Origin of the sequence: Nocardia arthritidis NBRC 100137 (genome assembly GCF_001612765.1) — a bacterium.
GTDB classification, from domain to species: Bacteria; Actinomycetota; Actinomycetes; order Mycobacteriales; family Mycobacteriaceae; genus Nocardia; species Nocardia arthritidis.
Window position 1 is genome coordinate 1 of record NZ_BDBB01000006.1, and the last position, 56865, is coordinate 56865.

Below are 56865 nucleotides of genomic sequence, written 5' to 3' on the forward strand. Positions count from 1 at the left end.
CGCACCGCCGCCGCGAGGTCGGCGCGCGCGGGCGCGCCGACCGACTCGTCACGCAACCACTCGCTCACCACCGCCACCGCCGCCCTCGTCTGCGCCGGGCCGACCGTCCCTCGTCCTGCCACCTTCGCGACCCTACTTCCCGAATTCGTCCACAGTTGTCCCCAAGCCGTACTACGCCGGCCGGGATCCGCGCGAGGAAGCGTCGATGCGGCGGGCCAAGCACGGTGCGATCGCCCCGCCCGCGTTCATGGCGAGATGCAACAGCGCCGGGGCGACGGTGCCCGCGGTGCGGCGGCGCAGCCGACCGAACACGAGGCCGCCCGCCGCGGTGACGGCCACGGTGGCGGGGACGCTGTCGCCCACGGCCCGCGCGGGAGCGATGTGCCAGAGCCCGAAGGTCGCCGCGCCGAGCAACGCACCCGTGCGCGGGCCGAAGACGTGGTCCAGCAGGGGATCCAGCGTGCCGCGGAAAACCAGTTCCTCGCTGTAGACGGTCCCGAGGGGGATGTGCACGGCCGCCCACTCCGCCGTCGACACGTCCGGCCCACGTTCGGCGAGTTCGGCCAATCGCCATCGCAGCGATGGAACGGCAAGGGCCGCACCGTAACCGACCACGACGCCCGAGGTGGCGAGCAGCCCACAGCGCACGTCACGCCACGAGCCACGGCCCGGCTCGGCGCGCGACGCGAGTGCGTACGCGGTGGCGAAACCGGCGTTGGCCGCGGTACGCCCACGTATGCCGAGACCGAGGCGGGGCAGGACCACGTTGCTCCAGATCAACGGAAATGCCACGGCCGCGATGGTTCTCGCGGCACGCCTTCCTCTCACTTGGTCGTCCGCTCGTAATCCTCCGCGGCCTCGACTTCGGACCGGATCCGTTCGGAACGCTCCGCGGTCCAGTCCGGCGGCGCGGCGATGGCCGCCCAGCCGTCCAGCACCAGGCTGCCGTAGCGGTGTCCGTGCCCGTCGGTGACGCCTTGGGCGTTGGTGAGGTCGGCGGCCACCTGCCAGAAAGTGACGAACGGCCACCAGCGCATCTGGGAGGAGACGTCCGAGCCGCGCGGCTCGGACAGCCAATCCGGGCGCGAGAAGATCAGATCCGGCGACCACCAGACGATCGGGTCGGACGCGTGCTGCAGATACGCGATGCGCGGCGGCCGCCACTCCGTCGAGGGCCGTGCCAGGTCGACGCTGTCGCTGGCGAACCGGACCACCAACCCGTCCGCGTACAGCGGCTGGACCTCCCGGGAACCGGGATCACGGCGGGCGACGAACTGCTGCCACAGGCGGTTGGAATTGGGCGGGCCGACCCACAGGGCACCGTCGACCTTGGCCCGCAGATCGGCCAGACCGTCGAACGCCGCCTCGGACCCCTGCGAACCCAGGCTCTCCCCGTACACCAGCAGCTTGGGGCGAACCTGTGGCGGCCGCGCGGTCCAGTGCTCGTACACCGCGTCGAACAAGTCCCTGCCCGCGGCGGCGGCCTTGGTGCGGTCGGCCAGGAACGACAGCACGCTGGGCAGATACGAGTACTGCGTGGCGACGATCGCGGTGTCGCCGTCGTACATGTACTCGATCGCACCGGCGGCCAGCGAGTTCACCCACCCGGTCCCGGTGGTGGTGACCACGACGAGCGCTTTCCGGTCGAACGCTCCGGTTCGCTCCAGTTCCGCCACCGCCAGCTCGGCCGGTTCCTGGTCGCCTTCGCCCGACTCCAAGCCGACGTAGGCCCGGATGGGTTCCTTGGCCGGACGGCCGGTGACCGAGGTGATGCGGCTCGCCGTGGGGCCGTGCGAGACGAACCAGCGCCCTTCGAAGCCGAGGGTCTCCCACTTCGCCAGTGAGGTCGGGCTGCCGGAGCGTTCCGGCTGCTGCGGCTGCACCGCGTTCACCGAGGTGTGGTCGTTCTGCACGCTGAAGGCCGAGTTGGCCACCGCGAAGAACGCCTGGGTGGCCACACCGTTGAAGATCGTCACCGCCAGCACCACCAGCACCAGGAACCCGGCGGCGGGGGCGAGTTCGCGTGGGATTCGCACCCACCGATTGAGCAGGCGGGCCAGGAACAGGATGATCTCCCGCAGCGTCCGATAGGCCGCGACGGCCGCGACGCCGACCGCCAGGCTGAGCAGACCGGTGCGCAGGTAGGCGGGGGTGGTGGTGCCTTCCATGCCCATCAGTGCCGTGATCTCACGCTGCCACCGCGCCGACTGGATCAGCATCAGCGCGGCGCTCAACGCGGCGGTGAGCAGTACGGCGGACTTGATCGCGTAACGCGCCCACGTCGGCGGCGGCGCGATCTTCAACCGGGGCCGCACCCACAGCCGGAACAGCCACTCCAGCAAACAGCCGGCGCCGTAGCCGATGGCGGCGTTGATCCCGCTGATCAACCCCTGGAACAGCCAGTCGCGCGGCAGCAGCGACGGCGTCACCGACAGTGCGAAGAACACGGTGGCCACGACCAGGCCGACGTAGTTGAGATCGATGACGTCCTCGGCGTGCCGGGTCATCGCGACCGCGCGCGTACGCAGCTTTCGCATGGTCCCGGCGGTCTCCAGCATTCGATCAGTATGGCGGTCGGCACCGACGGTCCGGCGCGTCGCCCACCGCGACGCGGTCGCCCGGGGCGCCGATCACACCGCCTGCGGTCCCGTGAACGGACGGCTTTTCCGAATGGCAACTACCCATTCCGCTCGAGTAGTTGTACAGGGGTGCTCGGGCCGCGCCGTCCGGAAACTCTTATCCATGAGCACAACGACCACGCGGACGAAAGCCAGCGCCGCATACGTCGCGCAGGCCTCGCTCGCCTTCGGCATCAGCTTCGTCGGAATCGGCATCGGCATCTACGCGCTGCCAATGGATGTCTGGCAGCGCGGATTCCTGGGGATGTCCATGCTCTTCCTGGTCACGAGCACCTTCACGCTGGCGAAGGTGGTCCGCGACCAGCACGAGGCGGCGACCATAAACGGTCGCATCGATCAGGCGCGGATGGAGAAGCTGCTCTCCGAGCACGATCCGTTCAATTCCGTCGCCTGAGCACGCGCACCTGGGCGGGCCCGGTAACGAGGGGTTCAGGCCCGCCCAGGTGGGCGTTTCGTCAGACGGCGCCCGCGCCGAACAGCTTCGGCAGCGTGCCCTCGTGCGCGGTCCGCAACTCGTCCATGGTGATCGAGAACTGGCCCTGCACCTCGAGCGAATCCGAGCCCTGGTCGACCACGCCGATACGCACCCACGGCAATTCGCGCGCGGTGCACATCCGGGTGAACCTGGTCTCCTCCGAGCGCGGAACGGCGACCAGCACGCGCCCCGCCGACTCGGAGAACAGCGTGACGAACGGGTCCTCGCCCTCGGGAAGCAGGATGCGGCAACCGGTTTCACCGGCGAGCACGGCTTCGACGACGGCCTGGGCGAGACCGCCCTCGGAGAGGTCGTGCGCGGCGCTGATCATGCCGTCGCGGGAACCGGCGGTCAGCACCTCGGCGAGCAGTTGCTCGCGGGCGAAGTCGACCTTCGGCGGTACGCCGCCCAGATGCTCGTGCTCCACCTGGGACCAGATCGACCCGCCGAACTCGTCGCGGGTCTCGCCGAGCAGGATCAGCGTCTCGCCCGGCTCCAGCCCGAGGCCGGTCGGGATGCGACGGTGCACGTCGTCGATCACGCCGAGCACGCCGACCACCGGGGTCGGCAGGATCGCGGTCTGGCCGGTCTGGTTGTAGAAGCTGACGTTGCCGCCGGTGACCGGGATGCCGAGCGCCACGCAGCCGTCCGCCAAGCCGCGCACCGCCTGCTGGAACTGCCACATCACGCCGGGGTCCTCCGGGGAACCGAAGTTCAGGCAGTTGGTAACCGCCTTCGGCGTCGCGCCGGTGGTGGCCACGTTGCGATAGGCCTCGGCCAGCGCCAGCTGCGCACCGGCGTAGGGGTCCAGCTTGGTGTAGCGGCCGGAGGCGTCGGTGGCCAGCGCGATGCCGCGGCCGGTCTGCTCATCGATCCGGATGACGCCCGCGTCGGCCTGGTCGGCGAGCACGGTGTTGCCGCGCACATAGCGGTCGTATTGCTCGGTGATCCATTTACGGCTGCACAGCTGCGGGCTGGAGATCATCCGCAGCAGCGTGGCGCGCAGTTCGTCGGCGGTCTGCGGCCGGGCGAGCCGGTCCGGGGTGTCGGCGATCAGCGCGTCCTGCTCGTCGGGCCGCGCGAGCGGGCGCTCGTAGACCGGGCCCTCGTGCGCGACGGTGCGCGGCGGCACGTCCACCACGGTGTCGCCGTGCCAGGTGACCACCAGCCGGTCACCGTCGGTGACCTCGCCGATCACCGTGGCCAGCACGTCCCACTTGCGGCACACGGCCATGAACGCGTCCACGCTCTCCGGGGTGACGACCGCGCACATGCGCTCCTGCGACTCGCTGGAGAGCACCTCGGCGGGCGTCATGCCGGTCGCGCGCAGCGGCACCTTGTCCAGCTCGATGTGCATGCCGCCGTCACCGGCCGCCGCGAGCTCGGAAGTGGCGCAGGACAACCCGGCGCCGCCGAGGTCCTGGATGCCGACCACCAGCTTCGCCGCGTACAGCTCGAGACAGCACTCGATGAGCACCTTCTCGGTGAACGGGTCGCCGACCTGCACCGAGGGCAGCTTCTTGCGGCCGGAGCCGGACTCGTCACCGGAGAAGGTGTCCGAGGCCAGCACCGAGACGCCGCCGATGCCGTCCAGGCCGGTGCGTGCGCCGAACAGCACGATCTTGTTGCCCGCGCCGGAGGCGAAGGCCAGGTGCAGGTCCTCGACCCGCATCACCCCGGCGCACAGCGCGTTCACCAGCGGGTTGCCCTGATAGGAGGCGTCGAACACGGTCTCGCCGCCGACGTTCGGCAGGCCGAGCGAGTTGCCGTATCCGCCGACGCCGCGCACCACGCCGTCCACCACGCGGCGGGTGTCGGCCGCGTCCGCGGCGCCGAAGCGCAGCTGGTCCATTACCGCGATCGGGCGCGCGCCCATCGCCATGATGTCGCGCACGATGCCGCCGACGCCGGTGGCCGCACCCTGGTACGGCTCGACGTAGGAGGGGTGGTTGTGACTTTCCACCTTGAAGGTGACCGCCCAGCCGTCGCCGACGTCGACGACGCCCGCGTTCTCACCGATGCCCGCGAGCATGGACTCGCGCATCTCGTCGGTGGTGGTCTGGCCGAAGTAGCGCAGATGCACCTTCGAGGACTTGTAGGAGCAGTGTTCGCTCCACATCACCGAGTACATCGCCAGTTCGGCGTCCGTCGGCCTGCGGCCGAGGATCTCCTTGATCCGGGCGTACTCGTCGTCTTTGAGCCCGAGTTCTTTGTAGGGTTGCGGCACGTCGGGGTTTGCTGCGGCTGCGCTGACGGTGTCGACCTGCGGAGTCACGGAGTACCAGGGTCCTTTCGGCCGGGCATTGTGAAGCGACGAGCGTTGTCACTGGTGGGCGGCGAGATGCCTCGGTGTAAGTCTAGAGGCAGTGGGTACGGGCCATACGCACCGGCTAGTCTGAGCCGGTGAACGAAGGATCGGGGGTCGCGAATCCGGGTGAGCGATCGATCGCCTCGGACGCCGCGTCGGCCCGGAGCGGGGAATCGGGGGCCGCGCCCGGTGACGCGTCGCCGAACCCCGGGACACCGCAAGTGCGCTGGCTGATTGCTGCTGCCACGTTGTTCGCGGTGTCGGTGCTCGTCTCGCTGCTGGCGCACTGGTGGCACGGTTACATCGACCTGCAGGTCTATCGCAACGGCGCCCGAGTCTGGCTGGACGGCGGCGATCTGTACGGCCCGATGCCACCGGTCGAGGGGATCGGGCTGCCGTTCACCTATCCGCCCTTGGCCGCGTTGTTCTTCGCGCCGCTGGCGCTGATGCCGTTGGTGGTCGCCGAGGTGGTGGTGGTCGTCACCTCCGTAGCCGCCCTGGCCATCTCGCTGTGGCTGGTGCTGGCTCGGCTGCGTCCCGAACTGTCCCGTCCGGCCGTGCTCGCCCTGGTCGTCGGCGCGGTCGCGGTGGCGCAGTTCTTCGAACCGGTCCGCCAGACCTTCGGCTTCGGCCAGATCAACCTCGTGCTGATGGCCGCGATCACCCTGGACTGTCTGGCGCGCAAGCCGTTGTGGCCGCGCGGCATGCTGATCGGCATCGCGGTGTCGGTGAAACTGATCCCGGCCGGGTACCTGCTGTACTTCGTGCTGCGTAAGGATTGGAAGGCCGCGGGCACGCTGGTGGTGTCCGCGATCGCGGCGGTCGGTCTCGGATTCCTGCTGTTCCCTGATGATTCCTTGGACTACTGGTTCCACACCCTCGCCGACACCGGCCGGATCGGACCGCCCTACTTCGCGGGTAACCAGTCCATCAAGGGCATGGCCTTCCGGTTGGGCATCGACGACACGGCGGCCACTCTGCTGTGGATCACGCTGTCGGTGCTGGCGGTGGCGCTGGCCGCGGTGTGGATGCGCAGGCTGCTCGAAGCGGGCGCGACAGCGGCGGCGCTACTGGTGAACGCCGCGGCGGTGCTGCTGGTCTCGCCGGTGTCCTGGTCGCATCACTGGGTGTGGATCGCGCCCGCGATGGTGCTCACCGCCGACCTCATGGTGCGCGGCACGCGCAGCCCGCGGGTGATCGGCGTGGTCGCGGCGGGCGCCGTGCTGTTCCTGATCGGCCCGCACTGGCTGCTGCCGCACTCGCGCGACCGCGAGCTGGAGTGGGCCTGGTGGCAGCAGATCATCGGAAGCAGTTACGTGCTGGCCACGTTCGCGGTGTTCCTCGTCGCGGTGTTCACCTACCGCCCGATGGCCTCCGGCGTGAGGAAGGCGGCCAGCGCCGCGGCGTAGGCCGGGACGTCGAACACGCCCATCAGCTCGCGCGCGGAATGCATCGCCAGTTGCGGCGCGCCCACGTCGACGGTCGGCATACCGGTGCGCGCCGCGGTCATCGGCCCGATCGTGGAGCCGCACGGCAGGTCGGCGCGATGCACATAGCGCTGCAACGGGACCGCGGCCTGCGCGCAGGCCAGGGCGAACGCTCCCGCGCCGGTGGCGTCGGTGGCGTAGCGCAGGTTCTGGTTGACCTTCAGCACCGGCCCGCCGTTGACCTCGATGCGGTGCGCCGGCTCGTGGCGCTCCGGATAGTTCGGGTGCGTCGCGTGCGCCATGTCGCCGGACGCACAGACCGAACCCGCCAGCGCGGCAAGGTAATCGGCGCGGCCGCCGCCGCGCGCGAGCACGATGCGTTCCAGCACCGTGGGCAGCAGATCCGACTGCGCGCCGCGGTCGGACTGACTGCCGACCTCCTCGTGGTCGAACATGGCCAGCACCGGGATCGCGGCCCCCGGCGCATCGATCGCGGCGAGGAACGCTTGCAGGCCCGCGAAACAGGTGCCCTGGTTGTCCAGGCGGGGCGCGCTGACCAAGTCCTGGTCCCGCCCGATCAGCCTGCTCGGTGTCAGGTCGTGGGTCATCAGCTCCCAGCCGAGCACGTCCTCGGGATCGACCTCCACCCGATCGGCCACGAAATCGATGAACGATGCCGCCTCGTACCCCGCGCCCCACACCGCGTTGACGTGCCGCTGCGGGTCCAGCGTGACGCCCCTGCGGTCCTCGGACAGGTGAATGGCCAGCTGCGGCACCCGCAGGATCGGCTCATCGATGCGAACCAGCCGCTCGCCCACCGTGTTTCCGTCGCGCACGCTCAACCGCCCGGAGACGCCGAGCTCGCGATCCAGCCACGAGTTCAGCCACGCACCGCCGTATGGTTCCAGCCCCACGAGCTGCCAGCCCGCCGAGGTCAGGTCGGGATGCTGCTTGACGCGCAGGTTCGGGCTGTCGGTGTGCGCCCCGACCACACGGAACGGGGTCGCGCCCGCCGCGTCCCCGGCGGCCCAGGCCACCAGCGACCCACCGCGCACCACGTAGTGCCTGCCCGTGCCGTCCGACGGCCAGGTCTGCGACTCGGCGAGCCGGGTGAACCCCCGCGCGTCCAATTCCGCGGCGACCGTGCGGCAGACGTGGAACGGCGACGGGGACGCATCGATGAACGCGCACAGCCCGGCGGCGGTGGCTGCGGTGGTGGAGACGGGCATGCCTGCGATCCTAGGCAAGCGGGCCGTGGCCGGTGTCTCCCGGTCGATCGGCGGGCGTGGCGAATACTCGGTCGAAAACGACGTGGCCGACGCGGTAATCGCGAGGAATCGGCCCGCTGAGATCACCACTCGGCACAAGTCGATTCGCCCCGGAACATAAGGGCAAGAATGGGCCGGTATCCGATCACGAAACGGGCATTCACGGCATTCATCGGATGAATGCCGGTACTTCGGAGTATTACTCTGAGGCGATGGAAACCAGGTCGAGCAATCGCATGAGTTCGGTATATCGGCGCGCGCCGATGCGCCCGCGCAACTCTTGTTCGGCACGCGCCTCCTCCGCGCGCACCTCGGCGACCAGGTCGGCGCCGAGTCTGCTGAGGCCGATCAAGATGCGGCGGCGATCGTCCTGCGCGGCGAGCCGGAAGATCAGCCCGCGCTCGGCCAGGTAGTCGGCGTGCCTGGTGGCCGAGGACGGCGCCAGCTGCGACCTGGCCGCCAGTTCGGTCATGGTGATCCCCGCGTCGCCGCACAGATTCGACAACATCGACCACTGATCCGGCGAGAGCTGCCTGGCGCACAACGCCGCGTCCAGATGCCGCACCCAACCACGCTCCGCGGCACGCAGCGCGCCATGTAGCGTCGAATTTCCGCTCACAATGGACGTCATTATTTCCTGCCTGCCGTGAATTTCGCTCGAACGAGAAGAAGAGTACCGAATGTCGACCTCGTTCGAGAGCCCTGACGGGACGATCAAGGTCCTCGACATAGTTCCGCGGCAGGGACCGGGCGGTATCAACGCGTAGTCCTGCGACGCGGCGATATCCGTCGCGGCCGATGAAACCAACCGGAGTGCGGGAATTCCGGGCGCGAAATTCGTACTACGAATATCTACGAGGCGGACGCCGGGCGAGGTCTCCGCGCCGCCGTCCCCCGGCATGATGCACGCGTCACCGGATGCCGACCACGGCTTCTTCGTGGCGTCCAGCTTCTTCCTGGACGACCGCACACCCGAGGGGCGGGACCGGATGACCCGCTACCGCGCGCGGTACGGCGCGTTCGCGCCGGCGCTCACCAGCTTCGGCAACCCCACCTACGAAGCCGTCCACACACCGGGCGCGCTGGACCGGACGGCCGGATCGCTGGAAGTGCCCGAGATACTCGACGCCCTCGACCAGGGCCTGATTCTCGAAAGCTTTTGCGGCGTCCGGGTTTCCGAGGCGACCAGCCGATCCAGCGCGGATATATCGCCCGCGCGGATCGGGTCGACTTCGAGATCGTCGCCCGCACCAGCGGAAGACGAATACGAATGCTGGAGGACTACACCCCTACCAGCGAGTCCAGTACCGAAAGGAACAGGCCGAGACCGTCGTCACTGGGACCGGTCAGTGGCTCGGTGGCGTGTTCGGGGTGCGGCATCAAGCCGACGACGCGACCGTTCGCCGAGGCGATGCCCGCGATGCCGCGCTGCGAGCCGTTCGGGTTGCCGCTCGCGTAGCGGAAGACCACCCGACCCTCGCCCTCGAGCTGGTCCAGCACCGCTTCCGATGCCTGGTAACGCCCCTCGCCGGACTTGAGCGGGACGAGGATCTGAGCGCCCGGCTCGAAGCGGGAGGTCCACGCCGTCGACACCGACTCCACCGTCAGCCACTCGTCGCGGCAGATGAAGTGCAGCCCTTCGTTGCGGGTCAGCGCGCCGGGCAGCAACCCGGCCTCGCACAGCACCTGGAAGCCGTTGCAGATGCCCAGCACCGGCAGTCCGGCGCCCGCGGCGCGCACGACCTCACCCATGACGGGCGCGAACCGGGCGATGGCGCCTGCGCGCAGGTAGTCGCCGTAGGAGAAGCCGCCGGGCACGATCACCGCGTCGACGCTCTTGAGGTCGGCGTCGGCATGCCACAGGCTGACCGCCTCGGCGCCGGCCAGGCGCACCGCCCGTGCCGCGTCCACGTCATCGAGCGTGCCGGGAAAGGTGATGACCCCGATGCGCGCGGTCATGAGAGGCGAACCACCTTCCACTCCTCGATCACGGTGTTGCACAACAGCGATTCGGCGATCTGCTCGAGTGCCGCGTCATCGATGCTGTCATCGACGTCGAGTTCGAATCGCTTGCCCTGGCGCACGTCCGAGATGCCCTCGAATCCCAGGCGCGGGAGTGCGCCGACGATGGCCTGCCCCTGCGGATCCAGGATCTCGGCCTTCGGCATCACCTCGACCACGACTCGTGCCACGCGTTGCTCCTCATGTGGTTGGGGGGTTACCTCAGCAGCGTAGTTGTGCTGGTCGAGCGCGGCATCCGCGGGGTGCGCCGAGACACCCGCGATGTCGTGGAGAACACACCCGGCGTGGCTAGCATGGCGGCATGCGCATAGCCCACTTCGGCCACTCCTGTCTCCTCGTCGAGCTGCACGGCAAGAAGATCCTGTTCGATCCGGGCACGTTCTCGCACGGCTTCGAGGGCCTCACCGGCCTGGACGCGATCGCGGTCACCCACCAGCATCCCGACCACATCGACCCGAACCGGATCGAAGCGCTGGTCGAGGCGAACCCCGGCGCACGGTTGCTGTCGGATCCGCAGACCGCCGAGCAGCGCGGCGAGCGGTGGGAGGCGGTGCACGCGGGCAACGTGCTCACCGTCGGCGATCTCCGGATCACCGGCGGCGGGGGCAGGCACGCCGTGATCCATCCGGAGATCCCCGTGATCGACAACACCGTCTTCCAACTGGGCACCGCCGACGACCCGGCACAGCTCGTGCACCCCGGCGACTCACTGTGGGTGCCGCCGGTCCCGGTCGGCGTGCTGGCCGCGCCCGCCGCGGCGCCGTGGATGCGGATCAGCGAAGCCGTCGACTACCTGCGCGCGGTCGCTCCGCGCGTCGCGCTGCCCATCCACTACGGCATCATCCGCGAGGAGGCGCAGGGCATCTACTTCGGCAGGCTGTCCGAAATGGCTCCCGCCGGAACCGAATTCCGGGTGCTCGACCCGGAGAACGACACCGACCTGTAGCGCTATCCGGCGTAGGTCGCGAGAAAGATCGCCTCGGCCAGGGCCATGTGCTCGATCTCCTTCGGATCCACGCTCTCGTTGGGCGCGTGGATCAGGGCTTTCGGTTCCTCGACCCCCAGCAGCATGATCTCCGCGTCCGGGTAGGTGGTGGCGAAGACATTGCACAGCGGGATCGAGCCGCCCTGCCCCTGGGTGGTCGCCGGACGACCGTAGGACGCGGCGAGCGCCGCTTCCATCGCGGCGCGCGCCGGTCCGCCGGTCGGGGACCGGAACGGTGCTCCGGTGCCTTCCAGCTCGACGGTCAGCTCGGCGCGCCACGGCGTGTGCGCCTCGAGGTGCGCGACGAGCGCCCGGTGCGCCTGATCCGGGTCGGTGCCCGGCGGAATGCGCAGGTTCAGCCGGGCGCGCGCGATCGCCGGGATGGCGGCGGCGGAGCCCACCACCGGAGGGGCGTCGATGCCGAGCACCGTCAGCGCCGGCCGCGCCCAGAGCATGTCGGCGACGGTGCCGTCGCCGACGAGTTCGACATCGCGCAGGACGCGCGCGTCGGCGTGGAACTGCTCGCTCGGATATTGGACGCCCGGCCAGACCTGATCGTTCGGCAACCCGTCGACGGTGGTGTTGCCCCGTTCGTCGCGCAGCGAGGCAAGCAGATGGATCAGCGCGGCAAGCGCGTCGGGAGCCGGGCCGCCGAACATGCCGGAATGCAAGGGGCCGGCGAGTGTTTCGACGGTGACCACCACGTTCACTCCGCCGCGCAGCGTCTGCGTCAGGGTCGGCACACCCGCGGCGAAGTTACCGCAGTCGCCGACCACGATCGCGTCCGCGCGCAGCAGTTCCGGCTCGGCTTCGACGAACCGCTCCAGTCCCCCGGTGCTCTGTTCCTCGGAGCCTTCCGCCACCACGATGACCCCCACCGGCAGATCCGGCCCGAGCGCGCGCAGAGCCGTCAGGTGCATGACGATGTTGCCCTTGCAGTCGGCGCTGCCGCGCCCGTACCAGCGCCCGTCGCGCTCGGTCAGCTCCCACGGCGGGGTGCGCCATGCGGCCTCGTCCATCGGCGGCTGGACGTCGTAGTGACAGTAGAGCAACACCGTCGGCGCGCCCTCGGGAGCGGGCCGCGAGGCGACGACCGCCTTGGTGCCGTCCGGCGTTTCGTGCAGGCCGACGGCGGTGAGCCCCGCTGCGGCGAACGCGTCGGCCACCCACTGCGCCGCCGCGTCGCACTCCTCGGGAGGGTACTGCCGCGGATCGGCTACCGACTTGAACGAAACGAGCTGAGCCAGATCGGTTTTCGCCTGGTCCATCAGCTCCGCCACCGCGCTGCGCAACGCCGTGACACGCACATCGTCTGTCATCCCCCAACCCTAACCCCCTGACTTCCGAGTGAAGTTCGCACAGCTGGGCGGGTGTGCGCGCACAAGACGTCTCCGAAGAGAAGGCGAAGTACGTCCGGAGCACGCCCGCGGTGTGTCAAGGTGAGCGGGGGAAGATGTCAGCTATCGCAGGGCATCCTCCGCGAGAGATGAGGCACACCCGCACCCTGTCGACCGGGAGGCCCGCATGTCCGAAGCAGCTGATGACCTGTTCGCCCTGCCGGGGCTCAGCCGGTCCGCACCGCGAGCCGGATTTCCCCCGCACGAGATGTTCCCGCAGGTCGCCTACGAGATCGTGCACGACGAACTGATGCTCGACGGCGTCTCGAGGATGAACTTGGCCACGTTCTGCACCACCTGGGTGGAGGACCAGGCGCGCAGGCTGATGTCCGAATGCCTGGACAAGAACATCGTCGACAAGGACGAGTACCCGCAGACGGCCGAGTTGGAGCGCCGGGCCGTGCGGATGGTCGCCGATCTGTGGCACGCGCCCGACCCGGCCGGCACGCACGGCACCTCGACCATCGGCTCCAGCGAGGCGGCCATGCTCGGCGGGCTCGCGGCGAAGTTCCGCTGGCGCAAGGGTGGCGGCACCGGGACGCCGAACTTCGTCTGTGGCCCCGTCCAGGTGTGCTGGGAGAAATTCGCGCGGTACTTCGACGTCGAGATCCGGCAGATCCCGCTGCGCGGCGATCGGCTCACCATGCATCCCGACGACCTCGCCGAGTACTGCGACGCGAACACCATGATGGTCGTCCCGACCTTCGGTCAGACCTACACCGGCCTGTTCGAAGACGTCGCCGGGGCGAGCGCGGCCCTCGACGCGCTCGAGCGCGAGAAGGGCTGGGACATCCCGATCCACGTCGACGCGGCCAGTGGCGGTTTCCTCGCCCCCTTCGCCGCACCGGATCTGGTCTGGGATTTCCGGCTGCCCAGGGTGAAGTCGATCAACGCCTCCGGCCACAAGACCGGGCTGGCCCCGCTCGGCGCGGGCTGGGCGATCTGGCGCGAAGCCGATGACCTGCCTGCGGAGTTGATCTTCGACGTCGACTACCTCGGCGGCAGCATGGCCACCTTCAACCTGAACTTCTCCCGGCCCGGCGGGCAGGCGATCACGCAGTACTACCAGTTCATTCGCTTGGGACGGGCCGGCTACGCCCGGGTGCAATCCGCGATCTACCGGGTGGCGCAGCACTTGGCCGCGGCAGTGCGTGACCTCGAAGTCTTCGAGCTGATCCACGACGGCGATCCGCAGCGTGGCATCACGGCGGTGTGCTGGCGCCTGACCGGCGATCCCGGCTTCAACCTCTACGACCTGTCCGACCGGCTGCGCTCCCGGGGCTGGCTGATACCGGCCTATCCGCTACCCGCGGACCGCAACGACGAGACGGTGATGCGCGCGGTGCTGCGCCACGGCTTCACCGTCGACATGGCCGACATGCTGATCGCCGATCTCGGGCGCTGCATACGCCAGCTGCGGCGGCGGCCGTTCTCGACCTCGCTCACGCGCGAGGAGGCCGGCGGCTTCACCCACGATGCGACGGCTGCCGTTCCGGAGACGACGATCGCTGCGTCCTGATCGTGACAGCGCCGCCGCCCGGCTACGCCATTCGCGGGCGGCGGCGCCGATCGGTCGCGCGACAGCGGTCCCGACCGGCCACGGGCGATAGGGCCTTGCCCGCCGCCGCCCGCGGCGTCAGTCATGCGGCTCGAACGGCCGGAAAGGGTTCCCACCGGTAGGTCGTTCCCGCCGCACCGTGGAACAATGCCAGGTCGACGGCGTCGAGCACGGCTTGGCGAGGGCCCGAACGCGTCAGCTGGACCGCGGATACGGCCAATCGCAACACGCCGCCGCGACGGGCGGTGCGCGCGGCGCCCATGACCAAGGCGCGGCACCACCATGGTTCGGCGCGGAAGCCCTCGCCGAGGCCGTACACCCTGGACTTCTGCGCCATATTGCGCTCCAGGTCGATGATCGAGGTCAACCCGAGCGCCAGCCGGAAACCGACCTCGGGCAGCGCCGCCAGCGCGCCCGCCGAGGCATCCCAGCGCGGCGCCGCGAACAGCCGGGTACGCAGGTCGGCCTGCTCCAGCACGCGATCCGCGGCGGTCAGCCGCAATCGCGCCTCGTGCCGGGGCAGCGCGGCGAACTCGGCGCGCCGCCGCTTGGTGGCCGCCTGGTCGTAGCCGTGCAGCACGATGGCGTCGCCGCGGGCCCGGCGGCCGCGCAGCCATGCCTGCGTCGCCGGGTCGTCGAGCAGCCGGTATCCGCCCTTCAGCCGCGGAGCCACCAGCAGCGAGAGCGGCACGCCGCGCCGATCCATCTCCTCGGCGAATCCCATCGCCGTGTCCCGGGTGGTGTCCCTGATCCCGGAGACCGATACGACCAGCTCAGCGTTCATGTACCCACGGTGCCAGCCGCACGTGTCCGCGACGTGCAGGCTATATGACCAGGTGGCGAACACTCCGTCACGCCTGTGTCGGGCGCTCGCCCCGCGGTCGGCGCGCCGCCTTCACCAATGCGCCCGGCGATCGGCCGGTGCGCTACGCGTCGGCGAGACCGACCGTGTCGAGCAGCCAGGCGTGTTCGAAGGCCACTTCCCGCCACTTCTCGTAGCGCCCGCTGACGCCGCCGTGGCCCGCGCTCATCTCCGTCTTCAGCAGCAGCGGCGCGTCGCCGGTGGCGGTGGCGCGCAGCTTGGCGATCCACTTCGCGGGCTCCACGTAGAGCACGCGGGTGTCGTTCAGGCTGGTGATCGCCAGGATCGCCGGATAGTCCTTGGCCTCGACGTTCTCATACGGCGAGTAGGACTTCATGTACTCGTAGACGTCCTTGTCGGCCAGCGGGTTGCCCCACTCGTCCCACTCGATCACGGTGAGCGGCAGCGACGGGTCGAGGATGGAGGTGAGCGGATCGACGAACGGCACGTTCGCCAGGATGCCCGCGAACAGCTCGGGGGCCAGATTCGCCACCGCTCCGACCAGCAGGCCGCCCGCGCTGCCGCCGTCGGCGACCATCCGGTCCGGGGCGGTGACGCCCGCCTCGACCAGATGCCGGGCGCAGGCCACGAAGTCGGTGAAGGTGTTCTTCTTGGTGAGCGCCTTGCCGTGCTCGTACCAGAGCCTGCCCATCTCGCCGCCGCCGCGAACGTGCGCGACCGCGAAGACCATGCCGCGATCCAGCAGCGACAGGCGAGCGACCGAGAACGACGGGTCGATGCTCGCCTCGTAGGAGCCGTAGCCGTAGAGCAGCAACGGCTTGGGCTCGTCGGCCGCGGTGGTCTTCTTCCGCACCAGCGAGATCGGAATCCGGGTGCCGTCCTCGGCGACCGCCCACTGCCGGTGCTGTTCGTAGTCGTTCGCGTCGTAGCCGCCGAGCACGGGCTGTTCCTTGCGCAACAGCAGCTCGCCGGTGGCCGGCACGTAGTCGAACACCTGCATCGGCGTGATGAACGAGGTCAGTCCGATACGCAGGGTCGGCTGGGCCCACTCCGGGTTGGAGCCGACACCGACCGCGAAGAGTTCCAGATCGAAGTCGAGTTCGCGCCGCTCGCCGTAACCCTCGGCGGCCAGCGGCCACACCGCGATCCGGGTGAGCGCCTCGCGCCGGTAGCTGAGCACCAGGTGGTCGCGGAACGCGTCGATGTCCTCGAGCCGCACGTCCTCGCGATGCCCGATCAGCGGCGTCAGGTTCGACGGGTCGTCGACCGGCGCCTCGGCCAGCACGAAGTTCTCCGCCTTGACGCCGTCCACCACGTCGTTGTGCAGGATCAGGAAGCGGTCTTCTCCGCCGATCACCGCGTGCTCGGCGGAGTACTCCACACCCTCGCGGCGCGGCAGCAGCACGCGGAACTCGCCCTCGGGGTCGTCGGACTCCAGCACCCAGCCCTCGCTGGTGATCTTGGAACCGACCCAGATCATCAGGTATTTCTCCGAGCGGCTGGCGCCGATGCTCACCCAATAGCGCTCGTCGGGCTCGTGGAACACCTTGACGTCGGCATCGGTGCTGCCGAGCCGGTGCCGCCACACCGTGTCGGGCCGCCAGGACTCATCGACGGTCTGATAGAAGACGTGGCTGCCGTCCAGCGACCAGGTCGCACCCGGAGCGGTGCCCGCGATCTCGTCACCGAGCAGCTCGCCGGTGCGCAGATCCTTGAAGCGCAGAACGTACCGCTCGTCACCGACGTGGTCCACCGAGTAGGCCAGCAGCGTGCCGTCATGGCTGATCGAGAACGCGCCGAGGGCGAAAAAGTCGTACCCTTCGGCCAGCTCGTTGCTGTCGAGCAGCACCTCTTCGCCCGGGACCTCGGTCTCCGCGCTCAGCTGAGGCGGGGTCCACTCGTCGATGCCTTCGGCGTCCGCGGCGATCGGGCACCGGCAGTGCACGCCGTACTGCTTGCCCTCGAAGCTGCGCGAGTAGTACCAGTAGTCACCCAGCCTGGTCGGCACCGAGAGGTCGGTCTCCTGGGTGCGCGCCTTGATCTCGTCGAAGATCGTCTCGCGCAACGTGCTCAGGTGCTCGGTGTGTGCCTCGGTGTAGGCGTTCTCCGCCTCCAGGTAGGCGATGACGTCGGGATTCTCCTTGTCCCGCAGCCACTCGTACTCGTCGACGAACACGTCGCCGTGGTGCACCCGCCGGGTGGGCACCGTCTCGGCGACCGGCGGCGCCACCGCGCCGCTACCGGGTTCGGAGATCGTTCCGCTGTCGAGAGCCATGGCGTCCACCCTACTGTCCGGCGGCCTCGCCACCCGCCGCACGGATGATGCCGTCGAGCACGTCGCTCGTCCGGCGTAGATCGCGCATCGCCTGATCGATTCTGGTGCGTTCCTCGGTGAGCTTCTCCACCAGGAACGGCGTCGCCGTGGCATTGGGTGTGCCGTCGACGTCGTGGATGCACGGCAGCAGTTCGCCGATGGTGTCGCTGTGCAGGCCCGCGGCGAACATCTCCTGGATGCGCCGCACCCGGTCGACCGCCGCCTCCGGATACTCCCGCTGCCCGCCCGACGACCGCCGCGCGGCCAGCAGACCTCTTGCCTCGTAGTACCGCAGCGACCGGACGCTCACGCCGGTCCGCTCGGCCAGTTCACCGATCCGCACCTTCACTCCTTGACCTAACATCAATGTCAGGTTTTACGGTACAGCCATGCTGCTGTTGACCGAATACCGCAACCATCCGCTCGACCTGCCCAACCGGATCGTCATGTCGCCGATGACCCGGCTGCGCTCGCTGCCCGACGGCTCGCCGACCGGCGATGTCGCCGACTACTACACCCAGCGCGCGACGGCCGGGCTCATCGTCACCGAGGGCATCTGGCCGCATTCGACCGGCCAGAGCGAAGCCTGGGTGCCCGGCTTGCAGACCCCCGCGCATGTCGTGGCGTGGCGCCGGGTCACCGAGGCGGTGCACGCGCGCGGCGGGCGGATCTTCGCGCAGCTCATGCACGGCGGACGCAAGGGCCACCCGCTCGCCCGGATCGACGGGTCCTGGCCCGCCGGACCGTCGGCGGTGCTGGACGACGACCGGGTGCACCTGATCGACGGCGGCAAGGCCGATCCGATCACGCCCGCCGCCCTCGATCGCGCCGGTATCGCGGCCGCCGTTGAGCAATACGCCGTCGCCGCGCGCAATGCGATGAACGCGGGCTTCGACGGTGTCGAGATCCACGGGGCCAATAGCTATCTCCTGCACCAATTCCTCGCCGACAACACCAACCTGCGCGACGACGAATACGGCGGTTCCATCCCCAACCGCATGCGGTTGCCCCTCGCGGTAGTGGACGCGGTGACCGAGGCGATCGGCGCGAAACGCACCGCCATCCGACTCTCGCCGGGCAATCCCCAGTTCAACATGCACGAGGCCGACCCGGGACCGCTCTACCGCGCACTCGTGGCCGAACTCGACCAGCGGGGCCTCGCCTACCTGCATCTCACCGACAACGACCGCTACCCCGCGTTGCGTGACCTGCGGCCGCGCTGGCACGGCACGCTCATCGCGAACATCGGCGAGAACCACGAACCGACCACGGCGGCGGGCGCCGAACAGGTGCTGCGCGCCGGCCTCGCCGACTTGGTCTCCTTCGGCCGATCGTTCATCTCCAATCCCGATCTCGTGCACCGCATCCGCTACGACCTGCCCCTGGCTCCCCTTCGCGAGGAATTCCTCTACGGCCGCACCGCCGAGGGCTACAGCGACTATCCGAACTGGACGGCAGCCGAATTGGTGCGCGACTGACCCGTCCCTCAGGAAGGGCGGAGGCCGAGCCGGCGGACTCAGTTCCCCAGCGCACCACGGATCGAGGCGGCGAGATAATCCAGATCCTCCCGCCGCGGACTGGTCGGGCGACCACGCAACCCGAACCCGTCCCCCGGGGTGCGCGGGATGACGTGCAGATGCACATGGAAGACCTCCTGCCCCGCCGTCACCCCGTCCGCCAGAAAGAAATTGACCCCGTCGCACCCCACCTCACTTGCCCGCATCGCCGCCGCGAGCCGCTGCCCCACCTGGAACAACTTTCCGCCGACCACCGGATCGAGCTCCGCCAGACTGCGCGCCGCGACCTTCGGAACCACCAGCAGATGCCCCGGCGTCATAGGCCGAATGTCCATGAACGCCATCACATCGTCGTCCTCGTAGACCTTGCTCGACGGCGCCCGCCCGGCAACGATATCGGCGAAAATCGTGTAGGGATTCACGACCCGCAGCCTATGCGGTCATCTGTTGTGTTCGTGCTCCGGACGGTGGGCAGTCGGGTTTCGCGCTATTCAGGGGCAGCGCCGATCGCGATCACTGTCCGCACCAGTGGCATGACCATTGCTTTCCAGTTCCCGCCTGCGCCGAATGCCCAGGCGATGGCATCAGGAGGCGTGAATAGGCACCGAGGGACGATACCGGCCGACGAGCTGATTCGTCGCGAAAGGCGTAGTCCCGCTACAGGATCGGCGACGGCGAATACCGGGCCGCGTCCGGGTACCGGTCGACCAGCTTCTGCACTTGCCCGACGACGTCGGCGACCTGTGCTTCGGCCGCGCCGACGAAGGCGGACTTGTCGGACAGCGCCGCGTCGAGGGCGGGGCGATCGAGGGGGAAGCGCGGGTCGGCGGCGAGGCGGTCCAGCAAATCGGGTTCGCGGCCCTGCTCGCGCATGGCCAGGGCGACCGCAACGGCGTGCTCCTTGATGACCTCGTGCGCTGTTTCGCGACCGACACCGGCACGGACGGCGGCCATGAGCATGCGGGTGGTCGCGAGGAAGGGGAGGTAACGGTCCAGTTCACGGGCGACCACCGCCGGGTAGGCGCCGAACTCGGCCAGCACGGTGAGGAAGGTTTCCATCATGCCGTCGATGGCGAAGAACGCGTCCGGCAGTGCGACGCGGCGGACCACCGAGCAGAACACGTCGCCCTCGTTCCACTGCGCGCCCGCCAGTTCGGCCGCCATCGAGGCGTAACCGCGCAGCACAACCTGCAAGCCGTTGACGCGTTCGCAGGAGCGGGTGTTCATCTTGTGCGGCATCGCCGAGCTGCCCACCTGTCCGGGCTGGAAACCTTCGGTGACCAGCTCGTGCCCGGCCATCAACCGGATGGTGTGCGCGAACGAGGACGGGCCCGCGCCGACCTGAACCAGCGCGGAGAGCACATCGTGATCCAGCGAGCGCGGGTAGACCTGGCCGACGCTGGTGAACACGGTCGCGAATCCCAGGTGCCCGGCCACCTGCTGCTCCAGCCGGGCGAGCTTGGCCGGGTCGCCGCCGAGCAGGTCGAGCATGTCCTGCGCGGTGCCCATCGGGCCCTTGATCCCGCGCAGCGGGTAACGGTCGATCAGTTCGCGCAGCCTGGTCAGCGCGATCAGCAATTCGTCGGCGGCGGAGGCGAACCGCTTGCCCAGCGTGGTGGCCTGCGCGGCGACGTTGTGCGAACGGCCCGCCATCACCAGCGCCTGGTATTCGGCGGCGCGCTCGGCCAGTCGCGCGGCGATCGCGACGCCGTGGGCGTGCACGTGCTCGAGCGACAGCCGGATCTGCAGCTGCTCCACGTTCTCGGTGAGGTCGCGGCTGGTCATGCCCTTGTGCACGTGCTCGTGCCCGGCCAGCGCGTTGAATTCCTCGATGCGCGCCTTCACGTCGTGCCGGGTGACCCGCTCACGTTCGGCGATGGAGGCGAGGTCGACCTCGTCGAGCACCCGCTCGTAGTCCGCGATGACCCCGCCGGGCACGTCGACGCCCAGCTCCGCCTGTGCCCGCAGCACCTCCAGCCACAGCCGCCGCTCGAGGACGATCTTGTGCTCCGGCGACCACAGGTGCACCAGCTCCGGGCTGGCGTAACGGGTGGCGAGGACATTGGGGACGATGCTCACGTCCGGTCAGTCTAGTGCGCGGTAACGATCCACTTGCTGGGGCGTGGCGCGCACGGGGCCGTCCGCGCTCACGTAGGCCGCCGGTTCGGGAGTGACCGCCCGCGCCGGGGGCGCGACGATATCGATGACTTCCAGCAGCGCGCCGCGGGCCATCCGCCGCGGTTCGGGGTCCATCTCGGTGAGCGCGGCGACCACCGCGCCGTCCACCACCGCGACCAGCCTGCGCAGCTGTTCCGGCCGCACCATCCGGTCGGATCGGCGCAACACGTCGGCCAGCAGCTCGTCCAGCTGAGCACGCAATCGGAGCTGGACTTCGCGCAGCTCGGGGTGGCGCGCCGAGGCGACCGAACGCTCGTAGCGGGCGATCAGCTGCCCGCGCGCGCCCTCGTCGGCGCCGTCGCTGCCCACCAGCAGGTCGAGCACCAGGTCGACGGTGGCCTCCGCGCCGCGGCGACGGTGGCTGACCTCGCCGACCCGCCTGCGCATCGCGTCCAGCTCGGCATTGCCGCTGAACTCGACCGCCCGGGCGATGAGGTCGTCCAGGGATTCGAAGTAATAGGTGGTCGACGCCAGGGGCAGATCAGCGCGCGTCGCAACCGAACGGTGCCGCACCGCCTCGAACCCGCCTTCGAGCAGGAGTTCGGCGGCGGCGGCTATCAAAGCCTGGCGACGCCGTTCGCCTTTCGGGGTCGTCGCGGTGATCACCGTGCCATCGTGCCAGTCGTCATCAGTTCTTCCAGGGGAAATCAGCGAGGAAAAGCAACCAACGTTGTTTTACCGCATCCGCGCGGCCAGGGTGCCGAACTGCGGAAAGTTCTTGCCGGGCAGGGCTTCACCCACCTAGATAGTGCCCTAGACGCAGTAGCGCCGCCTCGATGTCGGCGGTGGCTCCGGCGAAGGAGAAACGAACGGTGCGGTGTCCGTCGACGGTGTCGAAATCCACCCCCGGCGCGAGTGCGACGCCCGTGTGGTTCAGCACGTCGGCGCACCAGGCGCGGGAGTCGTCGGTGAGGTGGCCGATGTCGGCGTAGGCGTAGAAGGCGCCGTCGGCGGGGGCGAGGTCGGTGATGCCCAGTTTCGGCAGCCCGTCCAGCAGCAAGCGCCGGTTCACCGCGTACCGCCGGACGTGCCCGTCGAGTTCCTCCTTGGCCTCCGCGCCGAAGGCGTGCAGCGCCGCGTACTGGGAGATGGCGGGCGGGCACACGGTCAGGTTCGAGGCCAGACGTTGCAATGCGGGGCGCAGCCCGCTCGGCGCCAGCATCCAGCCCAGCCGCCAGCCGGTCATGGAGAAGTATTTGGACACCGAGCCGATCACCACCGCTTCTCGCGAGGTCTCCCAGGCCGACGAGGTCGCGTTGTCGGCGCCCGCGCTGTCGTAGGTGATGCCGTGGTAGATCTCGTCGGAGATCAGCAACGTGCCGTGTTCCTCGCACCAGCGGGCCAGCGCGGCGAGTTCGGCGGGGGCGATCATGGTGCCGGTGGGGTTGGCGGGGCTGGCCACCACGAGACCGGCGGGGGGCTGCGGGAGCGCCTCGAGCATGGCGACGGTGGGCTGGAATCTGGTTTGCGCGCCGCAGTCGAGTTCGAGCACCCGGCAGCCGAGCGCGGCGAGGGTGTTGCGATAGGCCGGATAACCGGGACGCGCGACCACGACGGTGTCGCCCGGGTCGAACGCCGCGAGGAAGATCAGCGAGAACGCGCCGGACGAGCCGGTCGTCACCACGACGTCGTCCGGATCGACCTGGTAACCATAAGTGTCTCGATGGTGTTCGGCGATCGCTTCCCGGATGGCCAGGATGCCGAAAGTCTCGGTGTAACCGAGTAATTCGGACCGAATGGCCAGTTCGGTCGCGCGCAGGACCGGTGCGGGTGCGGGCGTCGACGGCTGCCCGGCGGCGAGCACGAGCACATCACCGTGGGTCCGGGCGCGTTCCGCGGCGGCTTTCCAGACATCCATCACGTAGAAAGGTGGAATGGTCGACCGGCGAGATTCTCTGGACACTCGACAGACGGTAGAGCACCTATTACCGCGCGGCCGCGGTTATGGTCTGCCCTGATGCTCGATAAGTCTCGACGAGGCGGGCTCGACCGAGTGCGCGGAGTGGCCGGTGTCGGTGTCATTCCGCGCGATTGGCGCGCGCGCTCGCCGCGACGATCCGGCGAACGGCTTCTCTGGGATGGCGGCAAGCTCGATCCCCGCGCCCTGTGGGCCCGCGACCACCACCTGCGAGCTTGGTGGGAGCGCAAACCGGATCCGCGCGACCTGTGGCGGCGCAAACCCACCGGCGAGGATTTGCTCGCACTGGCGCGCAAGCACCAGGTGCTGCTGGCCGGACTCGTCGCGACCGCGGTTTTCGCCGCGGGCGACACGTCGTTCGCCGGGACGGTCACCGAGCGCACTCCCGCGCCGGATCGCGGCCAGCGCGTGGCCGTGGCGTATCCGCCGCAGATGCAGAACACCCCACCGTCGGTGACGCGGCTGCTGAACGCGATCGCCAATGGTGAGCGGCTGCGCGAGCAGGCGGTGGTCGCGGCCGCCGCGCGCGCGACGCTGGAACGCGCGAAGGCCGAGGCGGCCGCCGCCGTCGCCGGTGAGCGTCAGCCGTGGATGACCGCGACCGCGCCGGTGCAGCCAGGGACGATGCCGCCGAGCGGCCGGGGCTTCGCCCTGCCCGCGCACGGCGTCTTCACCTCGGGCTTCGGGTCGCGCTGGGGCACCTTCCACGCCGGTATCGACATCGCGGGCCCGATCGGCACCCCGATCTACGCGGTCGCCGACGGCACGGTCATCGACGCGGGACCGGCGCAGGGCTTCGGGCTGTGGGTGCGGATCCGCCACGACGACGGCAGCATCACCGTCTACGGGCACATGTACGACTTCTTCGTCTCGGTCGGCGAGCGGGTGCCCGCGGGGATGCAGATCGCCCGCATGGGCAACCGTGGCGATTCCACCGGCCCGCACCTGCACTTCGAGGTGATCGTCGGCGGACAGCATGTAGACCCGCAGCAGTGGCTGGCGGTGCGCGGACTCACGTTCGGCTGAGGAACGCACGCTTCCGCTCAGCGGCGTCCGAGACGACTGCGCGCACGCGAGGATCGGCCCGCGGCGAGTGGTGGCCGAAGACGGTCGGCCACGGGTTCGGTCACATGGCCGCAGCGGATCACGCCCGCGCTGTCGAACTGGCTGCCGACCGAGCGCAGGATCAGCCATCCGGCCGCCCGTGCGTATTCCGCCGAGCCGCTGACTCAGACCTCGATGCGCCCTTCGACGGCGGCCAAGCCGATGTCCGTGCGGTAGTGGCTGCCCGGCAGCTTGATGGCGGCGATGCGGTCGTAGGCGCGGGTGCGGGCCTCGGCGAGGTCGGCGCCGACGCCCACCACGTTCAGCACCCGTCCGCCCGCGGAGATCAGAGCGCCGTCCTCACGCTGCGTAGTGCCCGCGTGCAGCACCGTCGCGGTCTCGTCGAACGCGCCCTCACCCGCCCCCGAGATCGCGTCGCCGAGGCGCGGACGGCCCGGGTAGTTCTCCGCGGCGAGCACCACGGTGATCGCCGAGCCGTCGCGCCAGCGCGGCGGGGCGACCTGCGCCAGCGTGCCGGTGGCGGTGGCGTACAGCAGCTCGCCGAGCGGGCTGTCCAGCAGCGCGAGCACCGCCTGCGTCTCGGGATCGCCGAAGCGGCAGTTGAATTCGACCACGGCGGGACCGCCCGCGCCGATCGCCAGCCCGGCGTAGAGCAGGCCGGAGAACCCGCTGCCACGCCGCACCAATTCGGCCGCAACGGGTTTCACCACGTCCTCGACGATGGCGGTGACGGCCGATTCGGGCAGCCAGGGCAGCGGCGTGTAAGCGCCCATGCCGCCGGTGTTGGGACCGGTGTCACCGTCACCGACGCGCTTGTGGTCCTGCGCGGGCAACAGCGGCACCACCGTCTCGCCGTCGACCAGGCAGAACAGCGAGACTTCCGGTCCGTCCAGGAATGATTCCAGCAGCACCGGGTGGCCCTGCTCGAGCAGTTCGGCCCCGTGCTCGCGCGCGGCGGAGCGGTCGGCGGTCACCACCACGCCCTTGCCCGCGGCGAGTCCGTCGTCCTTGACCACCCAGGTGGGGCCGAAGCGGTCGAGCGCGTCGTCCAGCTCGGCCGGGTTGTCCACCACCTCGCTGTGCGCGGTGCGCACATCCGCCGCGGACATCACATCCTTGGCGAATGCCTTGGAACCCTCGATCCGGGCGGCCGCGGCCGACGGGCCGAAGCACGGGATACCGGCGACTCGCAGCGCGTCGGCGACGCCGAGCACCAGCGGGACCTCGGGACCGATCACCACCAGGTCGGCGTCCACCTCGGTGGCCAGCGCGACGACGTCCTCGGCGGCGCAGGGGTCGACCGGGCGGACCTGCGCGTGCTGGGCGATGCCCGCGTTACCGGGGGCGGCGAAGAGCGCGGTCACCGCGGGGTCCCGGCGCAGGGCCAGGACGAGGGCATGTTCACGGGCTCCGGAACCGATGACGAGTACACGCACGGCAGACAGCCTAAACGAGCCGTTCGCCGTCTTCGCCGCTGCCGGTGCGCGCGACGGGGATGATGAATAGGGACAACGGATGTGGGGCCTGACCGCTCCTGCCACCGGAGCACCCGAAGGAAGTGCTGAGCATGGGTCTGATCGACGGACTGATGGGCAACGCCGGCCGGATCGACCCGGCACAGGCGCAACAGGAGTACGGCAAGCTCCTCGGCAGCGGCGAACAGGTCTATGCCGCCTACCTGCTGGTTCGGGATGCGATGCTGTTCACAAACCGCCGCCTGATCCTCATCGACAAGCAGGGCGTCACCGGCCGCAAGGTGAGCTACCACAGCGTGCCGTATCGCGCGATCACCCATTTCTCGGTGGAGACCGCGGGCACCTTCGATCTGGACGCCGAGCTGGCCATCTGGATCGCGGGCACCGCCGAACCACTGCTGAAGCGGTTCAACCGGCAGGTGGACATCTACGAGGTGCAGGGCATCCTGTCGCATTTCGTCGCGGTGTAGCGCGGGCCGGTCCGGCGCCCCGGCGCACCGGCCCGTCTACGCTGCGGGACATGGCTTCTGTCTTCAGCGCGATCATCGCCGGTCAGCTCCCGGGCCGTTTCGTCTGGGAGGACGACGAGTTCGTCGGCTTCCTCACCATCGCCCCGGTCACCCCTGGTCACACCCTCGTGGTGCCTCGCAAAGAGATCGACCAGTGGCAGGACGTCGACGCCGACACCTTCGCCCGGCTCACCGCCGTCGCCCAGAAGATCGGACAGGCCGTGCGCGCGGCCTGGGAGGCCCCGCGCGCCGGTCTGCTGATCGCGGGATTGGAGGTGCCGCACCTGCACGTCCACGTATTCCCCGCCTTCTCGATGGGCAACTTCGACATCTCCGGCGCCGACCCGAATCCGAGCCCCGAGTCCCTGGACGAGGCCCAGGCCAAGATCAAGCAGGCACTGCGCGACCTCGGCCACGGCGCCAACGTCCCCGACTGAATCGCGGTCGGAAAGATCCGGCCGCGGCTCGCGGTCGGACCTTCCGCTTTCATCCGTCAACCCACGTCGTGCAGCGGAGTATCCACTCCTCCCACCGCCACCGTCGCGAGCGTCTGGGCCGGTGTCCAATAGATCCGGCCGTGCTCGAAATCCTGATAGGTGCCGGTGTCCCAGGGGATCTCGTCGCTCGCCGGCCAGCCCAGCGGCCCGTTCTCGTAACCCGCGCGGTTCCAGCGGTCGCGGATCGCGCCGTGCACCCAGTAAACGCTGCCGCTGGATTGCCGCCGGTAGAGCGCCCCGCCCTGGAAGCCTTGCACCTCACCCGCCGCTTGGCCGTCCGGCCCGGACAGCACGGCGCGGTCGGTGATCGGGTAGCCGAGCGGACCGGCCTCCCAGCCCAACTGCTCGAACTTTCCCCACAGCGTCTCCGGGATGGCGTGCGCACCGGTATCCGGATGCCAATAGATGTACCCGTGCTCGAACTGGGCGAAGCGGCCCGCGCCGTCGGGCGTCGCGATCTCACCCTGCGTGATCCGGGCGCCCAGCCATGGATTCGCGGCCGCGCAATCATTGATCGCGTTCGGTTCCGACCCGGTCGGCTCGCCGGTGGCGAAACCGCGCACGTCGTCGGCGAACACGTCCCAGGGGAAATTCGGTCCCACGTCGGTGTGCGTGCCGATGCCGAGACACTCGGTGACGTACTTGTGGTCGGAGATGCCCTGGCGCCGCTGATAAGGCGGCGCGATGACATACGTGTCGAACCCGTATTTGCGCGCGTCCTGCACCGCGAGCCAGGCCGCGATCCGGATGTCGTCGCGGATGCTCAGCCAGTCGTTGCGGCTCCACGCGGCGCGGCTGCCCGCGAAGCAGAGGTTGATCGTGAACGAGTTCGCGTCCAGCACCGACCAACTGGCCAGATCGGTGTCGACCACGTCTACCACCACGCGATCGCGCACGGTGTAGTGGTAGCTCACCCCGTTCGCCGGATTGTTCAGGTAGTTGGCCAGGCTCTCGGCCGTTCCGTTGCCTTCCTGAGTGTGCAGCAGGAAGTTCTCGACGCGCGCCCCGTGCCTGCTGGAGGCGGAGTCGCCCATTCGGTCCAATTCGACGTAATCCGGCTTCTGCATGGCTCCCCCTGGATTCGAGATGGCCTTCGACCACTGGCCGTAGTCGGCGGCGAGGACTTTGTTCACATCCACCACGACGCCTGCGACCCGGTCGCTGTCGATGCGGATCTGATGGAGGTGCGCGGCGGGATGGTCGCCGTTGATCGAGGAATCGCCGGACCAGTTGTGTTGCCAGAACCAACAGGCGACACCGTCCTCGAGTGCCCAGTCGATACACCGGGCATTGCCGTACATGCCGGTCCATTCCCATCCGACCACCGATGCCCAGCCCCGCAGAAACGGAGCGATCAGCGAATTCCACTCCGCCAAGGACGGATTCGCATCGACCGGGGCGTACAACGGACGGAAACGTGGCCCGCCGGCCGCGAGGTGGTAATCCAGCGCGATCCGCGCATGACGCACGCCCGCGTCGTAACCGCCTTTCCAATCCGACGTCTCACCCTTGCCGTACTGGTAATTGCTCACTATCTCGAGCCCGATGGCGCGCAATCGGTCGCAGTATTCCCGCCGCAGCGGCTTCGCACCGAAATTCGCGCCCGGACGGGAATCGCTGAAGTAACCGATGACGCCCGCGTATCCGGCGTCCTTGATCGCTTGCGGATCGATAAGGGTTGCGGAGAAGTCGATCAGCTCGGTCATCGCGCACCCCCACGCTCGTGAGCTCGCGTATCGGTCGGCAGCAACGCGTTGTATTCGTCCATCTCAGCAGCTTTCGGCAGATGAAGAACCCGATACAGCTAGGTTCACCCCAGTGTGCGCGAAGTATGCCGACATGTCCCGTTTGTGGCCCATCTGGTGTTTGCCTGTGACCTGAACAGGTCCTTTGCGAGAGATGTTTGCGCACACCAGACTACAAACAGACTCGTAGCCGAAAACATGCTCGTCGGTCGGTAATCGGATCTGCTAGCAGTTCGCTAGCGTTCGTCATACTGGTCGGCCGCTTCGCTCGGCCATTTCGGCCGGATCCGACGACGAATCGCCCGACGCTCCCGGCCGAATTCGGACCGGATACGTTCGGCGACACCCGGAACCACTCACTGCCGACCTTCACCATGAGGAAGCGGCGACCGAACCCGGTCTGCGGTGGTCTCACCGCCCGCAAGAGACTACGTCTCCCAGGACAGCCCGGGAAACCTGGTCTTTCAGCTCAAATCTTGACCTTGGCCCACTTCGCGAACCGGGCCAGGGAATCGGTGCCGCGGCGGGCGTGGGCGAGTACGCGCACGGTCTCGTGGACTTGGGGATGGTTGCGCGTCAGCCCCGGTGCGATCCGGCGCGCCTGGTCGAGGCTGGTGAGGGCCCGCTGCTTGTCCCCGTGTAGCAACCACGCGCGCGACACGTCGATCCAGTGATGCCCGGCACGGGACGGTGTGACCGATGCCGGTAGCCGAATCCGCTCGGCGCGGCTCACCGCGGTCGTGCCATCGGACAACTCGACGGGCACAGCGACGGAGTGGATCTCGACGTTCGGCAACTGGAACCCGGTCCCGTACTCCTGATACCGCTCGGAGCTGATCGCCTCGCCGATCCGGCGTGCTTCCCGGAGATGCGTGTCGGCGGTGTCGGCGTCGAGCGCGCGAGCCGACAGTATCGACCCGCGCAGGTGCAACGCGCCCCGCACCGCGAGGACTTCCGGTGTCGCGGGCAACTGTTCGCTGGCGGCGTGCGCGCGTTCGATGATCCGCAGCCCACCGGCGTACGCGCCGGAGTACAGCAGGATCAGCGCGCGATGGTATTCCGCCGCGAGCGGCCACACCGGGTCACCACTGCGCTCAGCGGCCCACACGCAGCGCTCGGCGGCCAGTCCGGCGAGGTCGAGGTAGCCGTACCGGTAGGCGACCGACGACGCGCTGTTGTAGGCGTAGGCGAGCGTCGAATAGATCTTCTCCACACGATGCCCGGAAGGCTCGTCGCTCGCGAGCACGTGCAAACCGTGGATCACCTCCGGCAGTTCGGCAGTGTGATCTCCGTACCGGCCGCGACCCCTGCTCTCCTGAACCCGACGCAGTGCGGCAGTCAGCTCTTCCAGCGTGCCCGGCGCGCTCAGAGGTTCGTCGTCGAATGCCAGCAGCTTCCGGCGCAACTCGCGAATGGTGGCGTGCGCGCCGGCATCGTCACCCGCCGGGGTGTAGGGCTGCCCGGTCAGGTCCTCGATGTTCACGCCCAGAGCGTCTGCCACGGCTGCGATGAACGCGGGCGAGGCAGGCCGGGCGCCTCGCTCGACCTTACGCAGCAGCGAAATCGAGACGTTCGCCTTCTGCGCGAGCTGTAGCTGTGTGAGCCGAACCAGCTTGCGCGCCCTGGCGGTCCGCTCCCCGATCCCGGCATCGTCCATGTCTCCACGGTGACACACGATGTGCCGCTTCGCAGGGTCTCACTCAGGACAAGGTATTCGCAGGCCCCGGCGTCGGGTTGAGCGCTCGAGCTCCTCGGCGCCGGGCGCTCACCAAACAATCACAAATAGAGGGGATACAGCCAATGCCCGCAGAGCTCGCAGTCACCCTGATCGTCATGGCCGCCGTCGGCGGACTGCTGATACTCGTCTTCTGGGTGTTGCCCTGGCTACTCGACCTCGGCGGCGAGCCGGACGAGTCGGTCTCGGCGCGTGAGATCTTCGCGCGGCTGGAGGACGAGCAGCGATGACGACGCGGCGTTCCTGGGTGGAGGACTACTGCGAAGACGGCAATATGCCCGCCGACGACGAGCACGCGCGAGGGCTGATGAAACTGCACGCGAGTTGCACACCGCCATGTCCGCGAAAGCTGAGCGCCGAACGCTATCTCCGCGAGCACGGCCTCTACCACTGAGCTCAGACGCGCAGCGACTGCGACATCGAGCCCCCTGTCAGGATTGAACTGACGACCGCTCGCTTACAACACCGGGCACGGCCTCTACCACTGAGCTCAGACGCGCAGCGGCTGCGACATGGAGCCCCCTGTCAGGATTGAACTGACGACCGCTCGCTTACAAGGCGAGTGCTCTACCACTGAGCTAAGGAGGCGGGAAAGCGGTTGTCATCATAACCGGGGCCGCTGTCCGGGCGACAGCGGAACCGCGTTCGGCGCCGAACGCGACCATTACGACCGGACAACCGCTTTCGAGTGAAGCGAGATCGAGCATTGCTCGTTCGCGACCCCGCCCAGGCCCGAGCGACCGGCCCGCCCACGACGAAGTCGTCGACGGGGTCGCTCGGACGTGAGACATGACGGGACCACGAACCTGCCGCGCCGGAAGCGCGGCACTCGGAGGACCGATCAGGACTGGGCGCCCTGACGAGCCGCGTCGTCGGCGGCCATGGCGTCGCGCAGGCTCTTCGGACGCATGTCGGTCCAGTTCTTCTCCACGTACTCGACACAGGCGGCGCGGCTGTCCTCGCCGAACACGACTCGCCATCCGGCTGGAACCTCTGCGAAGGCCGGCCACAGGGAATGCTGTTCCTCGTCGTTGACCAGGACGAAGAAGCGGCCGTCTTCATCATCGAAGGGGTTGGTGCTCAATTTCACCTCACTGGATACTGGCGCTATGTACGGGATCGCTCCTGGTTCGCCCGGTGCCGGGCTGCTGTGAACCCCTGACACCGAGAGACCCCGAGCGTTGTTTCGACACTAGCAAGCAAGACGTTACGCCTGGGCGGTTACCTAGGCCGCCACCCCGGCCGACTCACAATCAGCCAGCGAAGAAGTCCAAGAGAATCTTGTTGACCGCCTCGGGCCGCTCCAAATACCCGAAATGCCCCGCGTCGGGTACCTCCTGGTACCGCGCACCCGGAATCACGTCGGCGATCTCCCTGGACAGATACGGCGGAATCATCCGGTCGTCGGCGAATCCGATCGAAAGACAAGGCACCCGGATCGCCCGGTATGCCTGCATCCGGTCGAAATCGTGGTCCATCCTGCGCTGGGCGCGAATGCCGGGCGTGACCGGTCCTCCGGTGAACTCGAACATGTCGAGCCAGTCGCGCGCGGCGTTCGTGTCGGCCATGGTCGCGGGCGAGAGATTCATGACCGCGGTGATCGCCGCCTCGTATTTCGGCGGCAGTTTCACCCCGGCGGCGTCGAGTTCGTGTTCGCCGAGCGAAAGCGTCTTCTGGAACTGGTCCAGCCGCCCGTGTCCGGCCATGAACACCGCCTTGCGCACCAGGTCGGGGCGGGCCAGGGCCAGCTCCTGCGCCACGCGCGCCCCCATCGAGGTGCCCACCACCAGCGCCGGGCCCTCGTCCAGGAATTCGATCAGGGCCGCGGTGTCGGCGACCAGCTCATCGATGGTCATGCCCGAGGCCGCCTCGAAGGACGGCGCGATCCCGCGATTGTCGAACGTGCACACCCGGTAACCGGCCGCGACCAGGGCGGGAACCTGGTGCAGCTCCCATACCCGGCCGGGACTGCCGGTGCCCATGATCATGACCACGAGCGGCGCGGAGCCCTTGGCGCGGTCACCCTTCACCTGATAGTTGAGGGAAATCCCGTTCACCGTGGCCAGCGGCATGTCGACCCTTTCGTGGAGAGTTGGTGCAGGTTCCCACGGTATAGGGACCGGTGGGGCGGACGCATCGACCGGGGGTGCCCCGGCGGCGCGTGTCGCCCTTCGGCCAGCGCCCCGGCGGACGCACCCTCCAGCGTCGCATACCATTGGCTTTTCGCAGGGTAAGAGCGCACTGAGCCGGGAGGACTTGACGATGGCCGTGAAGGGCAGCGCGAACGACATTGCGGACGACGATCTGGAACCGCTCGCCGACGAAACCGCGCGTCAGGCGCAGCGGGTGGTCGCGGCCTACGCCGAGGACGCCGATGAGTGCCGGATGTTGTTGTCCATGCTGGGTATTGGACCGAACGCTCGAGGCGAATAGTCTCGTTCTCGACGCCAACGGCGACGTCGACTACACAACTCCAGCGGGATGAAGCAACGCGCAAAGGATGCGTGAGTGGACCAGATGAATCCGTCCGACGACTCCGAGCAAGTCAGAGACACTTCGACTGCTGACGCCGCGAGGGAGAACAACAGCTCCGGGGCGGGCTCCGGTTTCGTCGTCGTCGCCAACCGGCTCCCCGTCGACCTCGAGCGACTGCCCGACGGCAGCACCCGATGGAAGCGCAGCCCGGGTGGTCTGGTGACCGCGCTGGAATCGGTCCTGCGCAACAACAAGGGGGCGTGGGTCGGCTGGGCGGGCGTCCCCAACGTCGAGGTGGACCCGATCATCGAGGACGGCCTCGAACTGCATCCGGTCCCGCTGTCCGCGGACGAGGTGGCCGACTACTACGAGGGCTTCTCCAACGGCACGCTGTGGCCGCTCTACCACGACGTGATCGTGCGGCCGGTGTACGACCGCAAATGGTGGAGCGCCTACGTCACCGTGAACCGGCGCTTCGCCGAGGCCACCGCCAAGGTCGCCGCCGAGGGCGCGACCGTGTGGGTGCAGGACTACCAGCTCCAGCTGGTGCCCAAGATGCTGCGCATGCTGCGCCCGGACCTGACCATCGGATTCTTCCTGCACATCCCGTTCCCGCCGGTCGAGCTGTTCATGCAGATGCCGTGGCGCACGGAGATCGTGGAGGGCCTGCTCGGCGCCGACCTCATCGGCTTCCACCTGCCCGGCGGTGCGCAGAACTTCCTCTATCTGGCCCGCAGGCTGGCCGGGCAGCCGACCTCGCGAGGCTCGATCGGGGTGCGCTCCAAGCTCGGCGTCGTCCAGGTGGGGTTCCGCACGGTGCGGGTGGGCGCGTTCCCCATCTCGATCGCCTCCGCCGAACTGGACGAGCATTCCCGGCGCAGATCGGTGCGCGAACGCGCCGCCAAGATCCGGGCCGAGCTGGGCAACCCGAAGACCATCCTGCTCGGCGTGGACCGGCTGGATTACACCAAGGGCATCGACATCCGCCTCAACGCGCTCGAGGAGTTGCTGATCGAGGGCCGGATCGATCCCGCCGACACGGTGATGATCCAGCTGGCCACCCCTAGCCGCGAGCGGGTGGAGAGCTACATCCAGATGCGCGGCGACATCGAACGCCAGGTCGGCCGGATCAACGGCGAGTTCGCCCGGGTCGGTTACCCGGTGGTGCACTACCTGCACCGTCCGATCCCGCGCGACGAGCTGGTCGCGTTCTTCGTGGCCGCCGACGTGATGCTGGTGACGCCGCTGCGCGACGGCATGAACCTCGTCGCCAAGGAGTACGTCGCGTGCCACAGCGGGCTCAACGGCGCCCTGGTGCTGAGCGAGTTCACCGGCGCGGCGGCCGAGCTGCGGCAGGCGTACCTGTGCAACCCGCACGACCTGGACGACGTGAAGGACGCCATCGTCGCGGCTGTCGAGGACGAGCGCGACGTCAAGCGCAGGCGGATGCGTTCGATGCGCAGGCAGGTGCTCGCCCACGACGTGGATCGCTGGGCGCGCGCCTTCCTCGACGCCTTGGCCCAGGACCAGGTCGCGGGCAGCGCGCTGCTCACCGACGACGACGTCTACCCGGAGGACCGCGACCCGCGCTGAGGCCGTTCACAGGAATCACCCAGCTTCGGTCCAGGAACTTCGCAGCCGGATACCGGACCATTTAGCCATGAGTGGTGCCCCCGTGCAGCAGACACCCGAGGCCAGGGTCCTGGTGGTCGACGACGAGCCGATGATCGTCGAACTGCTCGCGGTGAGCCTGCGCTACCAGGGCTTCGAAGTGGATACCGCGGCCGACGGCGCCCAAGCGCTGGACAAGGCGCGCTCCTTCCGTCCCCAGGCCCTGATCGTGGACGTGATGATGCCCGGCATGGACGGCTTCGGCCTGCTGCGCAGGTTGCGCGCCGACGGTGTCGACGCACCCGTGCTGTTCCTGACCGCGCGCGACGACGTGCAGGATAAGATCACCGGCCTCACCCTGGGCGCCGACGACTACGTCACCAAGCCGTTCAGCCTGGAAGAAGTGGTGGCCCGGCTGCGCGTCATCCTGCGCCGCGCGGGTCACGCGGCCCCGCAGCGGGAGAGCTCCCGTCTGCGCTTCGAGGACATCGAGCTCGACGACGACACCCACGAGGTGTGGAAGGCGGGTGAACCGGTCGCGCTGTCGCCCACCGAATTCACGCTGCTGCGCTACTTCATGGTCAACGCGGGCACCGTACTCAGCAAGCCGCGCATCCTCGACCACGTCTGGCGCTACGACTTCGGCGGCGAGGTCGGCGTGGTGGAGACCTACGTCTCCTACCTGCGCAAAAAGGTCGACACCGGCGACACGCGGCTGATCCACACCTTGCGCGGCGTCGGTTACGTGATGCGCGCGCCCCATCGCAAGAGCGGTTCATGAGCCCGAGCCGGCTCGGGCTGGTGCGTGCGAAGGTCTCCGGCCTCTCATCCGCGATTCCATTGCGCGGGACCTTGACGATCCTGCTGGTGCTCACCGCCGGGCTCGGCCTGCTCGTCTCCGGCATGGTGGTCACCTCGGCCTTGGAAGGCCAGTTGACCAATCGAACCGACCAGCAGTTGCGTGAAGGCGCGATGGAATGGTCCAGGCGCCCGCCTCCGCCACCGGTGCTACCGCCCGAGCCGCGCCACGCCCCGAGCCAGTTCTACGTGCGCTCGATGCGCACCGACGGGCGCCTGTTTCTCGTCCCGGCGTTCGCCGTCGACTCCGAACCCGCCCTGCCCGCGACCCCACCACCGTCCGGCCCGTACACCGTCGGCTCCGTGAACGGAGGGCCGATCCAGTGGCGTGTGCTGACGCTGCGCACACCGGAGGGCACGACGACGGTCGCCCTGCCGCTCACGCAGAACACCGACACCGTGCACCGGCTCGTGATGCTCGAGCTGATCGTCGGGGCGATAGTCCTGGCCGTGCTGGCGGTGCTCGCGTATTTCCTGGTGCGGCGCAGCCTTCGTCCGCTGCGGCGGGTGGAGAGCACCGCCGCAGCCATCGCACGCGGCGACCTGCACCGCCGCGTGCCGGTGCGCGATACCAACACCGAGGTAGACCGGCTTTCCAGATCGCTGAACGGAATGCTGGCGCAAATCCAGCGCGCGTTCACCGCGACCGCCGCGTCCGAGGAAGCGGCACGCAAGTCCGAGGAGCGCATGCGCCGTTTCATCGCCGACGCCAGCCACGAGCTGCGCACGCCGTTGACGACCATCCGCGGGTTCGCCGAACTGTATCGCCAGGGCGCCACCGACGATCCCGCCGCGTTCATGGACCGCATCGAGCGCGAATCCCAGCGGATGGGCGTGCTGGTGGAAGACCTGCTGATGCTCGCGCGGCTGGATGCCCAGCGCCCGCTGGAGCTGGGCCCGGTGGACCTGCTCGCCGTCGCCAGCGACGCCGTGCACAACGCACGCGCCGTGGTCGCCGCCGGACATACCGAGGGTCCCGTCCGCACCATCGAACTGAAGATCGAACCGGGCGAGGGAACGCTCGAGGTGATCGGCGACGAGGCGCGGCTGCGCCAGGTCTTGGGCAACCTGCTGAACAACGCCGTCACGCACACCGCGCCCGACGCGAAGGTGACCGTGCGGCTGGCTCCCGGCGCTGACGACGTGCGGCTCGAGGTGGCCGATACGGGTCCCGGCCTGCCCCAGGAGGAGGCCGAACGCGTCTTCGAGCGCTTCTACCGCACCGACACCTCCCGCGCGCGAACCAGCGGCGGCACCGGGCTCGGCTTGTCCATCGTGCAGGCGCTGGTGACCGCGCACGGCGGCGAGGTCGGCGTGCGCAGTTCGCCCGAGGCGGGGACAACGTTCACGGTGCGGCTGCCACGCAGGCTGCCGGAGTGACCCTGGCGAATTCGCCGGACTCAGACCGGGGTAACCGCCGAGACCAACCAGTGCGAGTCCGCCTTCGTCAGCGTCACTCGCACACGACTGCCGGTGGTGGTGCCCTGCGGGGTGTCCTTGCTCGTCATCACCTGGTTGAGGAACAACAGCACTTGCGCGTGCGAACGGTCCGCGGAGATGACACCGCCCGCCTGGGTGGTCGCGGTGACGGTGAGCTGCTTCTCCTTGGCTCCCGGCGCGATCTGCTTGTCGATCAGCGTCAGATAGTCGTCGCGGAAGTCACCGGTCAGGTTGTCGGCGGACTTGCGCAGTTCGGTGTCCACGGTCTGCGGGTTGTAGGTGAACATGGCCTCGAGGGTGCGTCCCGCCGTCGCGACCGCGTCCGCGCGCGACTGCTCGGCCTGCCGGTCGTCCCAGTAGCGGTAACCGTTGACGCCACCGATCACCGCGGCCGCGGCGACCACGACACCGAGTACCGCGAGCAGGATCTTGGCCCGAATTCCGTTCATGCTGCGTCCGCCGGTCATGCCACGAACTCCACATTGGACACGGTCAGCCCGGAATCACCGCGGGACACGGTGACCCGGAATCGGTAATACCTGGTCTGCGGCTCGGCCTGGCCCGCGTTGGTGAGCGTCTGCTTGGCGGCGACCAGTACCCGCCCGGATCGATCGTCGTCGCTTTCCAGCGCGGCCTCCACGATCTCGCCGCTGGAGACCACTTTGGCCTGCTGCACGATGCTGGTGAACGGATCGACCCGGCCGTCGAACTCGGTCTTGAACTCGCCCGAGGCCAGCGACAGGATCCGGTCGATGTCCTGCTTGGCGGAATCGGCGCGGATGGTGGTCAGATTGACGATCGCCTGCCGGGCGGTTTCCACGTATTCGGCGCGGCGTTCGTCGCGCTCGTGCGCCGAGCGCATCGCGAGCACCGAGAGGGTCGCGCCGCAGACGAGCGCGACGATCAGCAGCGCGGCGGCGGCCATCGCGACAATGCGCGGGAGGCCGCGGCTCTTGCTCGGAGCGGGCTTCTGCTCGGACGGCGACTCGGCAGCGGCTTTCGTCATGCTGACTGTCGCCTTGTCCGCGTCGGCGGTCGAGTCGTCCGTGGCCGGTACCGGTGCGCTCGGGGGGCTCGACTCGGCGCCGACGGTGCTCGGCTCGTCGTCCGCGTCGGCGGTTTCGGCCGAGCGGTCGGAAGAGACCTTCGCGGGTGTGGCCTCAGCATCGTCTGCGGCCGTGGTCTCAGCGGCGGCGACCACGGTCTCCGCGTCTGTGGCAGCGGTGGTTTTCGCACCCGCGGCAACGGGTGTCTTCGCATCGCGCGCGGCCTGGGTCGCGGGCGCGGCGTGGGTCGCACGCGCGGCGTCGCTCGAAGGCGTGGGCGCGGCGCCGTCGGGGATCGCGTTCTCCTCGACCGGCGGTCCGGCCGAGCGCACCGCACGACGCCGCGTGCGGTGACCTTCTCCGTTGCTGTCACTCATCGTTGCTGCTCCTCGAGCATCGCCTGCCAGCTCGACGGTACCGTGCCCGAACCGCTCGGTCCGATATCGCCCTGTCGATATGTCCGCCCGTCGGGGCCGATGTAGACGCCGCTGTCCGGGTCGTACGCCCGGGCGGCGGCCGGTGTGCCGCCGCCGTAACTCGCCGGCGCCACGACGGGCGGCTCATCGGCGGGCGCTGCCGCGGGCGCGACCGGCCGCGGCGGCCCGAACGGCGGGTTGTCACCCAACGGAACGTACCCGGTCCGGCACATCTCCGGCGTCGGAGCGCGCACACCGGGCACTTCGGCGCACGGCGTGTTCCGGATCCCGCGCACCGCTTCGGGAGCGTCTTGCGGCACCTTGCAGTACAGGCCGGAAGGCGTGGGCGGGGTGTCGAGTTCGCTCGGCGAGCGGCGCTGGTCGGGTGGGAGGAAGCCGGTCGTGCAGGCGGGCGGGTCGTTGACCAACGCCATGAAGTCGACCAGTGCTCCGTATTCGAGCGGGCCGCGTACCGCGGTGAGCAGCGCGGCGACCAGCGGCGGATAGACCACCAGGATCTGCTCGAGTCCCGCGTGGTAGGTGACCGCGACTTGGCCGACGCTGACCAGGTTCGACAGCAGCAGCGGCAGGGTCGGGCGCAGATCTTCGAACAGTGTGGTCACCCGCTGCATGGCGGACGGGCCCTCGCGCAGGACGCCGCGCAGCGCGGGGTCGTGACCGCGCAGCTGGTCGGTGACGGTCGCCAGATCGGCGGTCCAGGAACGGATCGCCGCGTCCGAACGGGTCTGGGTGTCCAGCAGCGGCCCGATCTGGTCGAGCAACTGCTTCGTCGGTTCGGCGTTCGCCTGCGCCTCCTGCACCAGCAGCGACGCGGAGTCGATGAATCGTTGCAGGTCCGGTCCGGCGCCGTTGAACGCGAGGAACGCCTCGTCGATGACCTGCCGCAGCCGGGTGTCCGCCACGCTCGACAACAACCGGTCGGCTTGGTCCAGCAGCGCGCCGACGTCTTGCGGCAGCTTGGTGCGCTCCACCGGGATCACGCTGCCATCGCGCAGGTTCCCGCCCGTGCGGTGCTCGGCGGGGACCAGATCCACGTACTGCTCGCCGACCGCGGAGACACTGCGGACCCACGCGTCGACGTCGGAGGGAATCTTGTAGTCGCTGGCGATGGACAGTTCCGCGTCCACGCCGACCGGGGTGAGCCGGACCTCCTTCACCACACCGACATTCGTGCCGCGATAGGCGACGTTGGCCGTCGGGTACAGGCCACCGGTCGCGGCCAGTTTCACCGTGACCTCGTAGCGCCCGATGCCGAACATCGCGGGTACCTTCACGTATGTGCCGCCCATGACCACCAGGCCGATCACCGTCAGCACGGAGAAGATGATCAGCTGGGTACGGACGAACCGGGTGAGCGTCACTGGCCCGGACCCCCTTGCGGCGCGGTGTTGCCCGGCATGGGCACGGTCAATCCGGGAATGGCGGGCAAGCCGGGGATCGGCGGCAGCCCCGGGATGGTCGGGGCGGGCTGGCTCGCCGCGGGCGGCGGCGCCTGCAACGGCCCGGTGGCCGGGTCGCCGTTCTGCGCGGCCGTGCCCGGCGCGAAGCTGCCGAGAGCGCCTTCCACGCCGCCGAACCGTCCACCCAGCGGCGTGCCGGTGAGGAAGTTCGAATCCAGCCGCTTACCGGTGATGTCCACGGTCATGAACAGGTTCAGGTAGTCGCCCTTGATCGCGTGGTCCAGGTTCTTCATCGGGAACGGGAAGGTGGCCAGGATCTTCAGCGCCTCGGTCAGGTCGCTGCCGGTGTCCGACAGCGATTTCAACGCGGGCACGAGACTGCGCAGGTTGGCCTTCAGGTCCTCGCCGCTGGCGTCGACGATGCGCCCGACGACGTCGCTCAGCTCGCCGAGCGCGGTGATCGCCCTGGTGATGTTCGCGCGGCGGTCGGCGAGCACGGTCAACGCCGGATGGATCTGCTCGATGGCCGCCGCCACCACGTCACGCTGCTCGGCGAGCTGACCGCCCAGCCGGTCCAGCCCGCTCATCGCCGCGATGATGTCGCCGGTCTGGCGGTCCAGGTTCGTGGTGAGCTCGTTCAGCTGCGGCAGCAGGTCGCGGATGGCTTCCTCGCGCCCGGTGAGCGCCGAATTGAGTTCGTGGGTGATGGTTTCCAGCTGCGCGACGCCGCCGCCGTTGAGCACTACCGACAGCGAGGACAGCACCTGCTCGGTGGTCGGATAGGTCCCGGCCCGCGCCAGCGGGATGACATCGCCCGCCCGCAACCGGCCTTCGGGAGCCTGATCCGTCGGCTCGGCGAGCTCGAGATGGTTGGACCCGAGCAAACTGGTCTGCCCGATCTTGGCGACGGCGTTCGCCGGCAACTGCACGTCCGGGTTCAGCGTGACGGTGACCAGCGCGTGCCAGTCCTCCACCTCGATCTTCGACACCGTGCCGACCGCTACGTCGTGCACCCGGACGGGGGAATTGCGGGTCAGCGTGGTCACGTTGGGCATCTGGATACGCACTTCGTAGGAGCCGGGCGCGGTGCCCTCGGTGCCGGGCATCGGCAGCGAATTCAGTCCGTCCCACTCACAACCGGAGACGCCCAGCGCCACCGCCAGCCCCACCGCGACCATGGCGGTGCGGTGCAATCGCCGCGTCGGCGTCATCGCACTCCTCCCGGAATGGCCAGTCCGGCAAGGCCGCTGGGCACGCTCACCGGAGCGGGCTGCGGTGGCGCGGGAGTCTGGCTCTGCACCCGATCGGCCAGGCTGGGATCGGTGTACACCAACTGGTCGGGGAACGCGGTCACGCCGCTGGCCGGGTTCGTCATGATCGGCACGTAGTTCATGCTCAGGCTGTTGATCACCGGCGCGAGGTACTGCGCGCAGAGGTCGGCGCTGCGATCGGCGTCGTTGGTCTCCAGCGCGCGCACCGAGCCGCACAGGAACCCGAGCGGGTCGGCCGGGTTGTTCAGCGCGATCGCGCCGGTCAGGGTGCCTTGGGCGGGCTTGTAGATCTGGTAGAAGTTCACCAGCGCGGTCGGGCCGGAGTGCAGTACGCGTTCCAGTTCCGGCCGCTTGTCGACCAGCACCTGGGTGGCGTCGGCCAGCCGCTGCACGCCCTCGGTGAGTTCGGCGCCGCTGCCGTCGATGAACCGGCGCACGTCGACGATCGCGGCGTCCAGATTGTCCAGTCCCGCGCCGAGATCGGCCGAGACCCCGGCCAGCACCGAGGACACCGACGCCAGCCGTCCGCCGAACTGCACGATCTGCTCGTTGCTCGCCGACAGCACGTCGACGAACTTCTGTAGGTTGCGCACCGTGCCGAACAGGTCGGTGCGCCCGTCCGAGAGCGTGCTCAAGGTGGCCGACAGTTCCCGCAGGGTGTCGCGGAATCGCTGCCCGTTGCCGTCGAGGTTGTCGGCGGCGGTGTCGACGAAGCGGCCGAAGGACCCCTGTTTGTCGTCACCGACCGGACCGAGGGCGGTGGCCAGCTTGGACAGCTCGGCCTTGATGTCGTCCCACTCGACCGGCACCGCGGTGTGCTCGATCGGGATCACGCTGCCGTCCTTCAGCTTCGGTCCGCCGGTGTAGGCGGGCGCGATCTGGATGAAACGCGCCGAGACCAGCGACGGCGAGATGATCACCGCCTTCGGGTCGGCGGGGACGTCGATTCCGCGATCGAGGGTCATGGTCACCTTCACCCGGTCGGCGCCGGGCTCGATCGAGTCGATCCGGCCGACCTTGACGCCGAGCACCCGCACGTCGTCACCCGCGTACAGGCCCGACGTGGACGGGAAGTAGGCGGTGACCTTGGTGGTCCCGATCCGGGTTATGCCGGTCCACGCGACCGCGACCACGAGCGCCGCGACGACCACTCCGGCCAGCACCAGCGCCCAGCGGGGCAGTTTCCGAACGACGTTCAACATGCGCATCCCCCCGGACGCGACTCCCCCGTGGTCGGCGCGGATCTATCGACGGCTCGAGACGGGTACAGGATGGACGGGTAATGCCCACTCATCGCGGCGGCTCCTGTATCGCGGGTTCGATCGACGGGGACGGCGTGAGGTAGCTCTGCAGATCGTTCGGCAGGTGCTGCGGCCACACCAGCGCGTCCACCAGCGGTTGCAGCGTCTTGCTCGCGGCATTGATCACGTACGCCTGGAAGTAGGGACCGCTGCCGACCTGCTCACCGAGCGCGGCGGCGAACGGGCCGAGACCGTCCAGCGCGTCGGCGAGGTTCTGTTTGTTGCGCTGCAACAGCGCCACTACCGAATTCAGCTTGTCCAATGCGGGTCTGAGCTGTGCCTCGTTGTCGGCGACCAGGCCGGACAGCTGCTGGGCGAGTCCGTTGACGTAGACGATCAGCTGCCCGAGCGCGGTGCGCCGCCGGTCCAGCTCACCGAGCAGCTCGTTGCCGTCCAGGATCAGCGCGTTGATCTGGTTGCCGCGGTCGGCGAGGATCTTCGTCACGTTCTGCGCCCGCTTCAGCAGATCGGTCAGCGCCTGGTCGCGCGCGTTGATGCTGCGAGAGAGCGCGGTGACGCCGTCGAGCGCCGAGCGCAACGGCGCGGGGGTGTCGGCGAAGGTCGCCGAGAGGGCGTCGAGGGTCTGGTCGACCCGGTCGAGATCCAGGTCGTGCACCGTTCCCGCCAAGTCGCTCAGCGCCTCGTTGAGCGAGTACGGCGAAGTGGTGCGCTCCAGCGGGATGGTGTCGTCGGTGCGCAGCGCGCCGGGACCGGCTGGCGTCACCTCCAGCGATTTGCGTCCGAGCACCGTGTTGGTCTTGATCGCCGCCGAGGTCTTCTCGCCCAGCACGATCGACTCGGCGAGGGTGAACCGGACGAGCACTTTCGCGCCGTCCAGGCCGACCTCCTCCACCCGTCCGGACCGCACGCCCGCGACCTGCACCGCGTCACCGGGGAGCAGGCCGCCCGCGTCGGCGAAGTAGGCGGTGAACGTCGCGCCGGAACGAATGAACGGCAAACGGTCGAATTGCAGTGCCGACAGCGCCACCGCCACCGCGAGCACGAGGCCGACGATGCCGATGGTGATGGCGGATGATCGCTGCTGTTTCATCGGTTGTCCGCACACCTTCCGGTCGTCTGCGCCCCGGGCATGTTGATCTTCATCGTCTGTCCGTTCGGGCCGTCCACCAGGAAGTTCGTCGAGCAGACGTAGAGCTGGAGGAAGGAGCCGTAGGAGCCGATGCGGATCAGCTGGCGATAGGTCGACGGCAGCCGTTCCAGGACCCACTGCACCGTGTCCGACCCGGCGTCGAGGTTCGTGGCCAGTCGTCCGGTCTGCTCGATGGTGCCCCGCAGATCGGGGCGGGCCTGGGCGAGCAGGTCGGTCAGGTCGCCGGTGGCCCCGGCGATTCGCGGGATCGCGTCGCCGATCTGGTCCTTGTCGGCCGCCAGTCCGCTGATCAGGCGTTGCAGTTCGGCGATCGTGGTGGCGAACTGGTCGCCGCGCTGATCGATGGTTTGCAGCACCGCGTTCAGGTTGTTGATCACGCTGCCGATGAGCGCGTCCCGGTCGGCGAGCGTCTTGGCGAACGAACCGCCGCTGTTGAGCAGGGACACCAACGTGCCGCCCTGGCCCTGGAAGATCTGCAGCAGGGCGTTGGTCAGGTCGTTCACCTGGCCGGGGTCCAGGCCGCGCAGCAGCGGCCGGAAACCGCCGAGCAGCATGTCCAGGTCGAGTGCGGGCGCGGTCTGTTCCTTGACGATGGTGCCGCCGGGCTGCAGGACGCGGTTCGAGCCGGGCCCCTCGGACAGCTCGACATAGCGGTCGCCGACCAGGTTCTCGTACTTGATCGCCGCCCGGGTGCTGGTGAGCAGCCGGTACTTGCGGTCGACGTCGAACTCGACGTGCGCCAGGTAGTCCTTGCCCACCTTCACCGAGGTGACCGAGCCGACCGGCACACCCGCGATGCGCACCTTCGCCCCGGGCAGCACGCCCGAGGAACTGGTGAACACGGCGTGGTAGCCGTTCTCCCTGGCGAAGCGCATCTGGCTGAACACGACCGCCAGGCCGGCGAAGATCAGCGCCATCACCAGCGTGAAGATCGCCAGTTTGACGGTGGTCGCGGTGTTCTTCACGGGCGCGGCACCCCCGGTAGTCCGGCGAACAGGAGCTGGAAGATCTTCGGCGGGTTCACACTCAGCGTCGTCGACGGTGTGTACACGTGGCCTTCCGAGGTATCGGTGACGACATAGTCCGAGTGGCTGCCCGGCACCCGGTCCAGCAGGCCCTCGCATCGCGGGCCGCCGGTCGCGTTGACCTTGGGCAGGTCCTCCGGGTAGGTGTACGGCTTCGCGCCGTACATGAAGCCGGTGTTCAGCGCGACGCCTTCCTGCAGCCCGCCGAAGACCGCCTCACCCATCGGCAGCGCCTTACCGAGGCCGCCGATCAGGCAGTACAGCGCGGGTGCGTACTCGTCGAGCAGCCCGGTGGTCGGGCGCAGCAGATCCAGCGCGGTGCCGAGCTGATTCTCGTTGTCGCGCAACACCGATCCGGTGGTGTCGGCCAGGCCGGTGAGGTTCACCAGAACGTTGTCCAAGCTGTCCTGCTCCTGGGCCAGGGTCTTGCTGGTGACCGTGAAGTTGTCCACCGTGCGCAGCAGGTCGTTCACCGTGTCCGCGTACAGGTCGGTGACCTCACCGGTCTTCGCCAGGTCCTGCCGCAGCGTCGGCAGATACGGGTTGATGTCGCGCAGGTAGGCGTCGCTCTGCGTGAGCAGCTCACCGAGTTTCTGCCCGCGGCCCTGCAGCGCCGTGCCGAGCGCGGACAGCGTCGCGTTCAGCTTCTCCGGCTCGATCTTGGCCAGCACGTCCGACAGGTGCTGGAACAGGGTGTTGAACTCGACGGTCACCCGCTGCGCGGTCACGGTCGCGCCCGGCCGCAGCGGGGTGGACGAGGGCTGCTGCGGAACGATGAAGTTGATGTACTTCGCACCGAACACCGTGGTCGACCTGATGTCGACGTCCGCGTTGGAGGGGACCAGTTTCAACAGGTCCGGATCGAGGGCCAGTTTCAGTCGGGCGCCCTCGGCGGTGTGGTCGACGGACGCGACGCGGCCGATCTCCACGCCGCGCACCTTCACCTTGGCGTCCGGGTCCAGGACCAGGCCGCTGCGCGGCGCGTCCACCGTCACGGTGGCCGTGGGCGTGAACCCGCCGACGAACATGATCATCGCGACCGCGACGATCGCGACCAGCGCGAGCACCATCGTGATGCCGGCCAGTTTCACGCCGAGCCCGCCGCGCAGCGCCCGCCCCAGGCGGCTTTCCGTTTGCTTCGATTCCGCCATGTCGCTATCCGGAGAGGTGGAAGTTGCCGGAGGTGCCGTAGATGGCCAGCGAGACCAGCAGGGTCACCGTGACGACCGCGACCAGCGAGGTCCGCACCGCGTTGCCCACCGCGACACCCACGCCGACCGGGCCGCCCGCGGCGGTGTAGCCGTAGTAGGTGTGGATCATCATGATCGCCAAGGACATGAGAATCGCCTGGGCGAACGACCACAGGATGTCGGTCGGGATGAGGAACGTGGAGAAGTAGTGGTCGTAGACGCCGGCCGACTGTCCGTAGATGACGACCGTGGCGAACCGGCTGGCCAGGAACGACGCGATCACCGCGAGCGCGTACAGCGGGACGATCGCGATCATCCCGGCCAGCACGCGGGTGCCCACCAGGTAGGGCACCGGCCGGATCGCCATCGACTCCAGCGCGTCGATCTCCTCGGCGACCCGCATCGCGCCCAGTTGCGCGGTCGAGCCCGCCCCGATGGTGGCCGCCAGGCCGATGCCGGAGATCACCGGCGCCGCGATTCGGACGTTGATGAACGCCGCGAAGAAGCCGGTCAGCGCCTCGACGCCGATATTGCCCAGGGAGCTGTAGCCCTGCACGGCGATGGTGCCGCCCGCGAAGAGGGTGAGGAACCCGACGATCACCACCGTGCCGCCGATCACCGCCAGCGCGCCGGTACCCATGCTGATCTCGGCGATCAGCCGGATGGTCTCGGTGCGATAGTGCACCAGCGCGCGTGGCAGGGACCCGAGCGCCTGGGCATAGAACACCGCGTGCTTGCCGACCGAATCGAGCGAGTCCGACACCCTGCGCATTCGCCGGACCGTGCGGGGAAAGCGGGATTGGATTACGAAGGCCATCGCGTCACCGCGCCGTGAACTTGATGCCGACGGCGGTGACCACCACGTTCACGACGAACAGGGCCATAAAAGCGAAGACTACGGTCTGATTCACCGCATCACCGACACTCTTGGGTCCGCCTTTGACATTCAGGCCCAGATAGCAGGCGACCAGTCCGGCGATCAGCCCGAACAATCCGGCTTTCACCTCCGAAATGATCAGCTCGGGCAGATGAGTGAGCAGCGTGATGCCATTGACGAACGCGCCGGGGTTCACATCCTGCAGATACACCGAGAACAGAAATCCGCCGACGATGCCGATGGTGCACACCAGGCTGTTGAGCATCAGCGCGACGAACATCGACGCGAGCACCCGGGGCACCACCAAGCGCTGTACCGGATTGATGCCCAGTACTCGCATGGCATCGATTTCCTCGCGAATGGTGCGTGCGCCCAGGTCGGCGCAGATCGCGGTGGCGCCCGCCCCCGCCACGATGAGCACGGTGACGATCGGCCCCACCTGGGTGACCGCGCCGAATGCCGCGCCCGCCCCGCTGAGGTCGGCCGCGCCGATCTCCCGCAACAGAATGTTCAACGTGAAGCTCACCAGAACGGTGAACGGAATGGCCACCAGCAATGTCGGCACGATCGATACTCGCGCGATGAACCAGGACTGGTCGATGAACTCCCGCCATTGAAAGGGCCTGCGCACACTGGCGCGCGCGACATCGGCGGTGAGTTCGAAGAATCCTCCGACGGCCCGCAACGGCACGGCAAGGACCTCGTTCATCCACGATCCTCCTTGCTCAACCCGGCGTACACAGCCCACGGCGCGAATCTCCACCGTGGCCGCACCGCCGGAACGATTAGAACACGTTCACCGTGTTGCCGGTAGCGCTTTTCACACTTTTGAAGTGCAATTTCCCGAAAAGTCGGCATATAAATTTGGAACCGGTGTCATCGGGTGATGATCCCACCTTTGTGAGGTTGGACATAACCCGTCCCTATGTCTACCAAGCACCGATCCCATGATCAACAGTTGGACAGCTGATCAGTAGCGGGTCCACGGCGAGCCGCCGCGGCTCACCCCAGCTCTGCCAGCGAAGACGCCGAGAAGGTGCGCCCTTCCGGGCGATCGGCGAAGTAGCCGCCCAGCGTGTCGGCCAGATCCTGGGCCGACCACTCCCCCGCGGCCGCGTCGAACCGGCGCTCCACGACCGGCGCCGCCATGAGCGCCACCATCCCCCCGTAGACGACGAACAGCTGTCCGTTGACCGCGTCGGCCGCAGGCGAGGCCAGATAGGCGACCAGTCGGGCCACGTGGTCGGGCGAGAGCGGGTCGGCCTCACCGTCCGGGGCGGGGCTGAACACCGCCTCGGTCATCGCGGTGCGCGCCCGCGGCGCGATCGCGTTGGCGCGCACGCCGAAGCGAGACAGGGCCCGCGCGGCCGAGAGGGTCAGCGCGGTGATGCCCGCCTTCGCGGCCCCGTAGTTGGCCTGCCCCTCCGGGCCGAGCAATCCGGCCTCGGAGGAGGTGTTGATCAGCCTGCCGTAGACCGGCGCGCCCGCCTGCTTCGACTTGCCGCGCCAATAGGCGGCGGCGTTGCGCGAGAGCAGGAAATGGCCGCGCAGATGCACCGCGAGCACCGCGTCGAAGTCCTCGTCGGACATGTTGAACAGCATCCGGTCGCGGGTGATGCCCGCGTTGTTGACCACGATGTCGACCGATCCGAACGACTCCTCGGCGGTGCGGATCAGCGCGTCGGCGGTCGCGCGCTCGGCGATGCTGCCCGCGACGAACTCCGCCTTGGCGCCCAGCGCCCGGATCTCACCGAGCGTGCTCGCGACCGCCTCCGACTCCGCGAGGTCGTTGACCACCACCGACGCACCGGCTCCGGCCAGCGCGAGCGCTTCGGCCCGCCCAAGTCCGGCGCCGCCGCCGGTCACGATCGCTACACGGCCCGCAAGGCTCAGATCATTGCTCACGCGGCCGACTCTAGAACGTGTTCCAACTTACGGCAAGCATCGCTCACTGCAACCGCAACGCCGCCTTCGGACATTGCGCGACGGCGTCCTCGACATCGGCGAGCCGATCGGGGGGCACGTCCGCGTTCGCGATGTGCAGGACGTCCTCGTCATCGAGTTCGAACACGTCGGGGGCGATTCCGACACAGATTCCATTCGCTTCGCACTGGTCTGGATCGACACTGATCTTCATGGCAACTCCTTTACCACCACTCTGGCCGAAGCCTAACAAGCCGATCCGCTCCACCGGGGCGTCATCGGGGGGATTCGCTATCAATACTGGAACATGTTTCAGTCCATATGCAATGATCGGGGAAACCCGGTCCGACGAAGGCTCGTCCCACCCACCCCGCCGAGAGGTCTTGCCATGCGCATTGCGTACACGCCGCAACAGGAGCAGCTGCGCGCGGAGTTGCGCGACTACTTCGCGCGACTCATCACCCCTGAGCGCAGGGAGGCCCTGAGCGCGCAGACCGGCGAGTACGGGCAGGGCAACGTGTACCGCGAGGTGGTGCAGCAGATGGGCCACGACGGCTGGCTGGCGCTGGGCTGGCCCGAGGAATACGGCGGCCAGGACCGCCCCACCATGGACCAGCTGATCTTCACCGACGAGGCGGCGATCGCGGGCGCGCCGGTGCCGTTCCTGACCATCAACTCGGTCGCGCCCACGATCATGCACTACGGCAGTGCGGAGCAGAAGAAGTTCTTCCTGCCCAAGATCGCGGCCGGTGAACTGCACTTCTCCATCGGCTACTCCGAGCCGGGCGCGGGCACCGACCTGGCCAGCCTGCGCACCACCGCGGTGCGCGACGGCGACGACTACGTGATCAACGGCCAGAAGATGTGGACCAGCCTGATCGCCTACGCCGACTACGTCTGGCTGGCCGTGCGCACCGATCCGACGGCCAGGAAGCACAAGGGCATCAGCATGCTCATCGTGCCGACCACCGCCGAGGGCTTCTCGTGGACGCCGGTGCACACGATGGCCGGGCCGGACACCAGCGCCACCTACTACCAGGACGTTCGCGTGCCCGCGAGCGCGCTGGTGGGCCAGGAGAACGGCGGCTGGGCGCTGATCACCAACCAGCTCAACCACGAGCGCGTCGCGCTCACCTCGGCCGCGCCGCTGGCGCTGGCGCTGCGTCAGACCGTCGAATGGGCGCGCGAGACCAAGGCCAGCGACGGGTCCCGCGTGATCGACCGCGAATGGGTGCAGCTCATCCTGGCCAAGGTGCACGCCAAGGTGGAATACCTCAAGTTGCTGAACTGGGAGATCGCCAGCCGGGCCGACGCGGGCGGCGACGCGGCTCCGCGTCCGTGGGACGCCTCCGCGTGCAAGGTGTACGGCACCGAGCTGGCCACCGAGGCCTACCGGTCGCTCATGGAGGTGCTCGGCCCGCAGGCATACCTGCGCCAGGACTCCCCCGGCGCGCAATTGCGCGGCCGCCTCGAGCGGATGCACCGCGCCGCGCTCATCCTCACGTTCGGCGGCGGCACCAACGAGGTGCAGCGCGACATCATCGCCATGACCGCCCTGAAGCAGCCTGCCGCCGCGCGCTGACGAAAGCTGAGAGACCACCATGGATTTCACCCCAACCGAAGCCCAACTCGATCTCGGCCGGCTGACCGGCGAGGTGTGCGGGAAATTGGTCACCGCAGACCGGTTGCGCGAACTCGATACTGCCGAAGAGCGATTCGACCGGCCGCTGTGGAGTTCGCTGGCCGAGACCGGTGTGCTCGCGGCGGCGCTGCCCGAATCGGTCGGCGGCAGCGACCTCGGCGCGCTCGAGCAGACCGCCGTCCTGCGCGAGCTGGGCAAGCACCTCGCGGCCGTGCCGTACCTGTGGTCGATCACGCTCGGCGCGGGTGCGCTGGCACGGTTCGGCGATGCGGCGCAACAGGATCTGGCCACCCGGGCGGGCGCGGGCAGCGTCATCCTCACGGTCGCGCTGGCCGAGGAGCGCAACTGGGAACCCGCCGCGCCGACCACCAGCGCGGTCGAGACCGCCGACGGCTGGCGGCTGACCGGCGCCAAGACCACCGTGCCCTTCGCGAACCGGGCCGAGCGGATCCTGGTGCCCGCCACGGTCTCCGGAACCACCGCGGTGTTCCTGGTCGATCCCGCGGCGGCGACGGTGACCGCGCAACAGGTGGTCGACCGCAGCCCGGAGTTCGCGGTTGAGTTGACCGATACACCCGCCGAGCTGATCGGCACCGTGGCCGACGGCGCGGAGATCCTGGACTGGATTCTCACCCGCGCCTGGCTCGGCCTGAGCGCCGTGCAGCTCGGCACCCTGGAACGGGCGCTCGAGCTGGTCGCCGAGTACGCCAGGGAGCGCGAGCAGTTCGGCAAGGCGGTCGGCAGCTTCCAGGCCGTCGCCCAGCGGCTCGCCGACGCCTACATCGACGTGCAGGGCCTGCGCCTGGCGGTCACCCAGGCGGCGTGGCTGCTCTCGGAGGACCTGCCCGCCGCCGAGGCGGTGCACACCGCCAAGTTCTGGGCCGCCGACGCGGGCCATCGCGTCGCCCACACCGTGGTCCACGTGCACGGCGGCGTCGGCATCGACCGCGACCACATCGCGCACAACTACTTCACCGCCGCCAAACACAACGAGTTCGCCCTCGGCGCGAGCACCGACCACCTGCGCGCCCTCGGCGCGCTGCTGGCCACGTAACCGCACCCGTGCACATTCGGCCCGCACGGCACCATGCCCTGCGGGCCGAATCGCGTTGCGCTCAGACCAGTCGCCGGTTCAGCTCGCCGCTGACCCGCAACACACGCCCGGCTGCGTCTTCGAAAGCTGCGCGGCGCGAGTCGATCGCATTCGTGCCGGTGTCCTGAACGCGGCCGCAGCCGTCTCGCCGCGGCGCAGAGTAGCGGGGATCGCGCTTTCAGTCTGCTGGGATCGACGTCAGGTAGCGCTGGAGAGTGGGGCCCACCTCGGCGATGATCTGGTCGCGAGTCAGGGCGACGACCGGGGGCAGGCGCAGGACGTAGCGGCACAGGGCGAGGCCGAGCATCTGGGTGACGATCAGGCCGCCACGGCGGGGGGCGTCGGCGGGATCGCCGAAACGCAGGACGGCGGGCAAGATCTGCTCGGCGAAGATGGCGCGGACGCGGTCGGCCACCGCCTCGTCGGTGATCGATGAGCGCAGCAGCGTCAGCAGCACCTCCTTGTTCGGCTGCTCTTCCCAGATCTCGAAGAAGCGGCGCACCAGCAGCTCGCCCAGGCTGTCCGGCTCCGCGGAGCCGAGGTCGGGCAGATCCAACCGGACGTCGACCGCGGCCGCGAAGAGTCCGTCTTTGCTGCCGAAGTACCGCATGACCATCGATGGGTCGATATCCGCGTCGGCGGCGATGGCGCGAATGGTCGCCTTGCGGAATCCCTCGGCGGCGAATCGCGCGCGGGCCGCGTCCAGAATCGCCGCACGCGTCGCGTCCGAGCGGCGAATGGGGACTTGATCAGGCTCTACGGTCATGCCAACGAGTGTAGGCCAACAACTGTTGACTTCCTAGGCCGCACGGAGCTACGGTTATGCCAACAAACGTTGGCCTACAGACGTTGACACGAGGAGTTCCGATGAACGCCACACCGAACCCGCTGCCCGCCACCACCTCCGTCGTGATCGTCGGCGCGGGGCCCGCCGGGCTGACCACCGCCATCACGCTGGCCGACGCGGGTGTGGATTTCGTCCTGCTCGACCGGCAGAGCGAAGGCGCCAACACCTCCCGCGCGGCGGTCGTGCACGCCAGGACGCTCGAGGTACTCGAGGAACTCGGCATCGCCGACGAGTTGGTCGCGACCGGCGACATCGTCGCGCGCTTCACCGTCCACGACGGCGGCAAGACCTTGGCCACCATCGACTTCGACGGTCTCCCGACGCGCTACCCCTACACCCTGATGACGCCGCAGGACACCACCGAGGCGGTGCTGCTGAAGCGGCTGCGGAAGGCGGGCGGTGACGTGCAGCGGCCGTACCAGGTCAGCCGGGTCGCCCAGGATGGCGACGGTGTCACGGTCGAATACACCGACGACGCGGGCACCGCCGGCAGCATCCGCGCCGACTACGTCGTCGGCACCGACGGCATGCACAGCGTCGTCCGCGAGCAAGCGGGCATCGGATTCACCGGCGCGTCGTACCCGGAGTCCTTCGTTCTCGCCGATGTGCGGATGGACTGGCCGATCGCGCGCGACGAGGTGGCCCTGCACCTTGCACCGGAGGGTGTCACCGTGGTCGCGCCGCTGCCCGACGAGGGAGAGCCGAACCGCTACCGCGTGGTCGCCACCCTGGAAACCGCTCCCGAGCACTCGACCGCAGCACAGATCCAGGCCCTCCTGGACGCCCGCGGCCCCGGCGGCGCGGTGCGGGTTCGCGAGGTGCTGTGGAGCTCACGCTTCCGCGTGCACCACCGGGTCGCCGACCACTACCGCAACGGCCGCATCCTGCTCGCGGGCGACGCCGCACACGTGCACAGCCCGGCAGGCGGGCAGGGCATGAACACCGGCATCCAGGACGCCGCTGCCCTCGGCCCGTTGCTGGCGCGAGTCCTCACGGGCGAGCCCGACACCCTGCTGGACGAGTACGAGACCACCCGCCGCCCCGTGGCCCTCGGCGTCGTCTCGTTCACCGACCGCATGACCAAGATGGCGACCCTGCGCCGCCGCCCCGCCCGCACCGCGCGCAACCTGATCCTCACCACCCTGTCCCGCATCCCCGCCTTCCGCCACCGCCTCGCCTACCAGCTGGCCGAACTCGCCAACCGCTGAGGTTCCGCGAGGCCCGAGCGAGCCGAATGAAACGCCGCTCCGACAGCCGCCCAGTAATGCGTACCGGCCATCGGTTCTGGGACAACTGGCGAACTCGGTGGCGCGGAATTGGAGCAATGGCAGTACGAGATCACCGGAGGCGGCCGGATCTGGTACGCGATCGATGACGCCAACCGGACGCTGTATCTGACCCTCGCCGGTACCGGGCATTCCCGGCAGACCGATCGGCGGCGCTGATATCCGGTCGGATGCCTACATGATCGGCCACTGTCCGAGGAACGATGGCCGACCATGAGGCCGGGCTCCTACTTCGCGCTCGCCACCGTGTGGTCGTCGGCGGGGCGGGACTGGGTCTGCTCCTTGGCCCAGCGGTAGTCGGGCTTGCCCGCCGGGGACCGTTTGATCTCGTCGACGAACCACAGGCTGCGGGGCAGTTTGTACGGCGCGATCTCCTGGGTGAGCATGGGGCGAAGCTCCTCCAGGGTGGGGCGAGACTCGCCGCGGCATTGCACGACCGCGACCACCCGCTGACCCCAGCGCTCGTCCTCGATGCCCACCACCAGCGCGTCGAAGATCTCGGGGTGCGTCTTGAGCGCGCCCTCGACCTCCTCGGGATAGATCTTCTCGCCGCCGCTGTTGATGCTGACCGAGCCGCGGCCGAGCATGGTGACCGTGCCGTCCTCCTCGACCCGCGCGAAGTCGCCGGGGATGGCGTAGCGGATCCCGTTGAACTCCTTGAAGGTCGCGGCGGTCTTCGCCTCGTCCTTGTAGTAGCCGAGCGGGATGTGCCCTCGGCGGGCCAGGATGCCGACCTGGCCGGAGCCGGGCTGCACCGGATTGCCGTTCTCGTCGAGTACATCGGTGGAAGCGTCGATCTTCACCCGCGGCCCCCCGGTGTGCGTCGCACCCTTGGCCACGATGGCGATACCGCCGAAACCGGTCTCCGACGAGCCGATCGAATCGGAGATCATCCGGTTGGGCAGCAGCTCGAGGAACTGGTCCTTGAGCGAGGGCGAGAACAGCGCCGCGCTGCTGGCCATCACATACAGGCTGGAAAGGTCGTAGGGCTGACCGGTCTCCGGGTTGCCTTCGATGAGCGCGTCGAGCATCGGGCGCGCCATCGCGTCACCGGTGATGAAGATCAGGTTGATCTTGTGCTTGTCGATCGCCCGCCACACGCCGTGCCCGGAGAACTCCGGGATCATCACGGCTTTACCGCCGCCGAACAGGCTGTGGAACGTGGCCCACTGCGCGCCGCCGTGAATCATCGGCGGTATCGGGAACCGCACCATCGGCGGGCTGCCCGCGCCGACCTTCGCCAATTCCCATTCGTCCTGGACGTATTCGCCGGTGATGAAGTTGATCCCCGCGCCGAGCACGCGCCAGACGTCCTCCTGACGCCACATCACGCCTTTGGGCATGCCGGTGGTTCCGCCGGTGTAGACCATGTACAGGTCGTCCGGGGAACGTTCGCCGAAGTCGCGCTCGCCCGAGGACTGCGCGAGCACCGTCTCGTAATCCACCGAATCGGCTGCGGTGGCGATCGTGCCGGTCGTATCGTCGTCAACGACGACGACCGTGCGCAGCTGCGGCGTCTTCGCCCGGACGGCAGCGACCTTGTCGCTGTAGCGCCGCTCGTGGATCAGCGCGGCCATGTCCGAGTTGTCGAAGATGTACTGCAACTCGTTCTCGACATATCGGAAGTTCACGTTGATCATCACGGCCCGCGCCTTGAAGATCGCGACCATGGCCTCGACGGCCTCGATCGTGTTGCGTGAGTAGATACCCACCTTGTCGCCCGGCCGGACTCCCTGTTCTTGCAGGTAGTGAGCGAGTTTATTGGCCCGCTCCTCCAACTGGGCGTAGGTGACCTCGCGGCCGTCGTCGGCCAGCGCGACGCGGTCGGGCATCAGGTCGATGGCATGTTCGACAAGGTCCGCTATGTTGTAGCTCACAGCCATAAAAATAGAACGTGTTACTGTTTCTGACAAGGCTCGAAGTCAGGAGAATCAGCGATGCCGCACTGTCTCGTCGAGAAGCGCGACCATGTCCTCATCGTCACCATGAACCGACCCGAGGCGCGCAACGCGCTGTCGGGGGAGATGATGGCGATCATGAAAGACGCCTGGAATCAGGTGGACGAGGATCCGGACATCCGGGTCGCGATCCTGACCGGTGCGGGCGGGGCGTTCTGCGCGGGCGCCGATCTCAAGGGCATGACCTCCGAGCACCCCGGCGACACCATCGACGGCGGCGGCTGGAATCCGGCCAAGCTGGAGGCGCTGCTCAAGGGCCGCAGGCTGACCAAGCCGCTGATCGCGGCGGTCGAGGGCCCTGCCATCGCGGGCGGTACCGAGATCCTGCAGGGCACCGACATCCGGGTGGCCGGGGAGAGCGCGAAATTCGGTGTGTCCGAGGCGCGGTGGGGCCTGTTCCCGCTGGGCGGCTCGGCGGTGCGGCTGGTCCGCCAGATCCCCTACACCGTGGCCGCGGAAATCCTGCTCACCGGCCGGCACCTCACCGCCGCCGAAGCCAAGGAGATCGGCCTGATCGGGCACGTGGTCCCGGACGGCGCCGCACTGGACAAGGCGCTGGAGATCGCGGCGCAGATCGCCGCCAACGGCCCCCTCGCCGTTCAGGCCATCCTGCGCACCATCCGGGAGACGGAGGCCATGCCGGAGGAGGCCGCCTTCGAGATCGACGCAAAGCTCGGCATGTCGGTATTCCGCTCGGCGGACGCCAAGGAAGGGCCGCGGGCGTTCGCGGAAAAGCGCAAGCCCTCTTTCACCGGAAACTGAGAATCCCGGCGGAGCCCAACGCCCCCGATGCGTACCCGCATCGGGGGCGACCCCTCGCCGGGCTCAGTTCGCGCCCGGGTAGTCCATCCAGAACGGCTCCCACTGGTGGCCGTCCGGGTCGATGAAGGTGCGGCCGTGCATGCCGACCTGCGCTTCTTGTGCCCGCTTGTCCTCGTTCACCTCTTCGGTCGCGCCCGCCACGACAGCGGCTTCGGTCAGGCTGTCGACCTCTTCGGCGCTGCTGAGGGCGAGCGCGTACGCGGCGTTGATCGCCGTCTTGGTGTCGGCCACCGGCCGCTTGCTGAAGGTGGTGAAGAACGTCTTGATGAGCAGCATCAGGCAGATGTTGTCGTCGACCACGATGCAGGCAGCGTTGTCGTCGGTGAACTCCTGGTCGACCTTCCAGCCCAGCGCCTCGTAGAACGCCTTCGACCGGTTCAGATCGTCGACCGGGAGATTGATGAAAATCATCTTGCTGCTCATGGCCTCTTCCTCTCGAGCAAGTCCGTTCGTGTCACTGGATAGGACGTGCCCCGGACGGCTAACTCATCGCGGAAGCGTCCGTGTCGCATCCCACACGCCGAGCAGGTTTACCGATCTTGATCAGCTCCGCCCTGGCGTTCGCGGCCCTGTTCTGTGTCGGTGGCCTGTGGCAGGGTGACTCCCATGAACGACTCGCCCGGCTCCTCCGCCGGACTCGCTCCCGAGCTGCTCGCCGCGTTCGAGACCCACCGCAGAGAGCTGTGCGCGTACGCCTACCGCATGCTCGGTTCCTCCTTCGAAGCGGAGGACGCGGTGCAGGAGACTCTGACGCGGGCCTGGAAGTCCTACGACTCGTTCGAGGGCCGCGCCAGCCTCCGCTCCTGGCTGTACAAGATCACCACGAACGTCTGCCTGGACATGCTCGACGGCCCGCAGCGGCGGGCCAGGCCGATGGACCTGTCCGGTCCGTCGCGGCCGGATTCGCCGCTGCCCGCGCCGCAGCCGGACTACGTGTGGATCGAGCCGATCCCGAACGCGCTGGCCTTCGGCGCCGACCCGGCCGATCACGCCAGCGCGAAAGACACCCTGCGCCTGGCCTTCGTCGCGGCCTGCCAGCATCTGCCCGCCACCCAGCGCGCGATCCTGATCATGCGCGAGGTCCTGCGCTTCTCCGCCAACGAGACCGCCGAGGCGCTCACCATGTCGCCCGCGTCGGTCAACAGCGCGCTGCAACGGGCGCGGGCGACCATGTCCAAGGTCCAGCCCGCCGCCACCGATACCTTCGACGAGTCCGACGAGGATCAGCGCAGACTGGTGGACAACTTCGTCAAGGCGTTCGAGTCCTACGACATGGACACCCTCACCACCCTGTTGAAAGCGGATGTGGCACTGTCCATGCCGCCGATCGAGCTGTGGATCTCGGGCCCGGAGAACGTGGCCGCGTTCATGCTCGGCCACGGAAGCGCTTGCCGCGA

General features: G+C 68.7%; 55 protein-coding genes and 1 tRNA gene (1 of these 56 only partly in view). 20 read left to right on the forward strand and 36 right to left on the reverse strand.

Annotated elements, in window-relative coordinates:
• Positions 1 to 171 precede the first annotated feature (171 nt).
• Positions 172 to 792, reverse strand: coding sequence for a CPBP family intramembrane glutamic endopeptidase (locus NA8_RS05445; RefSeq protein ID WP_245663681.1), 621 nt, complete (start codon positions 790 to 792; stop codon positions 172 to 174).
• Between the two features lie 32 nt (positions 793 to 824).
• Positions 825 to 2558: an alpha/beta hydrolase gene (locus NA8_RS05450; protein ID WP_063049269.1), complete on the reverse strand. Its 1734-nt coding sequence runs from the start codon at positions 2556 to 2558 to the stop codon at positions 825 to 827.
• A gap of 184 nt (positions 2559 to 2742) precedes the next feature.
• Here NA8_RS05450 and NA8_RS05455 point away from each other — a divergent pair, with 184 nt between their 5' ends.
• Entirely contained in the window at positions 2743 to 3033 is a 291-nt protein-coding gene (locus NA8_RS05455; protein WP_063049270.1) for a YiaA/YiaB family inner membrane protein, read from the forward strand.
• 61 nt (positions 3034 to 3094) lie between these two features.
• Here NA8_RS05455 and purL read toward each other — a convergent pair whose 3' ends face one another.
• On the reverse strand, positions 3095 to 5389 hold the full coding sequence (gene purL / locus NA8_RS05460; protein ID WP_063049271.1) for a phosphoribosylformylglycinamidine synthase subunit PurL: 2295 nt from the start codon (positions 5387 to 5389) through the stop codon (positions 3095 to 3097).
• Positions 5390 to 5517: 128 nt separating this feature from the next.
• On the opposite strand from purL, the gene NA8_RS05465 reads away from it, so the two are divergent.
• Positions 5518 to 6831 (forward strand): glycosyltransferase 87 family protein, encoded by a 1314-nt coding sequence (locus tag NA8_RS05465; RefSeq protein ID WP_084466554.1) that lies wholly within the window; start codon positions 5518 to 5520, stop codon positions 6829 to 6831.
• Here NA8_RS05465 and NA8_RS05470 read toward each other — a convergent pair.
• From NA8_RS05470 to purS, 4 genes are all read right to left on the reverse strand, one after another.
• A complete protein-coding gene (locus NA8_RS05470; RefSeq protein WP_063049272.1) occupies positions 6780 to 8078 on the reverse strand; it encodes a M18 family aminopeptidase in 1299 nt (432 codons plus the stop codon). The genes NA8_RS05465 and NA8_RS05470 overlap by 52 nt on opposite strands.
• 238 nt (positions 8079 to 8316) lie before the next feature.
• On the reverse strand, positions 8317 to 8748 hold the full coding sequence (locus tag NA8_RS05475; RefSeq protein ID WP_063049273.1) for a MarR family winged helix-turn-helix transcriptional regulator: 432 nt from the start codon (positions 8746 to 8748) through the stop codon (positions 8317 to 8319).
• A gap of 650 nt (positions 8749 to 9398) precedes the next feature.
• Positions 9399 to 10076: a phosphoribosylformylglycinamidine synthase subunit PurQ gene (purQ, locus tag NA8_RS05480; protein WP_063049274.1), complete on the reverse strand. Its 678-nt coding sequence runs from the start codon at positions 10074 to 10076 to the stop codon at positions 9399 to 9401.
• Positions 10073 to 10309, reverse strand: a complete 237-nt coding sequence (gene purS / locus NA8_RS05485) for a phosphoribosylformylglycinamidine synthase subunit PurS (protein ID WP_040864762.1) — start codon at positions 10307 to 10309, stop codon at positions 10073 to 10075. The genes purQ and purS overlap by 4 nt, the downstream gene beginning before the upstream one ends.
• 131 nt (positions 10310 to 10440) lie before the next feature.
• Between purS and NA8_RS05490 the strand changes: the two genes are divergently transcribed.
• Entirely contained in the window at positions 10441 to 11085 is a 645-nt protein-coding gene (locus NA8_RS05490; protein WP_063049275.1) for an MBL fold metallo-hydrolase, read from the forward strand.
• A gap of 2 nt (positions 11086 to 11087) precedes the next feature.
• Here NA8_RS05490 and NA8_RS05495 read toward each other — a convergent pair whose 3' ends face one another.
• Entirely contained in the window at positions 11088 to 12443 is a 1356-nt protein-coding gene (locus NA8_RS05495; RefSeq protein ID WP_063049276.1) for a dipeptidase, read from the reverse strand.
• A 205-nt stretch (positions 12444 to 12648) separates the two neighbouring features.
• Between NA8_RS05495 and gad the strand changes: the two genes are divergently transcribed.
• Entirely contained in the window at positions 12649 to 14040 is a 1392-nt protein-coding gene (gene gad, locus NA8_RS05500) for a glutamate decarboxylase (RefSeq protein ID WP_063049277.1), read from the forward strand.
• Positions 14041 to 14161: 121 nt separating this feature from the next.
• Here gad and NA8_RS05505 read toward each other — a convergent pair whose 3' ends face one another.
• The 3 genes from NA8_RS05505 to NA8_RS05515 all read right to left on the reverse strand — a co-directional run bounded on the left by NA8_RS05505 (position 14162) and on the right by NA8_RS05515 (position 17559).
• Positions 14162 to 14863 (reverse strand): DUF2334 domain-containing protein, encoded by a 702-nt coding sequence (locus tag NA8_RS05505; RefSeq protein ID WP_063049439.1) that lies wholly within the window; start codon positions 14861 to 14863, stop codon positions 14162 to 14164.
• Positions 14864 to 15005: 142 nt separating this feature from the next.
• A complete protein-coding gene (locus NA8_RS05510) occupies positions 15006 to 17177 on the reverse strand; it encodes a S9 family peptidase (RefSeq protein WP_063049440.1) in 2172 nt (723 codons plus the stop codon).
• A gap of 10 nt (positions 17178 to 17187) precedes the next feature.
• On the reverse strand, positions 17188 to 17559 hold the full coding sequence (locus NA8_RS05515) for a MerR family transcriptional regulator (RefSeq protein WP_063049441.1): 372 nt from the start codon (positions 17557 to 17559) through the stop codon (positions 17188 to 17190).
• A 46-nt stretch (positions 17560 to 17605) separates the two neighbouring features.
• On the opposite strand from NA8_RS05515, the gene NA8_RS05520 reads away from it, so the two are divergent.
• Positions 17606 to 18694, forward strand: coding sequence for an alkene reductase (locus tag NA8_RS05520; protein WP_063049278.1), 1089 nt, complete (start codon positions 17606 to 17608; stop codon positions 18692 to 18694).
• 38 nt (positions 18695 to 18732) lie between these two features.
• On the opposite strand, the gene NA8_RS05525 is transcribed toward NA8_RS05520, so the two are convergent.
• The 4 genes from NA8_RS05525 to NA8_RS05540 all read right to left on the reverse strand — a co-directional run bounded on the left by NA8_RS05525 (position 18733) and on the right by NA8_RS05540 (position 22814).
• Complete coding sequence (locus tag NA8_RS05525) at positions 18733 to 19155, reverse strand: HIT family protein (RefSeq protein WP_063049279.1); 423 nt, start codon at positions 19153 to 19155, stop codon at positions 18733 to 18735.
• A 235-nt stretch (positions 19156 to 19390) separates the two neighbouring features.
• On the reverse strand, positions 19391 to 20812 hold the full coding sequence (gene purB, locus NA8_RS05530; RefSeq protein ID WP_063049280.1) for an adenylosuccinate lyase: 1422 nt from the start codon (positions 20810 to 20812) through the stop codon (positions 19391 to 19393).
• Positions 20813 to 20818: 6 nt separating this feature from the next.
• Positions 20819 to 21517, reverse strand: coding sequence for a TetR/AcrR family transcriptional regulator (locus tag NA8_RS05535; protein WP_245663682.1), 699 nt, complete (start codon positions 21515 to 21517; stop codon positions 20819 to 20821).
• A gap of 127 nt (positions 21518 to 21644) precedes the next feature.
• Positions 21645 to 22814: a pyridoxal phosphate-dependent aminotransferase gene (locus tag NA8_RS05540; protein ID WP_157106551.1), complete on the reverse strand. Its 1170-nt coding sequence runs from the start codon at positions 22812 to 22814 to the stop codon at positions 21645 to 21647.
• Between the two features lie 54 nt (positions 22815 to 22868).
• On the opposite strand from NA8_RS05540, the gene NA8_RS05545 reads away from it, so the two are divergent.
• On the forward strand, positions 22869 to 23855 hold the full coding sequence (locus NA8_RS05545) for a M23 family metallopeptidase (RefSeq protein WP_063049282.1): 987 nt from the start codon (positions 22869 to 22871) through the stop codon (positions 23853 to 23855).
• A gap of 203 nt (positions 23856 to 24058) precedes the next feature.
• On the opposite strand, the gene purD is transcribed toward NA8_RS05545, so the two are convergent.
• Entirely contained in the window at positions 24059 to 25330 is a 1272-nt protein-coding gene (gene purD, locus NA8_RS05550; protein WP_063049283.1) for a phosphoribosylamine--glycine ligase, read from the reverse strand.
• A 131-nt stretch (positions 25331 to 25461) separates the two neighbouring features.
• On the opposite strand from purD, the gene NA8_RS05555 reads away from it, so the two are divergent.
• Both NA8_RS05555 and NA8_RS05560 read left to right on the forward strand, forming a co-directional pair.
• Complete coding sequence (locus NA8_RS05555; RefSeq protein ID WP_040864711.1) at positions 25462 to 25839, forward strand: PH domain-containing protein; 378 nt, start codon at positions 25462 to 25464, stop codon at positions 25837 to 25839.
• A gap of 50 nt (positions 25840 to 25889) precedes the next feature.
• Complete coding sequence (locus NA8_RS05560; protein WP_063049284.1) at positions 25890 to 26315, forward strand: HIT family protein; 426 nt, start codon at positions 25890 to 25892, stop codon at positions 26313 to 26315.
• A 56-nt stretch (positions 26316 to 26371) separates the two neighbouring features.
• Here the strand turns inward: NA8_RS05560 and NA8_RS32490 are convergent, their stop codons facing one another.
• Together NA8_RS32490 and NA8_RS05570 are read right to left on the reverse strand one after the other, a co-directional pair.
• Positions 26372 to 28081, reverse strand: coding sequence for a glycoside hydrolase domain-containing protein (locus NA8_RS32490; RefSeq protein WP_084466555.1), 1710 nt, complete (start codon positions 28079 to 28081; stop codon positions 26372 to 26374).
• 508 nt (positions 28082 to 28589) lie between these two features.
• Complete coding sequence (locus NA8_RS05570; RefSeq protein ID WP_063049285.1) at positions 28590 to 29777, reverse strand: helix-turn-helix domain-containing protein; 1188 nt, start codon at positions 29775 to 29777, stop codon at positions 28590 to 28592.
• 143 nt (positions 29778 to 29920) lie between these two features.
• Between NA8_RS05570 and NA8_RS33495 the strand changes: the two genes are divergently transcribed.
• Together NA8_RS33495 and NA8_RS33500 are read left to right on the forward strand one after the other, a co-directional pair.
• Positions 29921 to 30085, forward strand: a complete 165-nt coding sequence (locus tag NA8_RS33495) for a hypothetical protein (RefSeq protein WP_157106552.1) — start codon at positions 29921 to 29923, stop codon at positions 30083 to 30085.
• Positions 30082 to 30249, forward strand: coding sequence for a hypothetical protein (locus NA8_RS33500; RefSeq protein ID WP_157106553.1), 168 nt, complete (start codon positions 30082 to 30084; stop codon positions 30247 to 30249). The genes NA8_RS33495 and NA8_RS33500 overlap by 4 nt, the downstream gene beginning before the upstream one ends.
• A gap of 119 nt (positions 30250 to 30368) precedes the next feature.
• Here NA8_RS33500 and NA8_RS05575 read toward each other — a convergent pair.
• The 3 genes from NA8_RS05575 to NA8_RS05585 all read right to left on the reverse strand — a co-directional run bounded on the left by NA8_RS05575 (position 30369) and on the right by NA8_RS05585 (position 31927).
• A tRNA-Thr gene (locus NA8_RS05575) sits at positions 30369 to 30443 on the reverse strand.
• A 253-nt stretch (positions 30444 to 30696) separates the two neighbouring features.
• The gene (locus NA8_RS05580) at positions 30697 to 30939 is read right to left on the reverse strand and encodes an MbtH family protein (RefSeq protein WP_011207082.1); all 243 of its coding nucleotides are present in this window, start codon (positions 30937 to 30939) and stop codon (positions 30697 to 30699) included.
• Positions 30940 to 31108: 169 nt separating this feature from the next.
• The gene (locus NA8_RS05585; protein ID WP_063049286.1) at positions 31109 to 31927 is read right to left on the reverse strand and encodes an alpha/beta fold hydrolase; all 819 of its coding nucleotides are present in this window, start codon (positions 31925 to 31927) and stop codon (positions 31109 to 31111) included.
• A gap of 190 nt (positions 31928 to 32117) precedes the next feature.
• Here NA8_RS05585 and NA8_RS34295 point away from each other — a divergent pair, with 190 nt between their 5' ends.
• The 4 genes from NA8_RS34295 (at position 32118) to NA8_RS05600 (ending at position 36179) form a co-directional block, all read left to right on the forward strand.
• A complete protein-coding gene (locus NA8_RS34295) occupies positions 32118 to 32288 on the forward strand; it encodes a hypothetical protein (RefSeq protein ID WP_168434172.1) in 171 nt (56 codons plus the stop codon).
• An 84-nt stretch (positions 32289 to 32372) separates the two neighbouring features.
• Positions 32373 to 33923 (forward strand): alpha,alpha-trehalose-phosphate synthase (UDP-forming), encoded by a 1551-nt coding sequence (locus tag NA8_RS05590; protein WP_063049443.1) that lies wholly within the window; start codon positions 32373 to 32375, stop codon positions 33921 to 33923.
• A gap of 67 nt (positions 33924 to 33990) precedes the next feature.
• Positions 33991 to 34722: a response regulator transcription factor gene (locus NA8_RS05595; RefSeq protein ID WP_063049287.1), complete on the forward strand. Its 732-nt coding sequence runs from the start codon at positions 33991 to 33993 to the stop codon at positions 34720 to 34722.
• Positions 34719 to 36179, forward strand: a complete 1461-nt coding sequence (locus NA8_RS05600) for a sensor histidine kinase (protein WP_084466556.1) — start codon at positions 34719 to 34721, stop codon at positions 36177 to 36179. The genes NA8_RS05595 and NA8_RS05600 overlap by 4 nt, the downstream gene beginning before the upstream one ends.
• A 20-nt stretch (positions 36180 to 36199) precedes the next feature.
• On the opposite strand, the gene NA8_RS05605 is transcribed toward NA8_RS05600, so the two are convergent.
• The 12 genes from NA8_RS05605 to NA8_RS05660 form a co-directional block, all read right to left on the reverse strand.
• Entirely contained in the window at positions 36200 to 36688 is a 489-nt protein-coding gene (locus NA8_RS05605) for an Rv1363c family protein (RefSeq protein ID WP_063049445.1), read from the reverse strand.
• A 14-nt stretch (positions 36689 to 36702) separates the two neighbouring features.
• Entirely contained in the window at positions 36703 to 37662 is a 960-nt protein-coding gene (locus NA8_RS05610) for an Rv1363c family protein (protein WP_063049288.1), read from the reverse strand.
• On the reverse strand, positions 37659 to 39083 hold the full coding sequence (locus tag NA8_RS05615; protein WP_063049289.1) for an MCE family protein: 1425 nt from the start codon (positions 39081 to 39083) through the stop codon (positions 37659 to 37661). Before NA8_RS05615 ends, NA8_RS05610 begins: the two co-directional genes overlap by 4 nt.
• Entirely contained in the window at positions 39080 to 40333 is a 1254-nt protein-coding gene (locus NA8_RS05620) for an MCE family protein (protein ID WP_063049290.1), read from the reverse strand. The genes NA8_RS05615 and NA8_RS05620 overlap by 4 nt, the downstream gene beginning before the upstream one ends.
• Positions 40330 to 41601 (reverse strand): MCE family protein, encoded by a 1272-nt coding sequence (locus NA8_RS05625; protein ID WP_063049291.1) that lies wholly within the window; start codon positions 41599 to 41601, stop codon positions 40330 to 40332. Before NA8_RS05625 ends, NA8_RS05620 begins: the two co-directional genes overlap by 4 nt.
• 82 nt (positions 41602 to 41683) lie before the next feature.
• Entirely contained in the window at positions 41684 to 42745 is a 1062-nt protein-coding gene (locus tag NA8_RS05630; RefSeq protein WP_063049292.1) for an MCE family protein, read from the reverse strand.
• On the reverse strand, positions 42742 to 43770 hold the full coding sequence (locus tag NA8_RS05635; RefSeq protein WP_084466557.1) for an MCE family protein: 1029 nt from the start codon (positions 43768 to 43770) through the stop codon (positions 42742 to 42744). The genes NA8_RS05630 and NA8_RS05635 overlap by 4 nt, the downstream gene beginning before the upstream one ends.
• Positions 43767 to 44981, reverse strand: a complete 1215-nt coding sequence (locus NA8_RS05640; protein WP_084466558.1) for an MCE family protein — start codon at positions 44979 to 44981, stop codon at positions 43767 to 43769. The genes NA8_RS05635 and NA8_RS05640 overlap by 4 nt, the downstream gene beginning before the upstream one ends.
• A 4-nt stretch (positions 44982 to 44985) precedes the next feature.
• Positions 44986 to 45837 (reverse strand): MlaE family ABC transporter permease, encoded by an 852-nt coding sequence (locus tag NA8_RS05645; RefSeq protein ID WP_063049293.1) that lies wholly within the window; start codon positions 45835 to 45837, stop codon positions 44986 to 44988.
• Between the two features lie 4 nt (positions 45838 to 45841).
• On the reverse strand, positions 45842 to 46606 hold the full coding sequence (locus NA8_RS05650) for an MlaE family ABC transporter permease (protein ID WP_040864643.1): 765 nt from the start codon (positions 46604 to 46606) through the stop codon (positions 45842 to 45844).
• 293 nt (positions 46607 to 46899) lie between these two features.
• On the reverse strand, positions 46900 to 47802 hold the full coding sequence (locus NA8_RS05655; RefSeq protein ID WP_063049294.1) for a 3-oxoacyl-ACP reductase: 903 nt from the start codon (positions 47800 to 47802) through the stop codon (positions 46900 to 46902).
• Between the two features lie 43 nt (positions 47803 to 47845).
• Positions 47846 to 48034: a ferredoxin gene (locus NA8_RS05660; protein ID WP_040864641.1), complete on the reverse strand. Its 189-nt coding sequence runs from the start codon at positions 48032 to 48034 to the stop codon at positions 47846 to 47848.
• Between the two features lie 174 nt (positions 48035 to 48208).
• Here NA8_RS05660 and NA8_RS05665 point away from each other — a divergent pair, with 174 nt between their 5' ends.
• On the forward strand, positions 48209 to 49402 hold the full coding sequence (locus tag NA8_RS05665) for an acyl-CoA dehydrogenase family protein (RefSeq protein ID WP_063049295.1): 1194 nt from the start codon (positions 48209 to 48211) through the stop codon (positions 49400 to 49402).
• 19 nt (positions 49403 to 49421) lie between these two features.
• Positions 49422 to 50516: an acyl-CoA dehydrogenase family protein gene (locus NA8_RS05670; protein ID WP_063049296.1), complete on the forward strand. Its 1095-nt coding sequence runs from the start codon at positions 49422 to 49424 to the stop codon at positions 50514 to 50516.
• 217 nt (positions 50517 to 50733) lie between these two features.
• Here NA8_RS05670 and NA8_RS05675 read toward each other — a convergent pair whose 3' ends face one another.
• A complete protein-coding gene (locus tag NA8_RS05675) occupies positions 50734 to 51321 on the reverse strand; it encodes a TetR/AcrR family transcriptional regulator (protein WP_063049297.1) in 588 nt (195 codons plus the stop codon).
• A 101-nt stretch (positions 51322 to 51422) separates the two neighbouring features.
• Here NA8_RS05675 and NA8_RS05680 point away from each other — a divergent pair, with 101 nt between their 5' ends.
• Together NA8_RS05680 and NA8_RS35475 are read left to right on the forward strand one after the other, a co-directional pair.
• A complete protein-coding gene (locus tag NA8_RS05680) occupies positions 51423 to 52610 on the forward strand; it encodes an FAD-dependent monooxygenase (protein WP_063049298.1) in 1188 nt (395 codons plus the stop codon).
• Positions 52611 to 52718: 108 nt separating this feature from the next.
• On the forward strand, positions 52719 to 52847 hold the full coding sequence (locus NA8_RS35475; RefSeq protein WP_281198957.1) for a hypothetical protein: 129 nt from the start codon (positions 52719 to 52721) through the stop codon (positions 52845 to 52847).
• A 68-nt stretch (positions 52848 to 52915) separates the two neighbouring features.
• Here NA8_RS35475 and NA8_RS05685 read toward each other — a convergent pair whose 3' ends face one another.
• Positions 52916 to 54565 (reverse strand): acyl-CoA synthetase, encoded by a 1650-nt coding sequence (locus NA8_RS05685; protein ID WP_063049448.1) that lies wholly within the window; start codon positions 54563 to 54565, stop codon positions 52916 to 52918.
• Positions 54566 to 54625: 60 nt separating this feature from the next.
• Between NA8_RS05685 and NA8_RS05690 the strand changes: the two genes are divergently transcribed.
• A complete protein-coding gene (locus NA8_RS05690) occupies positions 54626 to 55408 on the forward strand; it encodes a crotonase/enoyl-CoA hydratase family protein (protein ID WP_063049299.1) in 783 nt (260 codons plus the stop codon).
• A gap of 63 nt (positions 55409 to 55471) precedes the next feature.
• On the opposite strand, the gene NA8_RS05695 is transcribed toward NA8_RS05690, so the two are convergent.
• On the reverse strand, positions 55472 to 55891 hold the full coding sequence (locus tag NA8_RS05695; RefSeq protein ID WP_063049300.1) for a VOC family protein: 420 nt from the start codon (positions 55889 to 55891) through the stop codon (positions 55472 to 55474).
• Between the two features lie 183 nt (positions 55892 to 56074).
• Here NA8_RS05695 and NA8_RS05700 point away from each other — a divergent pair, with 183 nt between their 5' ends.
• On the forward strand, positions 56075 to 56865 hold the 5' portion of the coding sequence (locus tag NA8_RS05700) for a sigma-70 family RNA polymerase sigma factor (RefSeq protein WP_063049301.1). Its footprint extends 208 nt past the window's final position; the window shows 791 of its 999 coding nt (coding positions 1-791); it begins with the start codon at positions 56075 to 56077; its stop codon lies off the right edge, out of view.

Coding starts and splice junctions, on each gene's coding strand:
- NA8_RS05670 (WP_063049296.1), top strand. CDS start 49,422: ATGGATTTCACCCCAACCGAAGCCCAACTCGATCTCGGCCGGCTGACC.
- NA8_RS05545 (WP_063049282.1), top strand. CDS start 22,869: ATGCTCGATAAGTCTCGACGAGGCGGGCTCGACCGAGTGCGCGGAGTG.
- NA8_RS05505 (WP_063049439.1), bottom strand. CDS start 14,863: ATGAACGCTGAGCTGGTCGTATCGGTCTCCGGGATCAGGGACACCACC.
- NA8_RS05660 (WP_040864641.1), bottom strand. CDS start 48,034: ATGAAGATCAGTGTCGATCCAGACCAGTGCGAAGCGAATGGAATCTGT.
- NA8_RS33495 (WP_157106552.1), top strand. CDS start 29,921: ATGCCCGCAGAGCTCGCAGTCACCCTGATCGTCATGGCCGCCGTCGGC.
- NA8_RS05455 (WP_063049270.1), top strand. CDS start 2,743: ATGAGCACAACGACCACGCGGACGAAAGCCAGCGCCGCATACGTCGCG.
- NA8_RS05585 (WP_063049286.1), bottom strand. CDS start 31,927: ATGCCGCTGGCCACGGTGAACGGGATTTCCCTCAACTATCAGGTGAAG.
- NA8_RS05570 (WP_063049285.1), bottom strand. CDS start 29,777: ATGGACGATGCCGGGATCGGGGAGCGGACCGCCAGGGCGCGCAAGCTG.
- NA8_RS34295 (WP_168434172.1), top strand. CDS start 32,118: ATGGCCGTGAAGGGCAGCGCGAACGACATTGCGGACGACGATCTGGAA.
- NA8_RS05680 (WP_063049298.1), top strand. CDS start 51,423: ATGAACGCCACACCGAACCCGCTGCCCGCCACCACCTCCGTCGTGATC.
- NA8_RS05495 (WP_063049276.1), bottom strand. CDS start 12,443: ATGACAGACGATGTGCGTGTCACGGCGTTGCGCAGCGCGGTGGCGGAG.
- NA8_RS05695 (WP_063049300.1), bottom strand. CDS start 55,891: ATGAGCAGCAAGATGATTTTCATCAATCTCCCGGTCGACGATCTGAAC.
- NA8_RS05510 (WP_063049440.1), bottom strand. CDS start 17,177: ATGGCTCTCGACAGCGGAACGATCTCCGAACCCGGTAGCGGCGCGGTG.
- NA8_RS05520 (WP_063049278.1), top strand. CDS start 17,606: ATGCTGCTGTTGACCGAATACCGCAACCATCCGCTCGACCTGCCCAAC.
- NA8_RS05665 (WP_063049295.1), top strand. CDS start 48,209: ATGCGCATTGCGTACACGCCGCAACAGGAGCAGCTGCGCGCGGAGTTG.
- NA8_RS05645 (WP_063049293.1), bottom strand. CDS start 45,837: ATGGCCTTCGTAATCCAATCCCGCTTTCCCCGCACGGTCCGGCGAATG.
- NA8_RS05470 (WP_063049272.1), bottom strand. CDS start 8,078: ATGCCCGTCTCCACCACCGCAGCCACCGCCGCCGGGCTGTGCGCGTTC.
- NA8_RS05625 (WP_063049291.1), bottom strand. CDS start 41,601: ATGCGCATGTTGAACGTCGTTCGGAAACTGCCCCGCTGGGCGCTGGTG.
- NA8_RS05620 (WP_063049290.1), bottom strand. CDS start 40,333: ATGACGCCGACGCGGCGATTGCACCGCACCGCCATGGTCGCGGTGGGG.
- NA8_RS05450 (WP_063049269.1), bottom strand. CDS start 2,558: ATGCTGGAGACCGCCGGGACCATGCGAAAGCTGCGTACGCGCGCGGTC.
- NA8_RS32490 (WP_084466555.1), bottom strand. CDS start 28,081: ATGACCGAGCTGATCGACTTCTCCGCAACCCTTATCGATCCGCAAGCG.
- NA8_RS05630 (WP_063049292.1), bottom strand. CDS start 42,745: ATGAAACAGCAGCGATCATCCGCCATCACCATCGGCATCGTCGGCCTC.
- NA8_RS05490 (WP_063049275.1), top strand. CDS start 10,441: ATGCGCATAGCCCACTTCGGCCACTCCTGTCTCCTCGTCGAGCTGCAC.
- NA8_RS05475 (WP_063049273.1), bottom strand. CDS start 8,748: ATGACGTCCATTGTGAGCGGAAATTCGACGCTACATGGCGCGCTGCGT.
- NA8_RS05605 (WP_063049445.1), bottom strand. CDS start 36,688: ATGAACGGAATTCGGGCCAAGATCCTGCTCGCGGTACTCGGTGTCGTG.
- NA8_RS05600 (WP_084466556.1), top strand. CDS start 34,719: ATGAGCCCGAGCCGGCTCGGGCTGGTGCGTGCGAAGGTCTCCGGCCTC.
- NA8_RS05595 (WP_063049287.1), top strand. CDS start 33,991: ATGAGTGGTGCCCCCGTGCAGCAGACACCCGAGGCCAGGGTCCTGGTG.
- purQ (WP_063049274.1), bottom strand. CDS start 10,076: ATGACCGCGCGCATCGGGGTCATCACCTTTCCCGGCACGCTCGATGAC.
- NA8_RS05610 (WP_063049288.1), bottom strand. CDS start 37,662: ATGAGTGACAGCAACGGAGAAGGTCACCGCACGCGGCGTCGTGCGGTG.
- NA8_RS05650 (WP_040864643.1), bottom strand. CDS start 46,606: ATGAACGAGGTCCTTGCCGTGCCGTTGCGGGCCGTCGGAGGATTCTTC.
- NA8_RS05640 (WP_084466558.1), bottom strand. CDS start 44,981: ATGGCGGAATCGAAGCAAACGGAAAGCCGCCTGGGGCGGGCGCTGCGC.
- gad (WP_063049277.1), top strand. CDS start 12,649: ATGTCCGAAGCAGCTGATGACCTGTTCGCCCTGCCGGGGCTCAGCCGG.
- NA8_RS05590 (WP_063049443.1), top strand. CDS start 32,373: ATGAATCCGTCCGACGACTCCGAGCAAGTCAGAGACACTTCGACTGCT.
- NA8_RS05555 (WP_040864711.1), top strand. CDS start 25,462: ATGGGTCTGATCGACGGACTGATGGGCAACGCCGGCCGGATCGACCCG.
- NA8_RS33500 (WP_157106553.1), top strand. CDS start 30,082: ATGACGACGCGGCGTTCCTGGGTGGAGGACTACTGCGAAGACGGCAAT.
- NA8_RS05690 (WP_063049299.1), top strand. CDS start 54,626: ATGCCGCACTGTCTCGTCGAGAAGCGCGACCATGTCCTCATCGTCACC.
- NA8_RS05675 (WP_063049297.1), bottom strand. CDS start 51,321: ATGACCGTAGAGCCTGATCAAGTCCCCATTCGCCGCTCGGACGCGACG.
- NA8_RS05560 (WP_063049284.1), top strand. CDS start 25,890: ATGGCTTCTGTCTTCAGCGCGATCATCGCCGGTCAGCTCCCGGGCCGT.